Raw genomic sequence first — 56724 nt, 5'->3', positions numbered from 1 at the left:
GAGACCGAGATGCTCAAGGGCACGCTGGAGGGGATCGTCCTGGCGATCCTGTCCGGCCGGTCCGCTTACGGGTACGAGATCACCTCGTGGCTGCGCGACCAGGGCTTCTCCGACATCGCCGAAGGCACGGTGTACGCCCTGCTGGTCAGGGTCGAGCAGCGCGGCCTCGTCGACGTCGAGAAGGTCCCTTCGGAGAAGGGTCCGCCGCGAAAGGTGTACTCCCTCAACACGCAGGGCCGCGAGCAGCTCGCGGAGTTCTGGAGGACATGGAGCTTCCTCGCAGAACGCATCGAACAGCTCCACCACCAGAACGCAGACAACGAACCCCACAACCTGAAGGAAGAGAACTGATCATGGCCGCCAAGTGGTACGAGATCGTCACCGGCTCGCTCGAGCAGAAGAAGCAGTACCGGCAGTACAAGGCGCGCATCGAGGCTCTCCCCGAGCCCTACCGCGCAGCCGCCAAGGCGCTGGATCGGTACTTCATGTACTCCGGCGGCATGACCGACGGCGACACGATGATGCAGATGCTCAGCGACTCGGCCGACCTCTGGGAGCGCGCCGCAGCAGACGGCACGCCCGTGCGCGACATCGTCGGCGACGAGCCCTCCACGTTCGCCGAGGACTTCACCGCCGCGTACTCCGGCAAGCAGTGGATCGACAAGGAGCGCGCTCGCCTGAACAAGGCGATCGACGAGGCAGAGAAGGGAGAAGGGAAATGACCACCGACACCGCCATCAAGGTCCAGGGGCTCGAGAAGTCGTACAAGGACCTGCACGTGCTGCGCGGCGTCGACTTCGAGGTGGCGCGCGGAAGCATCTTCGCGCTCCTCGGATCGAACGGCGCCGGCAAGACCACGGTCGTGCGGATCCTGGCGACGCTTCTCAAGGCGGATGCCGGCACGGCAGCCGTCGCGGGGTTCGACGTCGTCGCCCAGGCGCAGAAGGTGCGTGAGACCATCAGCCTCACCGGCCAGTTCGCCGCTGTCGACGAGGTCCTGACCGGACGCGAGAACCTGGTGCTCATCGCCCAGCTGCGGCACCTCCCCGACCCCGGCGGGATCGCCGACGGGCTCCTCGCCCGCTTCTCGCTCACCGAGGCCGGCTCCCGCAGGGCGTCGACCTACTCCGGCGGCATGCGCCGCCGGCTCGACATCGCGATGAGCCTCATCGGCAACCCGCCGGTGATCTTCCTGGACGAGCCGACGACCGGCCTCGACCCGGCGGCGCGCATCGAAGTGTGGGACGCCGTCAAGGAGCTCACCCGCGGCGGCACGACCGTGCTGCTGACGACGCAGTATCTGGACGAGGCCGAGCAGCTCGCCGACCGCATCGCGATCCTCCACAAGGGGCGCATCATCGTCAACGGCACCCTGCAGGAGCTCAAGAAGCTGCTGCCGCCCGCGAAGGTCGAGTACGTCGAGAAGCAGCCGAGCCTCGAGGACGTGTACTTCGCGCTGACCGGCGAGGAAGAGCCCGCAGAACCCGGAGACGCCGAGGCCGGCGCTCCCACGACACGGAAGGAAGGACGATGACCGCTCACACCATCCGCGACACCGCGGTTCTGACCAGCCGGTCGCTGCGGCACATCCTGCGCAGCCCCGACACCATCATCACCACCGCGGTCACCCCGATCGCCCTGATGCTGCTGTTCGTCTACGTCTTCGGCGGGGCGATCGACACGGGCACCCTCACCACGGGGTCGTACATCGACTACATGCTGCCCGGCATCCTGCTCATCACGATCGCCTCCGGCATCGCGTACACGGCGTACCGGCTGTTCCTCGACATGCAGGGCGGGATCTTCGAGCGCTTCCAGTCGCTGCCCATCGCACGGTCGGGAGTGCTCTGGGCGCATGTGCTGACCTCGCTCGTGTCGATCATGGTCTCCCTGGCCGTCGTGATCGGCGTGGCGCTGCTCATGGGCTTCCGCACGGGCGCCGGCTTCGGCGCCTGGCTGGGGGTCATCGGCATGCTCGTCCTGTTCACGGTGGCGCTCACGTGGCTCGCGGTGATCGCGGGACTGTCGGCGAAGACGGTGGACGGCGCGAGTGCGTTCTCGTATCCGCTCATCTTCCTCCCGTTCATCAGCTCCGCCTTCGTCCCGACCGAGAGCATGCCGGGACCTGTGCAGTGGTTCGCCGAGAACCAGCCGGTGACCTCGATCGTCGACACGATGCGCGCACTGTTCGCGGGTGAGCCCGTCGGCAGCGACATCTGGGTCGCGATGGCGTGGCTGGTCGGCATCCTGGTCGTCGGCTACGTGATCTCGATGTCGATCTATCGCAAGAAGATCAGCTGAGCCTGTACCCGCCGCACACACAGCAGAGCGGATGCCTCGACCTGAGGCATCCGCTCTGCTGGCGTTGCGGGCTTACGCGCCGAAGTACTGGTGGCCGAGCGCCTTGCTCTTGAGGGCGTCGAACTCGCCCTGAGAGATCGTGCCGGCGTCGAGGAGGGCCTTCGCCTTCGCGATGTCCTCCGCCGGGCTCGACGATGCGGCCGGGTGGTAGTCGTCGGACTCGGGCACGACTCCCCCGCGGGCGGCCTGGGCACGGGCGGCCATCCCCTTGCCACGGGCGATGATGTAGACGATCGCCGTGAGGAACGGCACGAACACGAGGGCGATGATCCACAGCGCCTTGAGCCAGCCGTTGAGGTTCTCGTCGCGGAACAGGTCCGTGATGATCACGATCACCACGTACAGGTAGGCGATGAAGTAGAAGCTCCACAGCAGGAACCACCAGAAGTCACCGAAGAACATCGGCGCCACCTTTCTCGAAGAAATGCCGGGACGGCTGCGACCACAGTAGTGGTCGCAGCCGTCCGGTGGAGGGAGGTGTCAGTCCCGTGTCTTGTAGATCGGCGCCTTGCCGTGCACCGCATCGCCCACCTTGTGGATGCGGATGTCGTTCGTGGAGCCGATGATCCCGGGAGGCGATCCCGAGATCACGACGACCTTGTCGCCGACCTTCGCGAGGTCGTTCGACAGCAGGTAGTCGTCGACCTGGATGAACATCAGGTCGGTGTGCGCGACATGCTCGACGAGCGTCGACTGCACGCCCCAGGTGATCGCCATGCGACGACGGATCGCCGGCTCGGGTGCGAAGCCGATCATGGGGATGCGCGGGCGCAGCCGCGACATGCGACGGGCGGTGTCGCCCGACTCGGTGAAGATGCAGAGGAACTTCGCGTCGACGAACTCCGCGACCTCCATCGCGGCCAGCGTGATGGCGCCGCCCTGGGTGCGCGGCTTCGTCGTGAGCGGCAGGATGCGGTCCAGGCCGTGCTCCTCGGTGGAGTCGACGATGCGCGCCATGGTCTCGACGACGCCGACCGGGTACTTGCCGACGCTGGTCTCGCCCGAGAGCATGACCGCGTCCGCGCCGTCGAGCACGGCGTTGGCCACGTCACTCGTCTCGGCGCGGGTCGGGACGGGGTTCTCGATCATCGACTCGAGCATCTGCGTCGCGACGATGACGGGCTTCGCCATGCGGCGGCAGAGCTCCACCGCGCGCTTCTGCACGATCGGGACGGCCTCGAGCGGCAGCTCGACGCCCAGGTCGCCACGGGCGACCATGATGCCGTCGAACGCGTCGATGATCTCCTCGAGATTGTCGACCGCCTGGGGCTTCTCGATCTTGGCGATGACCGGGACGTGTCGTCCCTCCTCGGCCATGATGACGTGGACGCGCTGGACGTCCTTCGCGTCGCGGACGAACGACAGCGCGATGAGGTCGGCGCCGGCGCGCAGGCCCCAGCGGAGGTCGGCTTCGTCCTTCTCGGACAGCGCCGGCACGTTCACGGCGACGCCGGGGAGGTTGATGCCCTTGTTGTTGGAGACCGGGCCGGCGACGATCACCTTGGTGGTGACGACGGTGTCGTCGGTCTCGACGACCTCGACGCGCACCTTGCCGTCGTCGATCAGGAGGAAGTCGCCCGGCTTGACGTCGTTCGGGAGGCCCTTGAACGTGGTGCTGACGATCTCCTTGGTGCCCAGGATGTCGTCGGTGGTGATCTTGAAGATGTCGCCGACCGCGAGCTCGTGCGGTCCGTTCTCGAACTTGCCGAGGCGGATCTTCGGACCCTGCAGGTCGACGAGGATCGCGACCGCTCGCCCCGCGTCGTCGGCGGCCTTGCGCACGTTGGCGAAGTTGTTGTCGTGGACCGAGTAGTCCCCGTGGCTCAGATTGAAGCGGGCGACGTCGACGCCGGCATCGATGATCGCGCGGACCATCTCATATGTCGACGTGGCGGGCCCAAGGGTGGCGACGATCTTGGCGCGTCTCATCCGTGGTATCTCCGGGTGGGTTGAAGGTGGCGAGTGCCTCGGCAAGCCTACGCGGGCTGCAAGCCGATGGCGACATCGGTCGGGCGGACCGGAGCAGGCAGCTCCGTCTCCCCCATGAGGAAGCGGTCGACGCTGGCTGCGGCGGCACGTCCCTCGGCGATCGCCCACACGATGAGCGACTGCCCGCGGCCGGCGTCGCCGGCCACGAACACGCCCGGGGCGGTCGTCTGGTAGTCGTCCTCGCGGCGCACGTTGCCCCGCTCGGTGAAGCGGGCGCCGAGCTGCTCCTCGAGGAGCGCGCGCTCGGGACCGGTGAAGCCCATCGCGATGAGCACCAGGTCGGCGGGGATCTCGCGCTCGGTGCCGCTCTTCGGCACGCGGCGGCCGTCGACGAACTCGGTCTCGGCCACGCGCAGGGCGCGCACCTCGCCCGCGCCGTTCGCGAGGAACTCGACGGTCGAGGCGAGGTAGGTGCGCTCGCCGCCCTCTTCGTGAGCCGACTGCATCTCGAACACGAGGGGGTCCATCGGCCACGGCTGGTGCTCGGGACGCTCGCCGGGAGGGCGGCGGCCGATCGCGAGGTTCGTCACGCTCAGCGCGCCGTGACGGTGGGCCGTGCCGATGCAGTCGGCGCCCGTGTCACCGCCGCCGATCACGACGACGTGCTTGCCCTCGGCCGTGATCTGGTTCGGCACGGCATCGCCGGCGACGGCCTTGTTCGACTCGACGAGGTACTCCATGGCGAAGTGCACGCCGGCGAGGTCACGCCCGGGGATGGCCAGCTCGCGCGGCACCGTCGAGCCGGTCGCGATGACGACCGCGTCGTAGCGGGCACGGAGGTCGGCCCACGAGATGTCGCGGCCGATCTCGACACCGGCGCGGAACCGCGTGCCCTCGTCCTGCATCTGGCGAAGACGCGACTCGAGGTGCTTCTTCTCCATCTTGAAGTCCGGGATGCCGTAGCGCAGGAGTCCGCCGATGCGGTCGTCGCGCTCGAACACGGCCACGGTGTGACCGGCGCGGGTGAGCTGCTGCGCGGCGGCGAGTCCGGCGGGACCGGATCCGACGACCGCGACCGTCTTGCCGGTCAGGCGCCCCGGCGGCTCGGGCTCGATCCAGCCGTTCGCGAACGCCTCGTCGGCGATCGACACCTCGACCTGCTTGATCGTCACGGCCGGCTGGTTGATGCCCAGGACGCACGAGCTCTCGCAGGGCGCCGGGCACAGGCGTCCCGTGAACTCCGGGAAGTTGTTCGTCGCGTGCAGACGCTCGCTGGCGGCACGGCCCTCGCCGCGCCACGTGAGGTCGTTCCACTCCGGGATCAGGTTGCCGAGCGGGCAGCCCTTGTGGCAGAACGGCACGCCGCAGTCCATGCAGCGCCCGGCCTGGCGCCGGAGCACCGCACCGTCGCCCGGCTCATAGACCTCTTTCCAGTCCATGATGCGCACCGGCACCGGCCGCCGCGGGGGCAGCTCGCGCTCGGTGACCTTGAGAAAGCCTTTCGGGTCAGCCACCCGTCACCTCCAGAATGCGGTTCCAGACGACGTCGCCGTCGGGGTCGAGCCCCTCCGCGACGGCCGCCTGACGGGTCTCGAGCACCGCGGCGTAGTCGCGCGGCATGACCCTGACGAAGTTCGCCAGCTCGGCCTCGAAGTCGTCGAGGAGAGCCTGCGCGAGAGTCGATTCGGTCTCGGCGACGTGCTGCTCGAGCAGGTCGCGGAGGATCTCCGCGTCTCCCGAGCCGAGCTCGCCGAGCTCCAGCTCGCCCGAGGCGAGCGCCTCGCGGTTGACGAGCTTGCTGTCGAGCCGGTACACGTAGGCGGTACCGCCCGACATCCCCGCGCCCAGGTTGCGTCCTGTCGCGCCGAGGATGACGGCGAGGCCGCCCGTCATGTACTCGAGGGCGTGGTCTCCGACGCCCTCCACGACCGCGGTGGCACCGGAGTTGCGGACGAAGAAGCGCTCGCCCACCACACCGCGCAGGAACATCGTGCCCAGGGTCGCGCCGTAGCCGATCACGTTGCCCGCGATGACGTTCTTCGACGCGTCGAAGGTGGCGCCGCGCGGCGGCCGCACGACGATCTGACCGCCCGAGAGGCCCTTGCCGACGTAGTCGTTGGAGTCGCCCTCGAGACGCAGCGTGATGCCCGAGGGCATGAATGCGCCGAACGACTGGCCCGCCGACCCGGTGAGGTTCACGACGATGCTGCCCGACCGGAGGCCGTTCTCGCCGCGCTCCTTCGTCACGTGGTGACCGAGGAGCGTGCCGACGGCGCGTTCGGTGTTGCGGATCGGCAGGTCGATGGTCATCTCGCCGCCGTTCGCGATGACGTCCTGAGCGCGCTCGATGAGCGCGACGTCGAAGTGCTCGTCGAGCTCGTGCAGCTGCGCGGTGGTGTTGCGGCGCGGCTCGTCCTCGGCGAAGACGGGGCCCTCGAGCACCGGGGCGAGGTCGAGGCCGTTCGCCTTCCAGTGGTTGACCGCGCCGTTGACGTCGAGCAGGTCGCTGCGACCGATCGCCTCGTCGAGAGAGCGGAAGCCGAGCTCGGCGAGGTACTCCCGCACCTCTTCGGCGATGAACTCCATGAAGTTCACGACGAACTCGGGCTTGCCGTTGAAGCGCTGGCGCAGGACCGGGTTCTGCGTCGCGACGCCTACGGGACAGGTGTCGAGGTGGCAGACCCGCATCATGATGCAGCCCGATACCACGAGGGGTGCGGTGGCGAAGCCGAACTCCTCGGCGCCGAGCAGGGCGCCGATGATGACGTCGCGGCCGGTCTTGAGCTGGCCGTCGACCTGCACGACGACACGGTCGCGCATGCCGTTGAGCATGAGCGTCTGCTGCGTCTCGGCGAGCCCGAGCTCCCACGGGGTTCCGGCGTGCTTGAGCGAGTTGAGCGGGCTCGCGCCGGTGCCGCCGTCGTGGCCCGACACCAGGATGACGTCGGCCAGCGCCTTGGCGGTGCCGGCCGCGACCGCGCCGATGCCCGACTGGCTCACGAGCTTCACGTGCACCCGCGCGCCGGGGTTGGCGCGCTTCAGGTCGAAGATCAGCTGCTTGAGGTCTTCGATCGAGTAGATGTCGTGGTGCGGCGGCGGCGAGATGAGGCCGACGCCGGCGGTCGCGTGGCGGGTGCGCGCGACCCACGGGTACACCTTGGTCGGCGGCAGCTGCCCGCCCTCGCCGGGCTTGGCGCCCTGCGCGAGCTTGATCTGGATGTCGTCGGCCTGGGTGAGGTACAGGCTCGTGACGCCGAAGCGGCCCGAGGCGACCTGCTTGATGGAACTCCGGCGCTCCGGGTCGAGCAGGCGGTCGGTGTCTTCGCCACCCTCGCCGGTGTTGGACTTGCCGCCGATGCGGTTCATCGCGATCGCCAGGGTCTCGTGCGCCTCGCGCGAGATCGACCCGTAGCTCATGGCCCCGGTCGAGAAGCGCTTGACGATCGACGAGACCGACTCGACCTCGTCGATCGGCACCGGCGTACGGCCCTCGGTCTTGAGGGCGAACAGGCCGCGCAGCGTCTTGAGCTCGCTCGCCTGGTCGTCCACCAGCTTCGTGTACTCGCGGAAGATGTCGTACCGGCGGGTGCGTGTCGAGTGCTGCAGCCGGAACACCGTGTCGGGGTTGAACAGGTGCGGCGAGCCGTCGCGCCGCCACTGGTACTCGCCGCCGGTCCACAGGCGCTCGTGCGCGCGGACGGCCGCATCCTCGGGGTAGGCGTACGTGTGGCGCGCAGCGTTCTCCGCCGCGACGACGTCGAGCCCGACGCCGCCGAGCTTGGACTCGGTGCCGGTGAAGTACGTGTCGACGAAGTCCTGCGACAGGCCGACGGCCTCGAAGACCTGCGCGCCCGCGTACGACGACACGGTCGAGATGCCCATCTTCGACATGATCTTCAGGACGCCCTTGCCGAGCGCGTAGATGAGGTTCTTGACGGCCTTCTCAGGCGAGATCCCGGTGATGAAGCCCGCGCGCACCAGGTACTCGACGGTCTCCATGGCGAGGTACGGGTTGACGGCGGATGCGCCGTATCCGATCAGCGTCGCCACGTGGTGCACCTCGCGCACGTCGCCGGCCTCGACCACGAGGCCGCACTTCATGCGCGTCTCCTTGCGGATGAGGTGGTGGTGCACGGCGGCCAGCATGAGCAGCGACGGGATGGGCGCGAGGTCCTTGTTGGAGTCGCGGTCGGAGAGCACGATGAACTCCGCGCCGTCCTCGATCGCCTGGTCGACCTCCTGGCACATCTGCTCGAGGCGCTTCTTCATGCCCTTGTGACCGGCCTCGACGCGGTACAGGCCGCGGATCGTGACCGATGTCCGGCCGGGAAGGGCGGTGTCGATGTGCTGGATCTTGGCGAGCTCGTCGTTGTCGATCACCGGGAAGTCGAGCGTCACGACCCGCGTGTGCTCGGCGCCCCACTCGAGGAGGTTGCGCTCGGGACCGAGCCCGAGGCCCAGCGACGTGACGACCTCCTCGCGGATCGAGTCCAGCGGCGGGTTCGTGACCTGCGCGAACTGCTGCGTGAAGTAGTCGAACAGCAGGCGGGGGCGCTCGCTGAGCACGGCGACGGGGGTGTCGGAACCCATCGCGCCGAGCGGCTCGGCACCGTTCTGACCCATCGGGGTCAGGAGGATCTTGACCTCTTCCTCGGTGTAGCCGAAGGTGCGCTGACGGCGCGTGATCGAGGCGATCGGGTGCACGATGTGCTCGCGCTCCGGGAGCTCGGCGAGGCGCACCCGCCCGGCGTCGAGCCACTCCTGCCACGGCTCCTGCTCGGCGAGCTGCGCCTTGATCTCGTCGTCCTCGATGATGCGGCGCTGCGCCGTGTCGACGAGGAACATGCGGCCGGGGCGCAGACGCCCGCGACGCTTGATGCGCTCGGGCTCGAAGTCCAGCACGCCGGTCTCGCTGCCGATGACGATGAGGCCGTCGGTCGTCTCCGTCCAGCGCCCGGGACGCAGGCCGTTGCGGTCGAGCGTGGCGCCGACGAGCGTGCCGTCGGTGAAGATCAGCGCGGCGGGGCCGTCCCACGGCTCCATCTGCATGGAGTGGAACTCGTAGAACGCCCGCAGCTTCGGGTCGATGTCGGCCTGCTTCTCGTACGCCTCCGGCACCATCATCATGATGGCGTGCGGCAGGCTGCGGCCGGTCAGCGTGAGGAGCTCCAGCACCTCGTCGAACGACGCGGAGTCGCTGGCGCCGGTGGTGCAGATCGGCAGCAGCGGGCGGATGTCGCCGATCAGCTCGGACTGGAGCTGGGACTGCCGCGCGCGCATCCAGTTGCGGTTGCCGTTGACGGTGTTGATCTCGCCGTTGTGCGCGAGCATGCGCAGCGGCTGTGCGAGGGGCCACGACGGGAACGTGTTGGTCGAGTAACGGGAGTGCACGACGGCGAGCTCCGACGCGAAGCGCTCGTCCTGCAGGTCGGGGTAGAACGGCTCCAGCTGCAGCGTCGTGACCATGCCCTTGTACCCGAGCGTGCGCGCCGACAGCGACACGAAGTACGCGTCCAGTTCGGTGCGCGCACGGGTGCGCAGGCGATAGGCGCGCCGGTCCAGCGCGATGCCCGACAGGGCCGGCTGGTCGCCCGAGGCCGGGTGCGACACGAAGACCTGCTCGAAGACCGGGCGCGCCGCGAAGGCGAGCTTGCCCAGGTGATCGTCGGAGGTCGGCACCTCGCGCCAGCCCAGGACGGTCATGCCCTCGGACGCTGCGATCCGCTCGATGCCCGTCTTCTGGGCCGCGCGCGCGTCGGCGTCGCGGGGCAGGAACACCATGCCCGCGGCGTACTCGCCCACCGGCGGCAGCTCGAAGCCGGCCACCGCGCGCAGGAACGCGTCGGGCATCTGCGTGAGGATGCCCGCACCGTCGCCGGTGCCGGCGTCCGAGCCGATCGCGCCCCGGTGCTCGAGGTTGCGAAGGGCCGTCAGGGCCAGATCGATGATGTCGTGGCCGGCCTCGCCGCGCAGCGTCGCGACCATGGCCAGTCCGCAGGCGTCCTTCTCGAAGGCAGGGTTGTACATCCCCTGCTTCTGCGGGAAGCCGGCGCGGCCGGACGAAGCGGGGAAGTTCGTCTCCGAAGAGACGACGTGACGGGGGCTCGAAGCCATACCTACCGTCCTCACGTTGATAGTCAAGATGGGACGACGTCGGCCCTGGGCGCACGCTCCTCGGGAACTGAGCGGCGTTATTTGGTGGCAGGAGTGCTTGTGGCGCTGACCTCTTCGACCTCGGACGTCGGGGGTTCGCTGACGTCGACGAAGCCGTCGGTGTTCTGCGATTGTACAGCCTGTCCGGCGTTCCACTCGCGGCCGGACACATAGGGCGACGGCTCGAGACCCAGGTGACGGCGCTTCTGCACGAAGAAGATCACCAGACCGACGACGACGCCCAGGATGGCCGCCCAGACGTTGGTGCGCAGGCCCAGGAAGATGTCGCTCGGGTCGATGCGGATCGACTCCCACACGATGCGTCCGGCGCTGTACCACATGAGGTACACGGCGAACAGGCGACCCCACTGCAGGCGGAAGCGGCGGCCGACCCACACGATGACCAGGACGCCCAGGGCGTTCCAGAGCACCTCGTAGAGGAAGGTGGGGTGGAAGAGCGTCCCCTCCGGAAGGCCGATCGGCCACGCGGGGTTCGGGTAGTCGATCTCGAGGCCCCACGGCACATCGGTCGGCAGGCCGTACAGCTCCTGGTTGAACCAGTTGCCGAACCGGCCGATCGCCTGGGCCAGGAGAAGGCCGGGCGCGAGTGCGTCGGCGAAGGTCCAGAAGCGGATGCCGGTCCACCGGCAGCCGAGCCACGCGCCGACGGCGCCGCCGATGAGGGCGCCGTAGATCGCGATGCCGCCCTCCCAGATGTACAGCGCCGACAGCGGGTTCGCGCCTTCGCCGAAGTAGAAGCTCCAGTGCGTGAGCACGTGGTAGATCCGGGCGGTGATGATCGCGAGCGGCACGGCGAGGAGGGCGATGTCGATGACGACCCACGGCTCGGCGCCGCGCTTGGTGAGGCGGGCGTTCGTCCACAGCACGGCGATGATGATGCCCGTGATGATGCACAGCGCGTAGATGTGGATCCGCAGGGGGCCGATGTCGAAGTAGCTGATCGACGGGCTCGGGATGCTGGCGACGACGCTCGCGGCGGCGGTGATCATGGGAGAACCGTGTCCTTGCTGGATCCGTGCGGGAGGGGCCGGCGCACGCGCCGACCTGAGAAGTCTAGTTCGCGCTGCGCGCGGTGCCGGCGGCGAGGCTGCGCGCGGTCGCGGCGAGGCCGTCGATTCCGCCCTCGCGCAGCGCGCGGACGAGCGCGGTGCCGACGATCGCGCCGTCGGCGTACTCGAGCACACCCGCCACCTGATCGGCGTTCGAGATGCCGATGCCGACGCACGCGTGCTCGACCCCGTGCTCGCGCAGCCGGGCGACGAGCGTGCGGGCGGCGGCGTCCAGCTGCGCTCGTTCGCCGGTGATGCCCATGGTCGACACCGTGTAGACGAACCCGGTGGACTGCCGGACGATCAGCTCGAGGCGCTCGTCGGTCGATGTCGGCGCGGCGAGGAACACGCGGTCCAGCCCCGTGCGCTCGCTCGCGGCGATCCACTCGGGCGCGGCTTCGGGTGTGATGTCCGGGGTGATGAGTCCCGCTCCCCCGGCGGCGAGGAGATCGTCGGCGTACCGGTCGACCCCGTACTGCAGCACGGGGTTCCAGTACGTCATCACGAGCACCGGAACGTCCACGCGGCGCGTGATCTCGCGCACCGCCGTGAACGTGTCGCGCAGACGGAAGCCGCCGGCGAGGGCGGCCTGCGTGGCCTCCTGGATGACGGTGCCGTCCATCACCGGGTCGGAGTAGGGCGGACCGAGCTCGAGGACGTCGGCGCCGTTCTCGGCAAGGGCGACGGCTGCGTCGATGCTCGTGCGCAGGTCGGGGAAGCCGATCGGCAGGTAGCCGACGAAAGCGCCCCGGCCTGCGGCGTGGGCGGCGTCGATCGCCGCGGCGACGCGGGAGCTCATAGCTTGGTGCCCTCTCCCTTGGCGGCGTCGTCGGACGGTGCGGTCTCGACCGGCCCGGCGCCCTCCGCCGCAGCGGCGGCAGCGTCGTACAGGTGGAAGTAGCGCGCGGCGGTGTCCATGTCCTTGTCGCCGCGGCCCGAGAGGCAGACCGCGAGGATCGCGTCCGGGCCGAGTTCCCGCCCGATGCGGAGCGCTCCGGCGAGGGCGTGCGCCGACTCGATCGCCGGAATGATGCCTTCGGTCTCGGAGAGCAGCCGCAGCGCCTGCATCGCCTCGTCGTCGGTCGCGGGGATGTACTCGGCACGCCCGATCGAGGCGAGCCAGGCGTGCTCGGGTCCGACGCCCGGGTAGTCGAGTCCCGCCGAGATGGAGTGCGACTCGACCGTCTGGCCGTCCTCGTCCTGCAGCACGTAGGTCTTCGCGCCGTGCAGCACTCCCGGGCGTCCGCGCTCGATCGATGCGGCGTGGCGAGGAGTGTCCACGCCGTCGCCGGCGGCCTCCACCCCGTAGAGCTTCACGTCGTCGTCGAGGAAGGCGTCGAACATGCCGATGGCGTTCGAGCCGCCGCCGACGCAGGCGATGACGGCATCCGGAAGCCGCCCGGCCTCTTCGAGCAGCTGGGCGCGCGCCTCTTCGGAGATCACCTTCTGGAAGTCGCGCACCATCGCCGGGAACGGATGCGGTCCCGCGGCGGTGCCGAAGATGTAGTTCGTCGTCTCGACGCTGGCGACCCAGTCGCGGTAGGCGTCGTTGATGGCGTCCTTCAGCGTGCGCGAGCCGGTCTTCACCGGCACCACCTCGGCGCCCAAGAGGCGCATGCGGGCGACGTTGAGCGCCTGGCGCTCGGTGTCGACCTCGCCCATGTAGATCGTGCACTCGAAGCCGAACAGCGCCGCGGCGGTCGCGGTCGCGACGCCGTGCTGGCCGGCGCCCGTCTCGGCGATCACGCGGGTCTTGCCGAGGCGCTGGGTGAGCAGCGCCTGGCCGAGCACGTTGTTGATCTTGTGCGAGCCGGTGTGGTTCAGGTCCTCGCGCTTGAGGAACACGCGCGCTCCCCCGGCGTGCTCGGCGAACCGCGCCACCTCGGTGATCGGCGACGGGCGGCCCGCGTACGAGTGGAGCAGGCGGACGAACTCGGCCTGGAATGCGGGATCGACCTTGGCGGCCTCGTACTCGGCCGCCAGCTCATCGATGGCGGCGATGAGGGATTCGGGCATGTAGCGCCCGCCGAACTCGCCGAACAGCGGCCCGGGGGCCTCGCGAAGACTCACTGCGTCGCCCTTCCTTCGCTCAGTGCATCGCCCGCGCCTGCCTGCAGGAAGGCGCGCAGGGTGGATACGGGATCGTTGGTGACCAGGGCCTCGCCGACGAGGACGACGTCCGCCCCCGCCGCCCGGTAGTGGGCGACGTCCTCGGGGACGAGCACAGCCGACTCGGCGATCCTCACCGCGCCGGCGGGGATGCGCTCCGCCAGCCGCCCGAACAGGTCGCGGTCGAGCTGGAACGTCGACAGGTCGCGCGCATTGACGCCGATGAGCTGCGCGTCGAGCTCTGCCGCACGGTCGACCTCTGCGGCCGAGTGCGTCTCGACGAGCGCGGTCATGCCCAGCTCGCGGGTGAACGCGTGCAGGCGGGCGAGCACATCCTGCTCGAGCGCGGCGACGATGAGCAGCACGAGGTCCGCACCGGCGGCGCGGGCCTCGAGCACCTGGTACTCGGTGGCGATGAAGTCCTTGCGCAGCACCGGCAGGGTGACCGCGGCCTTCACCGCCTCGAGGTCGGCGAGGCTTCCCTTGAAGCGCCGCCCCTCGGTGAGGACGGAGATCGCGGACGCGCCGCCCTCCTCGTAGCGACGAGCCTGCAGAGCGGGATCGGGGATCGCCGCGAGGTCGCCGCGCGAGGGGCTCGCCCGCTTGACCTCCGCGATGATCTTGACGCGGTCGGACGGAGCGAGGGCGGCGACGGCGTCGATCGCGGGACGCTGCGCCAGCGCTGCGGCCTCGACCGCTGCCACTGGCCGCACCGAGGCGCGTGCCTCGGCATCCTCAACCGCGCCGGCCGTCAGGTCGGCGAGCACGATCAGTGCTCTTTCGCCACGTACTTCGAGCCGTTCACGCCGTAACCGGCGCGCGACATCGCCCAGCCGACGATCGCGCCGACGACGAGGAGACCGGCGGATGCCCACACGAGGGCGGGCATGTCGAGGAAGTAGAAGAGGGTTCCGAGTGCGACCGCCACGAGCATGATCACGACGGCCGTCCAGGCGGCGGGCGAGTGTCCGTGCCCGGGGTCGCCGATGTTGTTGCTCATGGATATCTCCTCGTGAAGCCTGGGAAGCGCGGGATGACGCCAGTCTAGCGGTCAGGCGGTGGGATCCTCGCCACGCGACAGGTCGTCCCAGTCGTCGATGGCCCGGGATCCGGCGGCGTCGTGGGGGCGCGAACCGTCGCCGCCGGGACGGCGGGAACCGGCCCGCAGAGCCGGCTGTGCGGCGTCGTCCGTGCGGTACCGCCGCCCGGTGCGCGACCAGCCGTGTGCGGTGGCGAGGACGAACCCCCCGGCTGCGATGAGCACCACCCAGACGGCGAGGGTCACCGCCGGCCAGAGCGTCGCGTCGATCGACGCGACGAGCGTCGCGACGGACGACTCGCCCGCGATGCCGGTGGACTCGGTGACGACGGAGGCGACGGCCGAGACGGGATGCTCCAGCACGATGCGGGCGGTCAGCCAGGCCAGCACGCCACCGATGAGGACGGCCAGTGCGCCGAAGATGTACCGCAGCGCGAGCCCGACGATCGAGAGGGCCGCGCCGAGAGCGAGTACGGCGAGGCTGAGCGGGGCAAGTACCGGCAGCGCCGAGGCGCCGGGCACCTCGAGCACGTGGCGGGCGGCGTCCTCGAGCACGACGGTGAGCCACGTCTGCGTCGACGAGATCACCCCGATCGCCCCGCACAGCACCGTGACGACGACGGCGAGCAGTCGCGCCCTGCGGATCACGCGACGGCCTCCGGGCCGCGGACGGCCTCGAGGTCGTCCGCGTCGAAGCAGGTGCGGGTGCCGGTGTGGCAGGCGGGCCCGATCTGCTCGACCTCGACCAGCACGGCGTCGCCGTCGCAGTCCAGGCGCGCCTCGCGCACCAGCTGGATGTTGCCGGACGTGTCGCCCTTGCGCCAGTACTCCTGGCGGGAGCGCGACCAGAAGGTCACGCGGCCCTCGGTGAGGGTGCGGCGGAGGGCCTCGGCATCCATCCAGCCGAGCATGAGGACCTCGCGCGTGTCCCATTGCTGGATGATCGCCGCGACCAGGCCGTCGGGGGTGAACGTCACGCGTGCGATGCGCTCGTCGACACTCTCGCTCATGCCGCCACCTCCCGCACCGCGATGCCGTCGGCGGCCATCGCGGCCTTGACGTCGCCGATGGTGAGCTGGCCGGAGTGGAAGACGGATGCCGCGAGCACGGCGTCGGCGCCCGCGGCGATGGCGGGACCGAAGTCGGCGGCCGAGCCCGCGCCTCCCGAGGCGATCACCGGCACGCTGGCGACCTCGCGCATGAGGGCCACGAGGTCGAGGTCGAACCCCTGCTTCGTGCCGTCGGCGTCGATCGAGTTGACCAGCAGCTCGCCTGCGCCGCGCTCGACGGCTTCGCGCGCCCATTCCAGCGCGTCGAGCTCCGTCTCGGTGCGCCCGCCGTGCGTCGTGACGACGAAGCCGGACGGCACCCGGTCGAGCAGGTCGGGCGAGGCGCGCTTCACGTCGAGCGAGAGCACGAGCACCTGGGCGCCGAACCGGTCGGCGATCTCGTCGAGGAGCGCGGGGCGGGCGATGGCGGCGGAGTTCACGCCGATCTTGTCGGCGCCCACGGCCAGCAGCCGGCCGACGTCGTCGGCCGAGCGGACTCCGCCGCCGACGGTGAGCGGGATGAAGACCTCTTCGGCGGTGCGCCGGACGACGTCGTAGGTCGTGGACCGCTCGTCGACCGTCGCCGTCACGTCGAGGAAGGTGATCTCGTCGGCGCCCTGGTGGAAGTACTCCCGCGCGAGCTCGACGGGATCGCCCATGTCGCGCAGGTTCTGGAAGTTGACGCCCTTCACGACGCGACCCGCGGCGACGTCGAGGCACGGGATGACGCGGCAGACCAGGCTCATGACACGGCTCCGTTCGTCGGTGCTGTCCCGTCCATCAGAGCCTCGCGTTGTGGATCGCTGTCACGAGGATTGCGCGGGCGCCGATCGCGTACAGCGCGTCCATGACCTGGTTGACGCCCTTGCGGGCGACCATCACCCGCACCGCCACCCACGCCGCATCCCGCAGCGGGGAGATGGTCGGCGACTCGATGCCGGGAGCGATCTGGACGGCGGTGTCGACGAGATCCGCCGGCAGGTCGTAGTCGACCATGACGTAGCGCTGAGCCACCATGACGCCCCGCAGGCGCCGGAGCAGCGTCTCGACGCCCTCCGCCTCGGTCGGCGCGCCGATGAGCACGGCCTCGGACTTGAGGATCACCGGCCCGAAGACGTCCAGGCCCGCCTGGCGCAGCGTGGTGCCGGTCTCCACGACGTCGGCGATCGCGTCCGCGACGCCCAGCTCGACGGCCGACTCGACGGCGCCGTCGAGCGGCACGAGGTCGGCGGCGACGCCGTGCTCGTCGAGGAAGCCGTCGACGAGCCCCGGGTACGAGGTCGCGATGCGCGCGCCCTCGAGGTCGGTCACCTCGGAGAAGCGCCCGGCGGGCGCCGCGAAGCGGAAGGTGGAGGCCGCGAACCCGAGCTGCTCGATCTCGCGGGCGCCGGGCATCCGCGCGTCGAGCAGCAGGTCACGGCCGGTGATGCCGACGTCGAGCGCGCCCGAGCCGACGTAGGTGGCGATGTCCTTGGGGCGGAGATAGAAGAACTCGACCTCGTTCTGAGGGTCGATGACGTGGAGGTCCTTCGGGTCGCGGCGCCCGATGTAACCCGCCTCGTGGAGCATCTCGGAGGCGGTCTCGGCGAGCGATCCCTTGTTCGGCACGGCGATTCGCAGCATGGCAGCGTGGCTTTCGGGTTCGAGGACGGATGAGGATCGCGGCTCAGAGATGTCGGTAGACATCCTCGAGGCTCAGCCCCTTCGCGAGCATCAGCACCTGCAGGTGGTACAGCAGCTGAGAGATCTCCTCGGCTGCGGCATCCGTCGACTCGTACTCGGCCGCCATCCACACCTCGGCGGCCTCTTCCACGATCTTCTTGCCGATCGCGTGCACGCCCGCGTCCAGCTGTGCGACGGTTCCCGAACCCTCGGGGCGCTCGGCCGCTTTCGCGGCGAGCTCGGCGTACAGCGTGTCGAACGTCTTCACCATGCCAGGGTATCGCCCTTCGATACACGCGCAGCGCGCGTTACCCGGACCCACCGGACGGATGCCGCGGCGCCGCGTGACGCGAGCCGGGCGGCCCGGCCCGGCGTGGGCTTCAGTGCGCGAGGATGCTCAGCCCGATCACCAGCATGCCGAGCAGTGTCGTCGCCAGGAGGCCGGCGATCCGCCAGGGCCAGGAGCTCCCGTTGCGGGCGGCGTTCGCATAGCCGATCACCGCGAGCAGCACGATGCCGCTGCCGAGCGCCAGGAAGTACGCGGTGTACTCCTCGACCAGGCCGAGCGCGCCCAGCAGCAGCAGCGCAGCCGGAACGAGCATCGCGATCAGCATCCCCGAGGAGTGACGGGCGCCGTCGCCGATCGCCGTCATCAGCGGTTTCGCGGGGCGGACGGCGCGGCTGGCGACCACCGCGGCGTAGATGTGCGCGAGCCAGAAGATGACAACGGTGCCGAAGACGAACAGCAGCACCTCGAAGTCGGTGTCCTCCTCCCAGCCGACGGCGACGAGAGCCGTCACGAGGACGAGGCCGTAGACCGCGTGCTCGCCGCTGTACGCGTCGAGGAGGCGATGGAGGTGACGGCGATGCGCGGGCTGCGGAGGGGACGCCTCGTCGTCGGTGGCCATGCGCTCCCTCTCGAATCGATGACGCGCGGTCCGCGGCGTCAGTGGGCGTGGGCGCGGGCGGATGCCCGGAGCCCGGTGATGGCGTTCGCGGGATCGTCGGCGCCGAAGACGGCGGATCCGGCGACGAACGTGTCGGCGCCCGCCTCCGCCGCCTCCGCGATGGTCGACTCGCCGATGCCGCCGTCGACCTGCAGCCAGACCGACGACCCGCGGCGGCGAGCCTCGTCCGCCAGGCGTCGCAGCTTCGGCATCGTCTCGGGCATGAACGACTGACCGCCGAAGCCGGGCTCCACGGTCATCACGAGGATCTGGTCGAAGTCGTCGAGGAGGTCGAAGAGACCCTCCACGGGCGTCGCAGGCTTCACCGCGACACCGGCGCGCGCGCCGATCGCGCGGAGGCGGCGCGCGAGAGCGACCGGCTCCTTCGCCGCCTCGAGATGGAACGTGACCGAGGCGGCGCCGAGCTCCGCATAGCCGGGTGCCCAGCGGTCGGGGTTCGTGATCATGAGGTGGACGTCCAGCGGCACGGGGCTCGTCGCCTGGATGCGCTCGACCATCTGCGGCCCGAACGTCAGGTTCGGCACGAAGTGGTTGTCCATGACGTCGACGTGGACGAAGTCCGCCGTGGCGATGCGCGCGAGCTCCGTCTGCATGTTGACGAAGTCGGCGGCCAGGACGCTGGGATTGATGCGGATGCCGACCTGGCGGCCGCTGTCGTCGATCGGAAGCACGCGTCCATTATGGTCGACCCGTGGATCCCATCACGGCGCTGCTGCACGAGGTTCTCGAAGACATCCGGCCCCACGACGACGGCGCCCCCGCGGGATACATCCCCGAACTCGCCGCCGCCGACCCGGAGCGGCTGGCGCTCGCGGTGGTGGGTCCGCGCGGGCGCGTGCGGGCGGTCGGTGACGTCACTCACGAGTTCACGATCCAGTCGATCTCGAAGCCGTTCGTGCTGGCCCTCGCCCTGGCCGACCGGGGGCGCGACGCGGTCCTGCGCAAGGTCGGGGCCGAGCCGAGCGGCGAACCCTTCAACGCGATCAGTCTCGAACCCCTCACCGGGCGACCGGCCAATCCGATGGTCAACGCGGGGGCGATCGCGACCTCGTCGCTGATCCCCGGCGATGTCGTCGACGACCGCACGTCCCGCATCGTCGAGGGTCTCTCCGCCTTCGCGGGACGCTCGCTGTGGGTCGACGAGCAGGTCTACGCCTCGGAGTCGGCGACCGGCGACCGCAACCGCGCGCTGGCACACCTCCTGCACTCGTACGGCATCATCGACGGCTCGGTCGAGATCGCCGTCGAGACCTACTTCCGCCAGTGCTCGCTGCTCGTGACCGTTCGCGACCTCGCCGTGATGTCGGCGACCCTCGCCTTCGGCGGCCTCAATCCGGTCACGGGCGAACGGGTCGTCGCCGAGGCGGTGGCCCGTGACGTGCTGTCGATCATGACGAGCTGCGGCATGTACGACTATTCGGGCGAATGGCTGCTGCGCGTCGGCCTGCCGGCGAAGAGCGGGGTCAGCGGCGGTCTTCTCGCCGTCGCGCCGTCGCAGTTCGGCGTCGCCGCATTCAGTCCCCGCCTCGACGAGCACGGCAACTCCGTACGCGGCATCGCTCTCCTCGAGACGCTCGGCGAGCGGTTCGGCATGCACATGCTCGAGCCGCACGAGAGCGTCGCGGTTCCGGCCTTCACGGTCGAGGACACGGACACGGGACGCGTGCTCCGCCTGGCGGGCGAGCTCGGACTGGCGGGCACAGAGCGTGTCGTCGCCGTGCTGCGCGAGCTCGCCGAGGCGCTGCCGGAGGGCGCCGAAGTCACGGTCGACGCCCGCGACCTGGGCCGCACGCACAGCGCGGCGCTCGTCGCGCTGCGCACGGAGTTCGAGCAGATGCCCCACGGCATTCATCTGCGCGAGTGAGCGCGGCGCCTGAGGCAGCTCAGACGCGGCGCAGGAGCGTCACAGACATCGCATCGGTGTTGTGGCGGTGCGGCCACAGCTGGGCGCGCCCGCTGCCGTCGGCCTGCGGCGGAAGGCCGGGGTCGGCATCCGACAGCGACGTGATGACGTCGCGCGCGGAGAGCTCTTCGATCGCCCCGTCCCATTCGCGGCGGATGTCGGCCACGACGCCCGCCGTCTCGGCGAGATGGGGCGAGCAGGTCACGTACGCCACCACGCCGCCGGGCTTGAGCGCGCTCACCGCCTCGGTGAGCAGCTCGCGCTGCAGCTGCGTGAGCGCCGGGACGTCGCTCGGCGCCTTGCGCCAGCGCGCTTCGGGCCGGCGGCGCAGCGCGCCGAGTCCGGTGCAGGGCGCGTCGACGAGGATGCGGTCGTAGGTCTCGGGGGCGTCCTGCGCACGCAGCCGGCCGTCCTCCTCCGACACCGGCACTTCGAGGGGCACGCCGGCGAGCGCCTGGCGCACGAGCCCCGCGCGCGCGGGCGAGATCTCGTTGGCCTCGAGGGACGCGCCGTGTGCGAGCGCCTCCGCCGCGAGCACCGCGGTCTTGCCTCCGGGGCCCGCGCACAGGTCGAGCCACAGCTCCCCCGGCGTCACAGGAAGGGCGCGCGTCAGTGCCAGAGCCGCGAGCTGTGAACCCTCGTCCTGCACCCGGATGCGGCCGCCCGAACCGCGCACGGTCGAATCCGGGTCGCCGCCGCCGAGACGGAAGCCGATCGGCGAGAACGGGGTGCGGCGCGCGTCCTCGGGCACGTCGGCGAGGTCGGGAAGGGCCGCCATCGTGACGCGCGGCGACGCGTTGTCGGCGGTGAGCAGCGCCTCGAGCTCCTCGGCCCGGCCCTCGGCCGCCAGCGCACGGCGGAAGGCCCGCACCACCCACACCGGATGCGAGAACAGCAGCCCGAGCTGCTCGTCGTCGGAGCGCGCGCTCTCGGCGACGTGCGTCATCCAGTCCCCCGGGGTGTCACGAGAGACCCGGCGCAGCACGGCGTTGGTGAATCCGGCCGCTCCCCGGCCGCCGGCCGCGCGGGCGAGCTCCACGGACTCGTTGACGGCCGCGTGCGAGGCCACCCGTGTCGACAGCAGCTGGTGGACGCCCAGCCGGAGCGCGTCGAGCACGGCGGGATCGATGTCGGCGACGGGCCGGTCGGCGGCGATCTCGATGACCGCGTCGTACGTGCCCTGGCGACGCAGGGTTCCGTAAGTGAGCTCGGTGGCCAGTGCCGCGTCCTGCGTCGCGAGACCGGCGCGTGCGATGGCGGTCGGCAGGAGCAGGTTCGCGTAGGCGTCCGACTCGTGCACCGCCCGCAGGGTCTCGTAGGCGACGCGTCGCGCCGCGATCGTGCGACTCACGATCCCGCCACCGGGGTCGCATCGCGCAGGCCCCGCCACCAGTCGGCGGCGCGCATGGCGCCCTTGCCCGCCGGCTGGACCGTGTCGAGCACGATCGGCGCGGACGTGGTGCCGGCGACGACCTTGCCGCCGTGCAGCGCGAGGGCGCCTGGCTGCAGGTGCGGAGCGTCCGCCGGCGCAGACGCGACGGCGAGCACCTTGAGCCGCACGCCCGAGATCGTCGTGTGGGCGCCCGGTTCGGGTGTGACGCCGCGGATGCGCCCGAGCACGGCGTCCGCGGGCTCGTCCCAGCGCACGCGGCCGTCGTCGTCGCCGAGCTTCGAGGCGTAGGTCGGCTCGCCCACCTGCGGGCGGGAGACCGCGGAGCCTTCGGCGATCGCATCGACGACGTCGGTGAGCAGCCCGGCGCCGTCTTCGGCGAGCGCCGAGAGCAGCGACCCCGCGGTGGCGTCCGCGGGCACGTCGATGGCGAGCTCGCCGAAGACGTCGCCGGCGTCGAGCGCGGGGACCAGCTGGAACACGCTCGCGCCGGTGCGCGCATCGCCCGCGATGAGGGCGTGCTGCACGGGCGCCGCGCCGCGCCAGCGCGGGAGCAGGGAGAAGTGCAGGTTGATCCACCCGTGGGCGGGCGTCGACAGCAGCGGCTCGCGTACCAGGCCGCCGTAGGCGACGATCACCCCGAGATCGGGCTGGAGGGCCGCGATCTCGGCCGTGACGGTCGCATCGAGCCGGTCGGCGCGGATCACGGGGATCCCGAGCTCCTCGGCGGCGGTGGCGACGGGAGAGGGCGTGAGCACGCGCTTGCGCCCGAGCGGAGCATCCTGGCGGGTGACGACCGCGACGACGTCGTGAGCGGTGGCCGCGAGCCGCCGCAATGACGGCACAGCCGGCTCGGGCGTGCCGGCGAAGACGAGGCGCATGACGGTCCTGAACGATCGAGGGTCAGAGGTCGAGATCGGGCACGTCGACCCGAACCTTCAGTGTATTGGCGGCGCCCGGTGTGCGTCCCTTCGCGGGACGGCGGCCCTTCACGGCCTGGCTCACGACCGAGGCGCGCAGGCTCTCGGTCGCGCGGGCGCCCAGACCGTACTCGAACCTCACCAGCGCGCGGACCGACTCGCCGTGGGCGAGCGGCCCGAGGACCGCCTCGGCGTCGAGCTCGGGCACTGCCTGCCGGAGCTCCGCCAGAGCGGTGTCGACGGCCCGCCGCGGCCCCTCGACCGCCGCCACCCGCACGGTGGGCGGCATCCGCAGCGGCGCCCGGTCGGCGAGCTCCGCACGGGCGTAGGCGGCCTGCGTCCACGTCGCGAGCGCCCGGGCGACCTCTCCCGCCACGCCGACCAGGTGCACCGGGGCGCCCGGAGCGGCCAGTGCGGCGGCGTTCGACCACCACCGCAGGCACGACTCGCCGATGCGCAGATCCTCGGCCATCAGCATCCGATCGCCGTCCAGCAGGATCACCGCCCGGTAGCCGCCGATCGCCAGCGGCTCGGCTCCCCGCGTCGCGACCACCAGCGCCGGACGCCCGTCGACCTCGGTGACCGGATGATCGCCGTCGGCGATGATCACGCGGGTGCCGGGAAAGGCCCGCCCGAGCTCGTCGGCGGTCCGCTCGCTGCCCGACGACGCCATGCGCAGCAGGGTCGACGAGCACTCGGGGCATGCCCAGGCGTGGGCGGCGCGACCGCACCACGTGCACGTCGGCACCGCGCCCTGCCGAGCGGCGTGCAGAGGCCCACTGCAGTGCGGGCATCGGGCGGGGTGGCGGCACTTCGCGCAGACGAGGACGGGGGCATACCCCGGGCGTGCGACCTGGACGAGGACGGGCCCGTCGGCGAGAGCCTCGCGCGCGGCGGCGAACGCCGACGACGGCACCCGCGCCGCCCGTGACTCGCCCTCGCGGTTCGCGCTGAGCACCACGCGCGGGCTCAGCCGGCGCGCGGCCGGAAGATCGCGCACCCAGCCCACGGCGACCAGCCGCTCCACATCGGTGGTGCGCGTGTGCCCCGCGAAGACGAGCGCGCCGCCGTGGAGCTCCTGGCGCAGCAGTGCCGCGTCGCGGGCGTGGACGCCCGGACTGAGCGGTTCGGCGAGGAGCGGATCGCCGTCGTCCCACAGCGCGACGAGCCCGAGGTCGCCGACCGGCGCGTACACGGTGGAGCGGTTGCCGATGACCACGCACGGTGCGTCCGCGAGGGTGCGCAGGAACGCCGCATACCGGGCGGGACCGCTCTGCTTGGCGTCGTCGCGGACGAACGCGTCGGCAGGGATGCGGCTCAGCAGGGCCGCCTCGAGCTGCGCGCGGTCGCGATGGTCGGGGACGGCGATGACGGCGCTGCGCCCAGCGGCGAGCACGCGGGTCGCCGCCGCGGCGAGGAGGATCGCCCATGAACCGACGACGGTGCCGTCCTCGAGCTGCGCGGGCACGGGCGGGGCGTCGAGCGCGAGGCGCTCGCCGCCGTCCAGCGCCTCGGCGAGGCCGGGATACACGGCGAGCACGTCGGCGGCCCACGCGGCGTCCGCCTCCTCCACGCGGGGAGGCGAGGGCGGCTCGGCCGCCAGCCACGCCTTCTCGGCGCGGACCATGCGCTTCGGAATGGCAAGCCGCAGGATGTCGCCGGCTGAGCCGGCGGCCCGATCGGCGGCACGGCGCGCGAGCGCGTAGAGCGCCGGCGTCAGCACCGCCACGGGCGAGACGACGGCCTCGAGCTGAGACAGCGGCCGGTCGGAGGCATCCGGCTCCCCCAGCTCGACGAGGAGGCCGTCAACGACGCGTCCGGCGCTGCGCAGCGGCACGCGCACCCGCACGCCGGGCTGCGCGTCGGCCGCGAGCTCGGCGGGGATCTCGTAGTCGAACAGCCGGTCCAGCTGCGGCAGCGGGGAGTCGATGAGCACGCGCGCGACGCGGCGCGCAGGTCGCGTACCCTCGCCGGGGCCGTTCTCGTCGTCGTGCACCGCGGTCACGCGGCCGGCGTCAGAGCCCGGCGGCCGCGCGCAGCGCGTCGGCGCGGTCGGTGCGCTCCCACGTGAAATCGGGCAGCTCGCGACCGAAGTGGCCGTATGCCGCGGTCTGCGCGTAGATCGGGCGCAGCAGATCCAGCTGGTCGATGATCGCCTTGGGGCGCAGGTCGAAGACGTCGAGGATCGCGGCCGTGATGACATCGTCGGCGACGCGGCCGGTGCCGAACGTCTCGACATAGAGTCCGACGGGCTTGGCCTTGCCGATCGCGTAGGCGACCTGCACCTCGAGGCGGTCGGCGAGCCCGGCCGCGACCGCGTTCTTGGCGACCCAGCGCATCGCGTACGCCGCCGAGCGGTCGACCTTCGAGGGGTCCTTCCCGCTGAATGCGCCGCCGCCGTGGCGCGAGGCCCCGCCGTAGGTGTCGATGATGATCTTGCGGCCGGTCAGACCGGCGTCGCCCTTCGGGCCGCCCGTGACGAACGGGCCGGCGGGGTTGATGTAGAACTTCACGTCGGGAAGGTCGAGGCCCGTCGCCTCGAGCACCGGGTCGATGACCTCGGCGCGGACCGCGGCGCGCAGCGCCTTCTGCGAGATGTCGGGCTGGTGCTGCGTCGACAGCACGACAGACTCGACGGTCCGCGGGGTGTCGCCCTCGTAGCCGAGCGTGACCTGGGTCTTGCCGTCGGGTCGCAGGAACGGCAGCTCCCCAGACCGGCGCACCTCGGCGAGACGCTCCGCCATGCGGTGCGCCGTCCAGGCGGCCATCGGCATGAGCTGCGGCGTCTCGGTGGTCGCGTAGCCGAACATGATCCCCTGGTCGCCCGCGCCCTGCAGGTCGTGCGGGTCCTCGGAACCGTCCTCGCGCCGCTCGAACGCCTTGTCGACGCCGGCCGCGATGTCGGAGGACTGCGCCCCGATCGACACGCTGACGCCGCACGAGTCGCCGTCGAAGCCGGTCTCGCTCGAGGTGTACCCGATGCGGTTGACGACGCTGCGCACGATCGCGGGGATCTCGACGTAGGCAGAGGTCGACACCTCGCCCGCGACGTGGACCAGGCCGGTGGTGACGAGCGTCTCCACGGCCACCCGGCCGTTCGGGTCCGCCTCGAGGATCGCGTCGAGGATCGAGTCCGAGATCTGGTCGCAGATCTTGTCGGGATGGCCCTCGGTGACGGATTCGGACGTGAACAGACGCAGGTCGGTCATCGATACTCCAGTTGTCGTGGCGCCGGTCGCCCTGGTGTCCGACGCCGGGGGGCGGACACCAGTATGCCCCCGGAGACGGACATCACCGTCTTCGGGGGCACAGGGTTCGTAACGGGATTACTCCGCGCGGCGCAGGCGCAGCTTGTCCTCGTGGATCTCGTGCATCGCGATCGTGAGGGGCTTGTCCTCGACCGTCGAGTCGACGAGCGGGCCCACGTTGTCGAACAGGTTGCCCTCGTGGAGGTCGGAGTAGTAGTCGTTGATCTGACGCGCGCGCTTGGACGCGAAGATCACGAGCTGGTACTTCGAGTCGACCTTCTCGAGCAGGCTGTCGATGGGGGGCTCGATGATGCCCTGGTTCGTTCCGGCCATGGCGAAACCTCCTGGATCGGATGTCGGAATGGGAGTCTGCGGGCCTCGGGGTGCCGAGGCATCCCACCATTCTACGGGACGGCGGCCGCCGAGCGGACGTGCGGCGGCGCCGCGGCGGGGCGGATCGATCGAACGGGATGCCGTCAGTGCGCGAGGCGGGCGACCTCGTCGGCCGCGCGGGCGACGTCGTCGTTCACGACGCGGTAGTCGAACTCGCCCTGGGAGGCGAGCTCGGTCTTGGCCGTGCGCAGGCGCCGCGCGCGCTCGGCGGCGCCCTCGGTGCCGCGGCCGACGAGCCGCTGCACCAGCTCGTCCCAGCTCGGCGGCAGCAGGAACACGAGCGTCGCCGACGTATCGGCCTCCCGCACCTGGCGGGCGCCCTGGAGGTCGATCTCGAGCAGGACGGTGCGCCCCTCGGCGAGGGCCTTCTCGATCGGCTTGCGCGGGGTGCCGTAGCGGTACGCGTTGTGGACGGTCGCGTGCTCCAGCAGCTCTCCGTCGTCGATCATCCGGTCGAACTCGGCGTCGTCGACGAAGAAGTAGTGCTCGCCGTCGACCTCGCCGGGGCGCGGCGCGCGCGTGGTCGCCGACACGGAGAGCAGGATCTCGGGGTGGTGCGCCTTGATGTGGGCGGCGACCGTGCCCTTGCCGACGGCCGTGGGGCCTGCGAGAACGACGAGGCGGCTGCGGCCGCCGCGGGGCTCGATCTCGGGCCAGCGGGTGTCGAGGAAGCGGCGGAGGTCCTCGCGCTGGCGCGAGCCGAGTCCGCCGAGCCGCTTGACGGGCGAGATCTCGAGGTCGTGGAGGATGCGGTCGCGCTTGCCTTCGCCGATCGCGGGGATCGCGGTCAGGAACTCCGGCACGCGCATCGCGCCCGCGGGCGAGGTCGGGTCTGCGAGGGCACGCCGCAGCAGCTCCTGCGGCGTGATCACCCGCATCGCCACGTCCTTCTTGAGCGCTGCGCGCTCCCGTCGGGCGGCGACGGCGCGGCGCGAGGCCGCTACGCGGTCGACCTCGGGTGGCCGCGAATGCGCGCCAGAGGGGTGGGGCGGAGCCCCGTCGGGAAGGGTGCGCGAATCGGGCATGTCAATCACCACGGTAGAGAAGGGCGCGCTCGGATATGCGCGCGGCGAGCCGGTCGGGTCCGGCAGCCAGGATGCTGCGGCTCTCCGACGCTATCACCGCTTCCGCCAGCGCGCCGAAGCGCGCGCGGAGCTGATCCGGTTCCGCCCCCTGGTGACCGAAGCCCGGAGCGAGGATCGGGGCGACCGGTGAGAACGCCGCGAGGCCGGCATCCTCCCAGTCCACGGTCCCGCCGATGACCACGCCGAGGCTCCCCCACTGGCCGTCCGGAGTCGAACGGGCGTTGTGCTCCGAGATCTCGCGCATGATCGCGGCCGATACCGTCTCGCCGGTCGGGAGGACCGCCCGCTGCGCGGTGAAGCCATCGGGATTGCTCGTCGCGGCGAGCACGAGCACACCCTTGCCGTTGCGCTCCGCGACGTCGAACGTGCCCTCGAGAGTGCCTACGCCGAGGAAGGGGTTCGCCGTCATCGCGTCGGCCTCCAGCGGAGAGCCCGGCGTGAGCCAGGCCTCTCCGTAGGCATCCATGGTCGATCCGATGTCGCCGCGCTTGGCGTCGGCGATCACCAGCAGACCGGCGGCGCGCGCGGCGGCGAGGACGTCCTCCAGGGCGGCGAAGCCCGCCGAGCCGTAGACCTCGAAGAACGAGACCTGGGGCTTGACGACGCCGACGCGGCCCGCAGCGGCCTCCACGACGCGCAGGCCGAACTCGCGCGCACCGGCGGCGGAGGCATCCAGTCCCCACTCGGCGAGGAGATGGACGTGCGGGTCGATGCCGACGCACAGCTGGCCGTGCGCGGCGAAGGCGGCGCGGACCCGCTCGCCGAACGAGATCATGCGCGCGCCCGCCGATCCTCTGCGTACTCCTGGAGACTCCTGACGTCGAAGCCCTCGCGCAGCACCGGCAGCGCGCTGACCGCGGCGCCGAGCACGGCCATCGTCGTGAACAGCGCCTTGTCGCCGGCCACCGCCGCGGCGCGGATCTCGTAGCCGTCGGCGCGGGCCGCGCCGCCGGACGGGGTGTTCACCACGATGTCGATCTCGCCGGCGTTGATCAGGTCCACGATGTTGGTGGCGCCCGACTCCTGGGTCTCGGAGTACTTGCTGACCACGCGCACCTTGATGCCGTTGCGGGCGAGGATCTCGGCGGTGCCCTCGGTCGCGACCAGCTCGAAGCCGAGCTCCTGCAGGCGGTGGGCGGGCAGGATCACGGCCCGCTTGTCACTGTCGGCGACCGAGATGAAGACCGTCCCGGACTGCGGCATGCCGCCGTACGCGGCCTCCTGCGACTTGGCGAAGGCCGTCGGGAAGTCCCGGTCGATCCCCATGACCTCGCCGGTGGAGCGCATCTCGGGGCCGAGGACCGAGTCGACGGTCTGACCGTCGGCCGTGCGGAACCGCTTGAAGGGCAGCACGGCCTCCTTCACCGCGACCGGCGCGTCCAGCGGCACGCGCGAGCCGTCCTGCTCGGGCAGCAGCCCTTCCGCCTTGAGGTCGGCGATCGACGTGCCCGCCATGATGCGCGAGGCGGCCTTGGCGAGCGGGATGCCGAGCGCCTTCGAGACGAAGGGCACGGTGCGGCTCGCGCGCGGGTTCGCCTCGATCACGTAGAGCACGCCGGCCGAGATGGCGAACTGCACGTTGAGGAGTCCGCGCACACCGACGCCCTCGGCGATGGCGTGCGTCGCGATGCGGACGCGATCGATGTCGGTGCGGCCGAGGCTGACCGGCGGCAGGGTGCACGACGAGTCGCCGGAGTGGATGCCGGCCTCCTCGAGGTGCTCCATCACGCCGCCGATGTACAGCTCGGTGCCGTCGAACAGCGCGTCGACGTCGATCTCGATCGCGTCGTCGAGGAAGCGGTCCACCAGCAGCGGCAGACCGGGGCCGATGATCGCCGCGTCGGCGATGCGCACGAAGTAGTCGCGCAGCGCCTCGGTCGAGTACACGATCTCCATGCCGCGGCCGCCGAGCACGAAGCTCGGGCGCACGAGCACCGGGTAGCCGATCTCCTCGGCCACCGCGACGGCGCCGTCCACGTCGATCGCGGTGCCGTTGCGCGGCGCGACGAGTCCGGCTTCGTCGAGCAGGCGCGAGAACAGCTCACGCTCCTCGGCGAGGTCGATCGCGGCCGGCTTGGTGCCGAGGATCGTGTAGCCGGCGTCCTCGATGCCCTTGGCGAGGCCCAGGGGCGTCTGGCCGCCGAGCTGGCAGATGACGCCGAGGATCTCACCCGACTGCGCCTCGGCGTGCAGCACCTCGAGGACGTCCTCGAGGGTCAGCGGCTCGAAGTAGAGGCGGTCGGAGGTGTCGTAGTCGGTCGACACGGTCTCGGGGTTGCAGTTGACCATGACCGTCTCGTAGCCGGCGTCGGCCAGCGCGAACGACGCGTGCACGCACGAGTAGTCGAACTCGACCCCCTGGCCGATGCGGTTCGGCCCCGACCCGATGATGACGACCTTCGTGCGCTCCGACGGCGTGACCTCGGTCTCGGCGTCGTAGCTCGAGTAGTGGTACGGCGTGAGCGCGGGGAACTCCCCCGCGCAGGTGTCGACGGTCTTGTAGACCGGACGGATGCCGAGTCCGTGGCGGACGCCGCGCACCTGGGCCTCGGTGTCGGAGCGGAGTTCGGCGATCTGGGCGTCGCTGAAGCCGTGCTCCTTCGCGATGCGCAGGGTGGCGGCATCCAGCTCCCCCGCCTGGCGCACGAACTCGGCGACCTCGTTGATGAGGACGATCTGGTCGATGAACCACGGGTCGATCTTGGTGGCCTCGAACGCCTGCTCGACCGTGGCGCCCTTGCGCAGCGCCTGCTGCAGCACGACGATCCTGCCGTCGGTCGGCCGCTTCGCGATCTCGAGCAGCTCGTCGACCGAGCGCGCCTCGTCGCCCCAGTGGAAGCTCGACCCGCGCTTCTCGAGCGAGCGCAGCGCCTTCTGCAGAGCGGTCGCGTAGTTGCGGCCGATCGCCATCGCCTCGCCGACCGACTTCATGGTCGTGGTCAGCGTGGTGTCGGCTGCCGGGAACTTCTCGAAATTGAAGCGGGGCACCTTCACGACCACGTAGTCGAGCGTCGGCTCGAAGCTCGCCGGCGTCACCTTGGTGATGTCGTTGGGGATCTCGTCCAGGCGGTAGCCGATCGCGAGCTTGGCCGCGATCTTGGCGATCGGGAAGCCGGTCGCCTTGGAGGCGAGCGCCGAGGACCGCGAGACGCGGGGGTTCATCTCGATCACGATGATGCGCCCGGTCGCAGGGTCCACGGCGAACTGGATGTTGCAGCCGCCGGTGTCGACGCCCACCGCGCGGATGATGTCGATGCCGATGTCGCGCAGCTTCTGGTACTCGCGGTCGGTGAGGGTCAGCGCCGGGGCGACGGTGATCGAGTCGCCCGTGTGCACGCCGACGGGGTCGACGTTCTCGATCGAGCAGACGACGACCGTGTTGTCGGCGGTGTCGCGCATGAGCTCGAGCTCGTACTCCTTCCAGCCGAGGATGGACTCCTCGAGGAGCACCTCGTTGGTCGGCGAGTCGTGCAGGCCCGCACCGGCGATGCGCCGGAGGTCGGCCTCGTCGTACGCGAAGCCCGAGCCGAGGCCCCCCATCGTGAAGGACGGGCGGACGACGAGCGGGTAGCCCAGCTCGTCGGCGGCGGCGAGCACCTCGTCCATGGTGTGGGCGATCCGGGATGCCGCGACGTCGGCGCCCGCGTCGAGCACGAGCTGCTTGAAGATCTGCCGGTCCTCGCCCTTGTTGATCGCCTCGAAGTCGGCGCCGATGAGCTCGACGTCGTACTTCTCGAGGATCCCGTGCTTGTGGAGGTCGATCGCGGCGTTGAGCGCCGTCTGGCCGCCCAGCGTCGGCAGGATCGCGTCGGGCTTCTCCTTCGCGATGATCGTCTCGATCACACGCCAGTTGATCGGCTCGATGTAGGTCGCATCGGCGAAGTCGGGGTCGGTCATGATCGTGGCCGGGTTCGAGTTCACCAGGATGACGCGCACGCCCTCCTCGCGGAGGACGCGGCAGGCCTGTGTGCCCGAGTAGTCGAACTCGCACGCCTGCCCGATGACGATCGGGCCGGAGCCGATGACCAGGACGGAGTTGATGTCGTCGCGCTTGGGCATTACTTCGCGGCCTTCTTCTGGAGGTTCGCGACGACGAGGTCGCGGAAGCGGTCGAACAGGTAGTTGGCGTCGTGCGGGCCGGCGGCCGCCTCGGGGTGGTATTGCACGGAGAACGCGGGGATGTCGAGGGCCCGCAGGCCCTCGACCACCTGATCGTTCAGCCCGACGTGGCTGACCTCGATGCGCCCGTAGCCGTGGGGGCTGTCGAACTCGCCGTCCACCGGCGCGTCCACGGCGAACCCGTGGTTGTGGGCGGTGATCTCGACGCGACCGGTCGACTTGTCGAGCACCGGCTGGTTGATGCCGCGGTGGCCGAACGGCAGCTTGTAGGTGCCCAGGCCGAGCGCGCGGCCGAGCAGCTGGTTGCCGAAGCAGATGCCGAAGAACGGCAGGCCGTCGTCGAGCACGTCGCGCAGGAGGTCGACGTGGTCGCCCGACGCGGCCGGATCGCCGGGGCCGTTGGAGTAGAAGACCGCGACCGGGTCGATCGCGCGGATCTGGTCGATCGTGACGTCCTGCGGCAGCACGTGCACCTCGAACCCGCGGGCGGCGAGGTTGTCGACGGTCGCCTGCTTCACGCCGAGGTCGAGCACCGCGAGGTTGCCGATGCGCTCCCCCGTCGCCTCCGTGACCTCGGCGGCGGTCACCGACACCTGCGCCGAGAGGTTCTGGCCGGCCATCTCGGGCGCCTCGCGCACCAGTCGCAGCTGCTCCTCGGCGTCGATCGCCGCGGCCTCGCCGGAGAAGATAGCGCCGCGCATGCTGCCGGCCGAGCGGATGTGGCGGGTCACGGCGCGCGTGTCGATGCCGCTGATGCCGACGACGCCGTCCTCGACCAGCGCGTCGTCGAGCGACTCGTCGGCGCGCCAGTTGGAGACGACGCGCGAGGGGTCGCGCACGATGTAGCCCGACACCCAGATGCGGCGGGACTCCGGGTCCTCGTCGTTCATGCCGGTGTTGCCGATGTGGGGCGCCGTCTGCAGCACGATCTGGCCGGCGTACGAGGGATCGGTGAGCGTCTCCTGGTAGCCGGTCATGCCGGTGGCGAAGACGACCTCGCCGATCGTGGTGCCGAGGGCGCCGTACGCGCGTCCGACGTGGCGGGTCCCGTCCTCGAGCACGAGGACGGCAGGGTCTGTCTGGAAGAGGGAGGTCATGAATCGGTTCCCGTCTGGGTCGGGGGAAGGATGCCGGCCACAGCGTCCGCGAGGGCGCGGGCCGAGGCATCCTGGGGTCGGAAGTAGGTGTCGACGGTCGAGCCGGCGTCGGTGCGCCAGGTCAGCCGGGTGAGGCCGCCGGCTTCGACGACGCGGTCGATCGCGACCGTGGACTGGCCGACGTCGACGATGCGGTCGGGAGTCAGCACGAACGGGTCCTGCCCGGTGAGACCCACGGCGACGCCCTCGTCGGCGACCGTCACGGTCGCCTTCGAGCGGAACGCCATGCCGGGGGCCGCGATGCGCTCCAGCGGAGCGTCGCGAGCGGTCGTCGCGACGTACAGTGCGGCGAACGTCGCGCGCACGTGGGCGTCGGCGGGAAGTTCTCCCGGGTGGACCAGGGGCGTCGCATCGCGCCGCGTCCGTCGCCACCACGCCCACACCAGCAGGCCGAGCAGCGCGATCGTGACGAGCACGATGACGCCGAGCGCACCCTCGCGAGTCATGCGCGCACCCCCGGTGCGTCGAGCAGGGCGCCGTCGGCGACCGTGACCGTGCCCCGGTGGAGGGTCCAGCGCACGTCGCCCGGCAGCTCGCGCCCGAGGTACGGCGAGTTCACGCTCCGCCCGCGCAGATCGTCGGTCGTGAAGGTGCGGCGCGGGGCCGGGTCGTAGAACGCGAGGGATGCCGGCTGCCCCTCGGTGAGGGGGGTGCCGTGACCGGTGAGGCGGCCGATCCGCGCGGGCTCGCGCGACATCACCCGGGCGACGTCGCCCCAGGTGAGCAGCCCCGTGTCGACCATCGCCTGCTGGACCACCCGCAGCGCGCTCTCGAGCCCCACCATGCCGTTGGCTGCAGCGTGCCACTCGCACGCCTTCGCCTCGGTCGGATGCGGGGCGTGATCGGTCGCGACGATGTCGATGGTGCCGTCGGCGAGGCCCTCGCGCACCGCGAGCACGTCCTCCTCGCGCCGCAGCGGCGGGTTCACCTTGAAGCGGGCGTCGTAGTCGCGCACCAGCTCGTCGGTGAGCAGCAGGTGGTGCGGCGTCACCTCAGCGGTGACGTCGACGCCGCGGCGCTTGGCCCAGCGGATGATGTCGACCGAGCCTGCCGTCGAGAGGTGGCACACGTGCAGGCGTGAGCCGACGTGCTCCGCGAGCAGCACGTCGCGGGCGATGATCGACTCCTCTGCCACCGCCGGCCAGCCTGCGAGGCCCAGCTCGGCCGAGACCGCGCCCTCGTTCATCTGGGCGCCCTCGGTGAGCCGCGGATCCTGCGCGTGCTGGGCGATCACGCCGTCGAACGCCTTCACGTACTCGAGCGCTCGCCGCATGATGAGCGGGTCCCAGACGCAGAAGCCGTCGTCGCTGAAGACGCGCACGCGCGCCCGGGAATCGGCCATCGCGCCGAGCTCCGCCAGACGCTCGCCCTTCTGGCCGACGGTGACGGCGCCGATCGGCTGCACCGTGACGAAGCCGGCCGCCTCGCCGAGGGCGAGCTCCTGCTCGACGACGCCGGCGGTGTCGGCGACGGGCGAGGTGTTGGGCATTGCGAAGACGGCCGTGTAGCCGCCCGCAGCTGCTGCCCGCGAACCGGTGAGGATCGTCTCGGACGCCTCGTACCCGGGCTCGCGCAGGTGCGTGTGCAGGTCCACCAGGCCGGGCAGCATCACCAGACCGTCGACGTCGACGACGGTCGCCCCGGCGCGGCTGAGACCGGGGCCGATCTCGGCGATGACGCCGTCGTCGACGATCACGTCGGCAGCGGTGGATCCTTCGACGTGTGCCCCGCGGAAGAGAAGGGTCTCGCTCATCGGGTGTTCTCCTTCTCTTCGCCGCCGGTGACCGGGGCGTCCGTCGCGGGTGCGGTCTCGGCCGCTCCGTGCTCCGCTCCTGCCAGCAGCAGGTAGAGCGCGGCCATGCGCACCGAGACGCCGTTCGCGACCTGCTCGAGCACCGTCGAGCGCGGCGAGTCCGCGGCTTCTGCGGAGATCTCCAGACCCCGGTTCATGGGTCCGGGGTGCATGACAATGCTATCCGCTCCGAGTGCCTGAAGACGGCGTGCGTCGAGGCCCCAGCGGCGTGAATACTCCCGTTCAGTCGGGAAATACGCCGCATTCATGCGCTCGAGCTGGATGCGCAGCATCATGAGCGCGTCGGGGCCGGCGGAGATCGCCTCGTCCAGGTCGTACCGCACCTGCACGGGCCACCGCGACATGTCCTGCGGCACGAGGGTCGGCGGAGCGACCAGGGTCACCCGGGCGCCGAGGGTGGTGAGCAGCCACACGTTCGAGCGGGCGACCCGCGAGTGCAGGACGTCCCCGACGATGGTCACCTTCACCCCGGCGAGGTCGCGGCCGCGGCTGTCGTCGCCGAAGCGGCGCTTGCGGATCGTGAACGCGTCGAGGAGCGCCTGCGTGGGGTGCTCGTGGGTGCCGTCGCCGGCGTTGACCACCCCGGCGCTGATCCAGCCGCTGGTGGCGAGGGTGCGCGGCGCGCCGGACGCGCCGTGGCGGATGACGACGGCATCCGCTCCCATCGCCTGGAGGGTCTGCGCGGTGTCCTGCAGCGACTCGCCCTTCGAGACGCTGGAGCCCTTCGCGGAGAAGTTGATCACGTCGGCCGACAGGCGCTTCGCTGCCGCCTCGAACGAGATGCGCGTGCGCGTCGAATCCTCGAAGAAGAGGTTGACGACGGTCTTGCCGCGCAGTGTCGGCAGCTTCTTGACCTCGCGCCGCTGCGTGTCTGCCATGTCTTCGGCCACATCGAGGATGCGCAGAGCATCCGTGCGGGCGAGGGTCTGGGTGTCGAGGAGGTGCCTCATGAGCCGACCGTCACCGCCCCTCGATCGTGACGGACTCCGCGCCGTCGGTCTCTTCGAGGCGCACGTTGACCCGCTCGTCACGGGAGCTCGGCAGGTTCTTACCGACGAAGTCGGGCCGGATGGGCAGTTCGCGGTGCCCGCGGTCGACGAGGGTCGCCAGTCGCACCGCGGCGGGGCGGCCGATGTCCTGCAGAGCGTCGAGGGCCGCGCGGATGCTGCGCCCGGAGAAGAGCACGTCGTCCACCAGGACGACGACCTTGCCGTCGACGCCGCCCGGCGGGATCTGGGTGCGCTGCGGGGCGCGGGTCGGATTGCGGTGCAGGTCGTCACGGTACATCGTGACGTCGAGAGCGCCGATCGGGACCGGTACGCCGCCGAACTGCTCCACCAGCGCACCGATCCGCTGCGCGAGAGTGACGCCGCGAGTGGGGATGCCGAGAAGAACCAGATCGTCGGGGCCCTTGTTGGACTCGAGGATCTCGTGGGAGATCCGAGTCAGGGCCCGGGCGATGTCGGCGCCGGTCATGACGGTGCGAGGCTGCACGGTGGGCGTGCTCATCCGCCGCTCCCTTCTCCGCCTCACGGGACGGGGTTAAAGGTTGCTGTGATCGCCGCCCAGTCTATGTCACCGCGAAGGCCGGCCTCGAATCGGGACCGGCCTTCGCGGCGGAGATGCCCGTGGTCAGCGTCGCGTCGACGAACCGCGGAGAACCTGGGAGGCGACGACCAGTGCGGCCGCGATCAGCACCACGTTCTTGAAGATGTACTGCCCCGTGAGTGTCGGGCCGACGGGGCTGAAGACCTCGCCGGGCAGCAGCACGATCGGCGACAGGATGCCGACGAATGCGAGTGCGAGCACCACCAGACCGATGCGGGCGAATGCGCCGCCGGCGATGAGGAGGGCTCCTGCGGCGACCTCGATCACGGCGGTCGCGACGAGCGCGGCCTGTCCGCTCACGAGCCCGAAGGTGAGCTTCTCCCAGGTCTGGCTCACGAGAGCCTCGACCGGGCTGACGCCCGGGAACAGCTTGAGTGCGCCGAAGACGGCGAAGACGGCGCCGAGGGCGACGCGCAGAGCCGCGATGCTCCAGCGCTGCAGCGAGACCTTGACGGCGGCCTCAGCGCGCGACTCCCACGAGAGGAGGGAGCGGATCGGGTGGGGGCGACCGGTGGACGCGGGGGCGACGACGCGGCCGGCGCCGTGTGCGGGAACGGTGGTCATGGCGTGACTCCTTCGGGTTCTGATCGCCCGCGATCGCGGGCACGGTGATCAGGACTCGAGCGGGGGGCGCGATGATACGCGGCTGCACAGATTGACGTCCCGCCTACATGGCATCGGGGACGGAACGGCCGTCTCGTTGTAGATCATCCACAACGAGACGGCGCTTCGAAGTGGATCAGGCCGCGGAGGTCGCCGCTGCGCGGTACAGATCGTCCTCCACCTGGGACGCGCGGATGGGGTGTCCCTGGCTCGTCAGGCACTTGCCGCTGGCGAGATCCCACTTCCAGTCGTGGAGGGAGCAGGTCAGGACGCCGTCCTCGATCTTGCCCGTCTTGGTCAGGTCCGCGCGGAGGTGCGGGCAGCGACGCTGCACGAGCCAGTCGCCGAGCTGGGCGTCCTCGGTCTGATCCGTCTGCTCCGCGTACCAGTTCTCGACGTACTCGATGCGGTCGCGTGACAGGCACTTGAGGAACGTGGTCAGGAACTCATTGAACTTGCCGCTGCGCCCCACCTCGAACTGCATCGAGAGGAAGATCGAGTTCGACCAGTCGATCTCGTGGTCGGCGATGTTGGTCGACACCAGGTCAGCGGGGATGGTGTACCAGTAGATGCACTCGTCGTCGGCGTACTCGCGGACCTTCGCCTTCGGGAAGTCCACCACCATGTCGAGGTCGCCGATGCGGAAGCGCACGACGCCGCCGACTCCGTTGCGGATCGTGCGGGCGCGCCGCAGCAGCGGCTCCCACCATTCCTTGATCGCGGAGAGCATCTCGTCGGGCGGCAGCACGGCGGCGCGCGACGCCTCTTCCGCGCGGATCTCTTCCTGGCGGGAGTCGCGCTGCTCGGCCAGATACGACCACTTGTCGTCGAAGATGCGGTCGATCTCGGCATCCGTGTACAGGGTCTGCGTGATCGAGATCTCGCCGTCGTTCAGCTCGACGACGGTTCCCGGCAGGAACTCGTAGCTCTTCTGGTCGGGACGCAGCTCCTTCATGTGCTGCAGGAACTGCCGCTGGTCGGTGAAGATCGCATCGCCGTCGAGACCGTAGCCGTTGTACTTGAACAGCTCCTCGCGCAGGAACATCGGCGGACCGGCCATCGGGAAGACGTGCTCGGCATCGACCTTCTCGATGTAGTACATCGCGCGCTTGTTCTGCGCGTCGCGCTTGAGCTTCGCGAAGTTCTGCTTGGCGTCCTGGGGCAGGTCGTAGACCATCGGCCACCAGATGGCGCCCGAGACCTGCGTGAAGTACGCCTCGGGCTTGGAGAAGCCCAGCAGCTTCTCGAGGTCGAGCGGGTGCGAGTCGTTCTGGTTCAGGATGCTGGCTGTGCCGTCGTCGACGCTCAGGGACGAGTCGCCGATCGGCCCGTCGCTCGGGGCGCGCAGCGGGGTGACCATCACCTTGAGGTCGCCGAAGTCGAGCGGGACGCCCGCCTGGGTGAAGACGATGTTGTCGTAGCCGAGCGCGCGGAGATCCTGCTCGAGGTCGTCGGTGGGGTACTCCGGGAGCAGCACCCTGATGCTCTTCGGAACGAAGCGCTCCATGAGCGCCGGGTCGAAGTGGTCACGGTGGCGGTGCGAGATGTACAGGAAGTCCGCGTTGCCGTACTTCTGCCAGTCGAGTCCCCGGTTGTCGGGGAACGGGAACCACGACCCGAAGAAGGTCGGGCCGATCACCGGGTCGCAGAGGATGCTTCCTCCCGCCGTCTCGATGAACATTCCGGCGTGGCCGAGGCCCGTGATGCGCATGGGACTCCTCCCCTATCCAGCAATCGATCCGCGAACCAGACGAGTCTAGGCGAGGCTCGTCGAGCGCACCGGATCGCGCGGCCGTGCAAAAAGCGATCCGCTCGGTAGCCGGTGCGGCAGCGAGGCTCACTCGTCGAACAGCCCGCGGATGTCGTCGGCGGTGAGCGCCTGGCCGAAGAGGGCATCGTCGTCCATCACCGACCGGAACAGTCGCGCCTTGCGCCGCTGCAGCGCCATCACCTTCTCCTCGATGGTGCCGTTGGCGATGAGGCGGTACACCATGACGCTGCGGTGCTGGCCGATGCGGTGCGCGCGGTCGACCGCCTGCGCCTCGGCGGCCGGATTCCACCAGGGGTCGAGCAGGAACACGTAGTCCGCCTCGGTCAGCGTCAGGCCGAAGCCGCCCGCCTTGAGGCTGATGAGGAACACCGGCGCCTCTCCCCCGCGGAAGGCCTCGACGGCGCCATCGCGATCGCGCGTCGACCCGTCGAGGTACGCGTAGGGGATGCCGCGCTCCTCGAGTCGCGCCGACACCAGGCCGAGGAACGACGTGAACTGACTGAACACGAGGGCGCGGTGCCCCTCGGCGAGGGCTTCGTCGAGCTGCTCGAACAGGGCGCCCAGTTTGCTCGGCGCGATATGGGCGTGGGCCGGATCGACGAGCTCGGGGGCGAGGCTGAGCATGCGCAGCAGGGTCAGGGAGCGGAACACGATGAAGCGGTTGCGGTCGAGGTCTTCGAGCAGTCCCAGCACCTTCTGGCGCTCACGCTGCAGGACGGTGTCGTAGAGGGCGCGGTGGGCGGCGCCCAGCTCGATGCGCACCTCCTGCTCCTGCTTCGCAGGCAGGTCGGCTGCGACCAGCTCCTTCGTGCGTCGCAGCACCAGCGGACGGATGCGGCGCCGCAGGCGCGAGAGACGGCCGGCGCGATACGCGCCGCCCTCCTGGTTCTCGGGCACCTTGCCCTTCTCGATCGGACCGATGTACTCCTCGCGGAACCGGCGTGCCGACGGGAACAGACCGGGCGCCGTGAGCGAGAGCAGCGCCCACAGCTCGGTGAGGCTGTTCTCGAGCGGCGTGCCGGTGACGGCGAAGACGACATCTGCCGGCAGGTCGCGTGCCGCCCGGTAGGCCTTGGTCTGGCTGTTCTTCACGAACTGCGCCTCGTCCAGGATCAGGCCCGCCCACGTGACACGGCCGAACTCGGCCTCATCCAGGCGCAGCAGCGTGTACGAGGTCACGACGATGTCGGCGGCGGCTGCGGCATCCGACACCGTCGTCCCCCGCTTGGCGCGCGTCGCGTCGACGACGGCCACACGCAGATCGGGCACGAACCGCGCCGCCTCGCTGCGCCATGTCGAGAGCACGGATGTGGGCGCCACCACCAGGAAGGGGCGCTCCTCGCCGTGCTCACGCGCGTGGGCGATGAGGGCCAGCAGCTGCAGTGTCTTGCCGAGACCCATGTCGTCGGCCAGGATGCCGCCGAGCCGGTGCTGCCACAGGAAGGCCAGCCAGTCGTAGCCGACCCGCTGATACGGGCGCAGGTCCGCCTGCAGCGTGGACGGGAGCGGCGTGGCGGGCACCCCGTCGGCGTCACGCAGCGCCTCGACCGTGGCGCGCCAGGAGACCGCGGGTTGCGCCTCATCGGCGAGATCCTCGAAATCCGCCCACAGCGCCGTCTGGTACCGGCTGATGCGCGGCCCGGTCTCCCATTCATCGAGCTCTCCGGCTTCGTCGATGAGGTCGCGCAGCCGGTGCAGTGAGGGATGGGACAGTGAGAAGTAGGCGCCGTCGCTGAGCAGGATCTTCTTGCGGCCGCGAGAGAGAGCGGTGAACAGGGTTCCGAACGGAATGCGGCGGCCGTCGATCGTCACGACGACGCCCAGGTCGAACCAGTCGGCGTCGGTCGTCTCGACCGAGGTGATGTCGATCCGGGGATCGCCGGAGAGCTCGCGGTACGGCGGACGCTCGCCCGAGATCTCGACGCGGACGTCCTCGTCGGCTTCCAGGAGCGGCAGCAGCTGCGAGGCGAACTCCGCTGCTTCCAGCCCCACGAGCGACCCGGCGGCGGCGAAGTCCACGGGGGAGTGATCCCGCCACAGCGCCTCGACGCGGCCGCGGATCGCCGCTTCTGCCGCCGCGTCGCGGTCGTCGTCGGTCGCGTCGAGCCCCCGCAGCTCGGCGTCGCCATAGCGCCACGACAGCGTGTAGACGAGCCGGTGGCTCGGCTCGAACTTCACCAGCAGCACCAGCTGCGGCCGGGGTGGCGGCGCGACCTCGAGACCCGGGGCGTCGATCTCCACGCGCCGTGCGATGCGGGGCAGGTGGTCGCGGACGAACTCGTCGGCCTCTTCGGCCGGGACCGTCACCGCCTCGCGCGCGGTGAGGAGCGCGGGTACCGGGTCGGGCAGCGCGACGGCGGCCAGCACCAGATCGATGCGCTCACGCTGCACCGTGAAGCGGTAGACCCCTGTGTGTCCGACCGGGCGCAGGGTGGCGGCATCATCCTGCTCGCCGTCGATCGTGACGACGGGCAGGACCTCGAGGCCGTGTGCGGTTCGCTGCGCCTGCACAGCGACGGTCGCCGTGGACGCCAGTGCGACCGTGCTGCTGCGCTTCGTCGGGACGAACGGGATGCCGTGGCCTGCGGCGGCGGCCAGGTGCGGCCAGAGGAGGCTCGACTCGATGTCGTCGAGCGTCAGCCACTCCGATACGTCGGAGAAGGCGCCGAACGAGCGGACGTCGCGGCCGATGCTGTGCAGCTCGGCGAACCAGCGGGCCTGCGCGGGGTCGTACACCGTCGTCGGTCGGCGCAGCGCGTCCCACGACACGCCGCCCTTGATCCAGGCGTCGGAACGGCCGGAGCGCTCGAGTGGACGGAGACCGACGAGCACATCGGCGCCGTGCTGGTGCAGACCGCGGGGCGTCGCCGACTCGACGCGGGCCGGCGTCCAGGCCGATGCGCCGCGACGGACGCGCTGGCGCAGCTCGACGCCGAGGGCGAGCGGCGTGTAGGTCCGCGCCGCCGGGGCCGGCGAGGCGAACACCGCACGCCACGACGATCCGCCGGGTTCGGCCGGTGCGGACGCCGCGAGCCGGTTGGCGGCGAGCAGCGTCGCCACCGTGTGCTTGCAGTCGAACTGCACCGGGCACGTGCACGATGTCGCGGCGATGGGGTGGTCCACCCGCTGCGGGTCGAGCCGCACCCGGCAGCGGTACGTCCTGCCGGCGCTGCCGGCGACGACGGCCTCGATCACGAGAGCGACCGGATCCCACTCGAGCCGCTGCACCGCCCCGTCGGCGAAGTAGGCGGCGCCGCGCTCGTACGAGCCGCTGTCGGTGTGGCGGCGGATGTGCCCGGGGTCGACGAACGGCGGGGGTCCGGCGGACGGCGGGGTCACGGCATCCATCCTGCCAAGGCGCGCCGACAGCGCGGCGAGCGTGCGGTGATCAGCCGGCGCGCGCGATCCGGGCGAGGACGCCGTGGACGAACGGGCCGGACTCGTCGGTCGAGAACTCCTTGACGAGCTCGACCGCCTCGTCGATGGCGACGGCGGTGGGCACCTCGTCGTTGTAGAGGATCTCCCATGCGCCGATGCGCAGCACGGCGCGGTCGACCGCGGGCATGCGCGCGAGCGTCCAGTCCTTGGCGAACGTGGTGATCTGCTCGTCGATGGCGTCCTGGTTGTCGATCACGCCGTCGACGATCTCACGGGCGTACAGCCACGAGGCCTGGCGGGCGGGCTCGTTCGCGGCCCGCTTCGCCTCGGCGGCGAGGACGGTCGCCGGCGCATCGCCGCGGACGTCGGCCTGGAAGAGGATGTCGAGCGCGCGTTTGCGCGCCTTCGTACGGGCACTCATCGGTCAGCGGCCGCCGACCTCAGTTGACGCGGCCGAGGTAGTCGCCGGTGCGCGTGTCGACCTTGACCTTGGTGCCCGTCTCCACGAACAGCGGGACCTGGATCTCGTAGCCCGTCTCGACCGTCGCCGCTTTGGTGCCCGCCGACGAGCGGTCGCCCTGCAGGCCCGGCTCGGTGTAGGTGATCTCGAGGATGACCGACGCGGGCAGCTCGACGTAGAGCGGGTTGCCGTTGTTGAGCGCGATCTGCACCTGCTGGTTCTCGAGCAGGAAGTTGGCGGCATCGCCGACGGTGGCGGCGCCCACGTTGATCTGGTCGTAGTCGACGACGTCCATGAAGACGAAGTTGTCGCCGTCGTTGTACAGGTACGTGAAGTCGCGGCGGTCGACGTTCTCGATGTCGATCTTCGCGCCCGCGTTGTACGTGCGGTCGACGACCTTGCCCGAGACGACGTTCTTGAGCTTCGTGCGGACGAATGCGCCACCCTTGCCCGGCTTGACATGCTGGAACTCGATGACGTTCCAGAGCTGACCGTCGATGCTGAGGACGACGCCGTTCTTGATGTCTGCGGTGGATGCCATGAGGGTGCGAATCCGTTTCGTTGTGGTGTGCGCGGCGTGAAGTGAGAGGCGGTCGCTGCCCTTCGACAAGCACAGGGACCGGCAGCGCCGACGTTCGATTCTACGGGATGCCTGGTCCCGGCCGATTCGTCAGCCCTCGGCCTGCCCGGTGAGGATGTCGATGAGACGCCCGACGGCCGTCGCGTAGCCGGCCACGCCCTCGCCGATCACGTGCACCAGGGCGACGTCGGCGACGTACGAATGATGACGGAATTCTTCCCGTGTCTTCACGTCGGAGATGTGGACCTCGGCGACGGGAAGGCCGACGCCCGAGAGAGCGTCGCGCAGCACGACGGACGTGTGGGTGAGCCCGCCGGGATTGATCACGATGCCGGCGCAGTCGTCGCGTGCCGCGTGGATCGCGTCCAGGAGCACGCCCTCGTGGTTGCTCTGCACCGCCCTCACCTCGAAGCCGCGGCGGGCGGCGGCATCCGTCGTCACCTGCTCCACGTCCGCGAGCGTCGCCGTGCCGTAGATGTCGGGTTCCCGCGCGCCCAGGAGGTTGAGATTGGGTCCGTTGACGAGCAGCAGGCGGCGGGGCGTGGTCATGGTCGCACCACGATATCAGCGGGTGCGGGGATGCCTCGTGTCAGGGCAGCGGTCGCGCCATGACGATCTCCGGGCCGATCGAACTCGTGTACGTCTCACCGGTGGGGGCGAAGCCGGATCGACGGTACGCGGCCTGGGCGCGGGGGTTGTCGCGGTGCACGTCGAGGCTGATCCTGCTCAGCCCGAGACGCGCCGCCCATCCGGCCGCCGCAGCGAGCAGGGCATCGACCGCACCGGAGCCACGGTGGTCGGGGTTCACATACACGCCCACGACGTCGGCTCTGCGGTCGTCGACGAACCGCCCGAGGTGATCCTTCTGCCCGGTGGCGCGGATCAGCACCGACAGGCTGCCGACCCAGACGCCGTCGACCACCGCGACGAACTGCGCCGCGGTCTCGCTGGTCGCCGCGGTCTGCGTCCGCTCGCGCCAGAAGTCGTCACTGCGCGCGGCGACCTGCTCGGGAGTCTCGAGGAACGCGATCGCCGCGTCGGGGTCGCTGGTGGACTCGAGCCGCAGCGCGCGTACCGCAGGCCATTCGTCGGAGCGGATGCGGCGCACCGCGAGGCGAGGGTCGGGCGATGCCGTCATCCGAGCACCCTATCGGGGCGATCGGCGCGTCGTCAGCCCGCGACCTCCTGGTACGCGGCGAAGAGCAGGGATTCGTCGGGCGCCTGGAGCACGGTGGGCTTGGCGATGTCGTCGAGCACGATGAAGCGCAGCATGCCGCCGCGGCTCTTCTTGTCGCGCTGCATGGTTGCCAGCAGCGTCGGCCAGCGCCCTGCACCGTACGTCGTCGGCAGGCCGAGAGACTCCAGGATGTCGCGGTGGCGCTGCGCGGCGGCATCCGGGAGCCGGCCCGCCAGCCGTGACAGCTCGGCGGCGAAGACCATGCCGACCGAGATCGCGGCGCCGTGGCGCCAGCGGTAGCGCTCGGCGTGCTCTATGGCGTGGCCGAGGGTGTGGCCGTAGTTGAGGATCTCGCGGAGGCCGGCTTCACGCAGGTCCTCCCCCACGACGCGCGCCTTCATCTCGATGGCGAGCTCGATGGTGCGACGGAAGGCGGCGCTCTGCGGGTCGACGGCGGTCTCGGGGTCGGCCTCGACGAGGTCGAGGATCTCGGGAGCCCAGATGAAGCCGGCCTTGACGACCTCGGCGTAGCCCGCGACGCGCTCGTTGCGCGACAGCGAGTCGAGCAGGTCGAGGTCGCAGATGACGGCGCGCGGCGCCCAGAAGGCGCCCACGAGGTTCTTGCCCTCGGCGGTGTTGACGCCCGTCTTGCCGCCGACGGCCGCGTCCACCATGCCGAGCACGGTGGTCGGCACCTGCACCACCTCGACGCCGCGCAGCCAGGTGGCCGCGACGAAGCCGGCGAGATCGGTGACCGCTCCCCCGCCGAAGCCCACGACGACGTCGGTGCGGGTGAAGTCGGCCTTGCCCATGACCTGCCAGCAGAACGCGGCGACCTCGATGCGCTTTCCGGCCTCGGCGTCGGGGATCTCGGCCAGCAGCACCTCATGGTCGCCCACCAGTTGCGCGCGCAGGCCCTCCGCCTGGGCGGCGAGGGTCGGCGGGTGGATCACGAGCACCTTGCGGGCGGCCGCGGGCAGCGCTTCGCCGAGGGAGGCCAGGATGCCGTGGCCGACGGTGATGTCGTAGCTCGCGTCCCCGCTCACGGTGATGGTCGTCGCATCGGTCACGCGGTCTGCTCCTTCTCGCGGGGGCTGATGTCGCCCGGCCGTGCGGAGTCGGTGGGCTCGGCGGTCTGGCCGCGCACCCAGGCGACCAGGGCGTCCACGACGTCCTGCAGCGGGCCGGTCGACGTGTCGAACGTCACGTCGGCGAGCTCTTCGTAGACAGGGCGGCGCTCTTCGAAGATCGCCGTCCAGCGCTCGATCGCGTCGTCGCCACCCTGCAGCAGCGGCCGGTTCGAGTCGCGTACGCGGCCCGCCACCACGCGCGGCGACACGGTGAGGAGGACGACGCGGTGACCGGCGAGCTCGGCGCGCGTGTCGGGATCCATGACGGCCCCGCCGCCCAGCGAGACGATGCCGCCGGTGGCGAGGCCCTCGCTGACCGCGGCGCGCTCGGCCGCGCGGAAGCGCGCCTCGCCGTGCTCGACGAAGAGCTGCTCGATGGGTCCGTGGTCGCGGACGACCGCCGCGTCGGTGTCGAAGAAGGGCACACCGAGTGCGCGTGCGGCCTTCTTGCCGATGCTGGTCTTGCCGGCCCCCATCGGACCGATCACCACGACGGCGTCAGAGTGCGAGGTCATGCTCGGCGAGGCCGGCGTCGCTCTCGGCCGCGCTGCGCAGCGCGTCGGGGATGGCGGCGAGGTAGCCCTCGAGGTTGCGGCGCGTCTCGGCGACGCTGTCGCCGCCGAACTTCTCCAGCACGACGTCGGCCAGGACCACCGCGACCATCGCCTCGGCGACGACGCCCGCCGCCGGGACGGCGCACACGTCGGAGCGCTGGTGGTGCGCCGACGCGGCGTCGCCGGTCGCGACATCCACAGTGCGGAGGGCCCGCGGCACGGTCGCGATCGGCTTCATGCCGGCGCGCACGCGCAGCACGGTGCCGGTCGACATGCCGCCCTCCGTGCCGCCCGCCTTGTCGCTCGAGCGCGTGATGCCCTCGCCTGCCACGAACAGCTCGTCGTGGGCGGCGGAGCCGCGGCGGCGGGTCGTCTCGAAGCCGTCGCCGACCTCCACGCCCTTGATGGCCTGGATGCTCATGAGCGCCTGCGCGAGCTTGGCGTCGAGGCGGCGGTCCCAGTGGACGTGCGAGCCGAGCCCCGGCGGCAGGCCGTAGGCCAGCACCTCGACGATGCCGCCGAGCGTGTCGCCGTCCTTGCGCGCCTCGTCGACCTCGGCCACCATGGCCGCGCTCGTGGCGGCGTCGAAGCAGCGCAGCGGATCCGCGTCGAGCGTCTCGACGTCGTCCGGCGTGGGCAGGGCCGAGCCCGCGGGAACCTGCACCGGGCCGATCGAGAGCGTGTGGCTGACGAGACGGATGCCGAGCTCGGCCAGGAACGCGCGGGCGATGGCGCCGAGCGCGACGCGGGCGGCCGTCTCGCGGGCGCTCGCGCGCTCGAGGATCGGCCGGGCCTCGTCGAAGCCGTACTTCTGCATGCCGACGAGGTCGGCGTGGCCCGGTCGCGGGCGCGTGAGCGCGGCGCCGCGGCCGCGCGACTTCTCGGTGAGCTCGACCGGCTCGGGGCTCATGACCTCGACCCACTTCGGCCATTCGGTGTTGCCGATGCGCAGCGCGATGGGGCTGCCGAGGCTCGTGCCGTGCACGACACCCGACGAGATGGTCAGCTCGTCCTCTTCGAACTTCATGCGCGAGCCGCGGCCGTAGCCGAGCTTGCGGCGCGCGAGATCCGCCTGGATCGCGGCGCGAGAGATGGGGACGCCCGCAGGCAGGCCCTCCATGACGGCGACGAGTTCGGGGCCGTGCGATTCGCCGGCCGTGAGCACGCGGAGCATTGGTCCAGTCTCCCACGCCCGGGGCCGCCGTTACGCCGTCGTCGGCTCCTCGAGCACGCTGCGCATCGCCTCGAGCGACTCCGCCTCGTTCGCGAGCGGCGCGTCCGGGTCGCCGTTCCGGAAGATCCGGACCTGCAGCAGGGCCTGGTGCAGCAGCATCCCGAGCCCCGACCGCGCGACGCGGTCCGCTCGATACCACGCGGCCGACAGGGCGGTGGGCCAGTGCCCATAGACGACATCGAGCAGCAGGCCGCCGGAGCGTGCGAGCGCGTCGGCGGCGGCATCCGTCACCGGCGCGTCCCCCGGCAGCGTCGCGATGGTGAGTTCCACGGCGCGGTGATCGGATGCCGTGAATGCGACCGTCTGCACCGCGATGCCGAGCCGACGACCGAGCTCGGCCAGGGGCGCCACCGCTTCGGGCCGGCGCGCGACCACGTCGACCTCTTCGACCCCGAGCTCCGACAGGGCGACGAGGGCGGAGGTCGCCGTGGCACCGGCGCCGACGATGCGGGCATGCGCGACCGTCGTGATCCCGTCGTCGGCGAGGGCGCGCACGATGCCCCCGACATCGGTGTTGAAACCGCGCGGACCGGCGGGATCGAGCAGCAGCGTGTTGACGGCGCCGGTCAGCTCGGCCCGGCGGTCGCGGGTGGATGCCGCCGCGAAGGCCACGCCCTTCAGCGGCATCGTGAGCGAGAGACCGCGCCAGCTGTCGTCGAGCTCGGTCAACTCGCGTGCGAACGACGCTTCGTCGACGCGGCGCAGCCCATACGACCAGTCCAGACCGAGCACCGCGTACGCCGCGGCGTGCAGCTGCGGCGAGCGACTGTGCGCGATCGGATCGCCCCAGACCTCGAGACGCGTCGCCGCGGGGCTCAGCACCCCCGGTCCGGGTTTTCGCTGCACCACTGCTGCCACTGGTCCACGTACTCCAGGTGCTCGCTGTACGTGCTCGTGAAGATCGTCTCGCCCGTGTCGAGGTTGACCGTCACGAAGTACAGCCACGGCCCGTCCGCGGGATGCATGGCCGCGTCGATCGCCACGTCACCCGGGTTAGAGATCGGACCGATCGGCATCCCCGCGTGGTAGTACGTGTTCCACGGGTTCGGGTCGTTCAGCGCCTCTTCGGACGAGCTCACCGTGCCGTCGTGCATCTCGCCGTAGCCGTACTGCGCCGTCGAGTCCATCTGCAGCTTGCCGAAGGTCTCCTGGTTGCTGGGATCGAGGCGGTTCTGGATCACGCGCGAGACCTTCTGCATGTCGACCTCGTAGCGCGCCTCGCGTTGGATGATCGAGGCGACCGTGAGGATGCGCTGGCGGTCCTCGGCGGGAACGCCCGCCGCATCGAGCGACTGCACCGTTCGGTCGACGAGGGTCTGGATCGCGGACTGCGCCGTCACGCTGGGGTCGAACGTGTAGGTCGCGGGGAACAACCAGCCCTCGAGCGGCTGCCCCCCTGCCGCGACGATGGCCGGATCGACGGGAACACCGTACTGAGACGGGTCGGCGGCGGCAGCCTGCAGATCGGCGAGCGGGATGCCGGTGCCTTCGGAGATCCGCTCGAGCGTGCCGGCGAGCGTGAAGCCCTCGGGGATCTGCGCGGTGAACTCCTGCTTGTTCGCCGGCTCGAGGAGGGCCGCGAGTGCCGCCTCGCTCGTCATCTGCTTCTGGAGCTTGTACACGCCGGGCTGGAACATCGGGTTCTGCCCGGTCGTGATCAGGTAGTCGTAGAAGGCGTCGGGGGTCTTGGTCACTCCCGCGTCGTACAGCGACTGCGAGATCGGCGATCCGGTGTCGCCCGATGCGATCGTGACGAAAACCTCGCCGTTGGCGAGGCCGGCCTCGTAGTCCTTGGGCTCTTCCCAGCCCATGACCTCGCGGATCTGGTCCTCGTACGTCGTCCACACGTAGTACGCGCCGCCGGCGATGCCGCCGAGGATCACGAGCACGATGCCGAGGGCGATCCAGCCGCCGATGCGCCGGCGCTTCTTGTCGGGAGGTGGGGGCACGCGTCCGATGTCCTCCGTCGAGCCGGAACCGCTGAACAGGTCGTCGAGCGTCGCCGTCGTCCGCATCGGCGGCTCGCCGTCCGTGGCCGGGCGGGAGGCTGCTGCCGCGCGGCCGCCGGCGGGTGCCGCGGAGGCGGACGGAGCGGTGGCACCGCGGCTGTACGGCATGGCCGGCCCGGAGCCGGCGGCCGCGAAGAGCCAGGCATCGTCGTCGGTCGGGGACTCCTCGACCGGGATCGGCTGCGTCGGGCGGGGCGTGCGCAGCGGCACCGGCTGGAAGCCGCTGCCCGGTGCGGGCTCCTCGGTGGCGGCGGGCGCCGCCGGAGCTGCGGACGCGGGCGTGGCCGGCGCGGGCGCGGCGGGCGCGGACGCCGGCGCGGGCGGAGTGGAACCGCTCCCGACGACGGGAGTGGCGCCGGTGATGAGCGATTCCCAGGTGGCTGCGGGCTCCGCGGGTGCCGGAGTCGCCGAGGCGGGCGCTGGTGCGATCCCGGGCGTCATCTCCGGTGTCGTCGGCGTCGCACCCGTCGCGGCTCGCTTCGCCGCCTCACGGGCAGCGCGGCGCGACGGGGGAACTGCTTCGCCGTCGGGCGATGAGTCGGGCATCAGGCGGGCTCCTGGGGGACGGGGGTTCCGGGAGGTCGTCCGGTGCTCTTCTCGACGTCGAGCGCTTGCTGGAGCAGGACGACCGCGGCGACCTGGTCAACGATGCTACGCGAAGATCGCTGTGATCTGCCCGAACTGCGCAGTGCCGCGTGCGCCGAGACGGTCGAGAGACGTTCGTCGACGAGCCGCACCGGGAAAGCGGATGCCGCTGCCAGGGCGGCGGCGAAGTCGCGCGCGTCCTGGGTGGAAGCGGTGTCCTCGCCCCGCAGATTCATGGGCAGGCCCACCAGCAGCTCGACCACCGAGTACTCATCGGCCAGCGCCACGATCCGCGCCACCGAGGCGTCGTCGCGTGGGACCGTCTCGACCGGTGTCGCGAGCAGGCCGTCGGGATCGCTCGTGGCGACACCCACGCGGGCCTTGCCGACGTCGATGCCGAGCCGCCTGCCCCGCCTGAACCCGCTCACCGGCACTGCCCGTTCACGCGCCGAGTGCGTCCTTCACGGCGGTCAGTGCCGCGGCAAGGGCCACGGCATCCGTTCCACCGCCCTGCGCCACATCGTCGCGTCCGCCGCCGCCGCCGCCGAGGACGCCGGCAGCGCCCTTGGCGAGCACGCCGGCCTTGGCGCCGGCGGTGCGCGCGGCCTCGTTGGTGGCCACGATCACGACCGGCCGTTCGTTGACCACGGCGCCGAGCGCGACGACGGCGGCGTCGGAGCCCAGGCGCTCGCGCACCTGCAGCGCCAGCGAGCGGACGTCGTCGGCGGAGGCAGCCGTGCCGAGAGACTCGGCGACGACGAGCGTGTCGCCCACACGGGTCGCGGCCGCCGCGAGGGCGGGCAGCCGGTCGCCGAGCGCCTTGGACTCGAATGCCGCGATCTTCTTCTCCGCGGCCTTGAGGCTGGCCTGCAGCTCGGCGATGCGCGCCGGCAGCTGCTCGCGCGGCGCCTTCAGCGACGACGTGAGCTGCGACACGATGGCGCGCTCGGCCGCCAGCGAGCGGAACGCATCGAGGCCGACGAGCGCCTCGACCCGTCGGTTCGACGCTCCGACCGACGACTCGCCGAGCAGGCTGATCAGCCCGATCTCGGCACTCGCCGACACGTGCGTGCCCGCGCACAGCTCGCGCGACCAGGGGCCGCCGATGTCGACCATGCGCACCGTGTCGCCGTACTTCTCGCCGAACAGCGCCATCGCACCGAGAGACTTCGCCTCGTCGAGCGGCAGCACCCGCGTGGTCACCTCGAGGTTGTCGCGCACCGCGTTGTTGGCGATCTCCTCGATCTCGGTCTTGGTCGCGTCGGACAGCGCCTGACCCCACGAGAAGTCGAAGCGCATATAGCCGGCGCGGTTCAGCGAGCCGGCCTGCGTCGCGGTCTTGCCGAGGGTGTCGCGGAGCGCCGCGTGCACCAGGTGCGTCGCCGAGTGCGCCTGTCGGGCGGCGCGGCGGTTCGCGGCATCCACCACCGTCGTCGCGGGCTGACCTACGCCGACCTCGCCGGTCGACACCTCGACGGTGTGGCTGATGAGCCCGGGAACGGGCTTCTGCACGTCGAGCACCTCGAGCTCGTAGCCGGGGCCGACGATGACGCCCTTGTCGGCGACCTGGCCGCCGGACTCGGCGTACAGCGCGGTCTCGGCCAGGATCACCTCGGCGATCTGACCCACGCTCGCGCGGTCGACCGAGACCCCGTCGACGAGGATGCCGAGCACCTGCGACTCCGCCTCGAGATCGGTGTAGCCGGTGAAGACGGTCTCGCCCTGCGCGCGCAGATCGCGATACACGCTGGTGTCGGCGAGCTGGCGCTTGCGCGCCCGGGCGTCGGCCTTGGCGCGGGCGCGCTGCTCCTGCATGAGGCCGTCGAACGCGGCTCGGTCGACGCTGAGGCCGGCCTCCTCGGCGATCTCGAGCGTCAGGTCGATCGGGAAGCCATAGGTGTCGTGCAGCAGGAACGCCTCCGACCCGGTGAGCGTGGTGCCGCCGGTCGCCTTCGTCTCGGCGAGCGACTCGTCGAGGAGGGACTCCCCCGCCGCGAGCGTGCGGAGGAAGGTCGCCTCCTCCGCGAGGGCGTACTGCGAGATGCGCGGCCAGTCGGCATCGACGACCGGGTAGGCGTCCTTCATCGCGTCGCGGGACGCCTCGAACAGCACGCTGAACGTCGGCCCGTCGACGCCCAGCAGACGCATCGAGCGGATCACGCGGCGCATGAGGCGGCGCAGGATGTAGCCGCGGCCGTCGTTGGCGGGAGTGACGCCGTCCGACATCAGCATGAGCGACGAGCGGACGTGATCGGCGACGACGCGGAACCGCACGTCGTCCTCGTGGTCCGCGCCGTACGTGCGGCCCGACAGCTCGACCGCCTTGTCGAGAACCGGACGCACCTGGTCCGTCTCGTACATGTTGTCGACGCCCTGCTTGATGAACGCGATGCGCTCCAGGCCCATGCCGGTGTCGATGTTCTTGTTCGGCAGCTCGCCGACGATGTCGAAGTCGTACTTCGAGCGCACGTTGGTGATCTCGTACTGCATGAACACGAGGTTCCAGATCTCGACGTAGCGGTCGTCGTCGGTGGCGGGTCCGCCGTCGATGCCGTACTCCGGACCGCGGTCGAAGAAGATCTCCGAGCAGGGTCCTGCGGGGCCCGGCAGGCCGGTGCTCCAGTAGTTCGTGTCCTTGCCGAGGCGCTGGATGCGCTCCTCGGGCAGGTCGGTGAGCTTCAGCCAGAGGTCGTGCGCCTCATCGTCCTCTTCGTAGACGGTGACCCACAGGTCCTTCTGGTCGAAGCCGAGCCCGCCGTCGGCCTCGGGGCTCGTCAGCAGATCCCAGGCGTAGCGGATCGCGCCTTCCTTGAAGTAGTCGCCGAACGACCAGTTGCCCAGCATCTGGAAGAAGGTTCCGTGACGCGGGGTCTTGCCGACTTCCTCGATGTCATTGGTGCGGATGCACTTCTGGTTGTCCGCGGCACGCGCGTACGGCGCGGGGACGTCGCCTGAGAGGTACGGGATGAACGGCACCATGCCGGCCACCGTGAACAGCAGGGCCGGGTCATCGGTCACCAGCGATGCCGACGGGACGATGGTGTGGCCGTTCTTCTCGAAGTAATCGAGGAAGCGCTGTGCGATCTCGGCGGTCTTCATGCGGGTCCTTGCGTGTGCGTGCGGGCGTGCGTGTGCGGGCGTGTTCGGGCGTCTGACGACGGGCCCGGGGGCGTGCGGGCGGGAGAAGACCCCGAGGTCAGTCGGCGAGCTTGTCGGCGGCGTCTTCGACGGCGTCCGCGACGTTCTCGGCGACACCGGACGCTGCGGCCCGGGCAGAGTTCGCCGCATCGGCGGCGGCATCCCGCACGTCGCCGACCAGACCCGCGAACCGGGCTTCCTGCTCGCGGTACGCGTCGCCCATGCGATCGGTGAACTCCGTGATGCGGGCGTCGACGTCGGCGAGGATCTCGTGGCCGCGCGGGTCCTTGTTCATCATGTGTGCGAGCACGAACCCGCCGGCGATGCCGAACAGGAACCACAGGAGGTTCTTCATGTCACCACTTCCTCGCGGGGCCGCCGGGGCGCGGCATCCCACCATCGTATGCCGAAACGCTCATGGCACGCCCACTGTCCATGACGGTGAGGCGGGGACGACGAAGGGCGCCGGGAAGATCCCGGCGCCCTTCGTTCGTACGACTGCTGTCGCTGGATCTCTCGAAGCGTCAGCGAGCCGCGTAGTACTCGACGACGAGCTGGACGTCGCAGACCACGGGGACCTCGGCGCGCTTGGGGCGACGCACGAGACGGGCCTGCAGCTTGTCGAGCTCGACCTCGAGGTAGCCCGGAACGGGCGGCAGGACCTCGGCGTGACCGCCGAGCGCTGCGACCTGGAAGGGCTCGATGCCCTCGCTCTTGGCCTTGACGTGGATGAGCTGACCCGGCTTCACGCGGAACGACGGGCGGTCGACGAGCTGGCCGTCCACGAGGATGTGGCGGTGCACGACCATCTGACGCGCCTGCGCGGTGGTGCGGGCGAAGCCGGCACGCAGCACGAGGGCGTCCAGACGCATCTCGAGCTGCTCGACGAGGTTCTCACCGGTCAGACCCTGGGTGCGACGGGCCTCGTTGAACTGGATGCGCAGCTGCTTCTCGCGGATGCCGTACTGCTCGCGCAGACGCTGCTTCTCGCGGAGGCGGACGGCGTAGTCGCTGTCCTGCTTGCGCTTGGTGCGGCCGTGCTCACCCGGCGCGTAGGGGCGCTTCTCGAGGTACTTGGCTGCCTTGGGGGTCAGCGCGACGCCGAGGGCGCGGGAGAGACGGACCTTGCGGCGGTCCTGGGACTTCGTTGCCACGAAGTGTTCCTTTCGATGACGCGGCCGTGTCTTTCACGGCCCGCGGACGTATCGCCCTGTCTTCGCCCTGTCCGGACTGCACGCCGGGGCATGCCGGAAGGTAGGTCAGGAAGAGAGGGGATGCCCGAAAACTGCGTTTCGAGCCCCTCAACCTTACCAGACCCGGCGCCTTGCTCTTATGAGTGCCCCGCGGCGACGGCAGCGGCCGCGCGGGGAGCCGCTGCCGGGCGATCCGCCCCGATGCGGAACGCGATCATCGCTCGCCGTCGAGGATGCGGCGGATCTTCTCCAGACGCGCCTGGAGATCGCGTTCGGCACCGAGCGCCTTCGGCTCGTAGTACCGGCGTCCGCGCAGCTCGTCGGGCAGGTACTGCTGCGCGGCGATGCCGATCTCGGCGTCGTGCGGATACACGTACCCCTTGCCGTGCCCGAGTCGCTTCGCACCGGCGTAATGCGCGTCGCGCAGGTGCACCGGCACGCGTCCGAAGCCGCCGGCGCGCACGTCGGCGATCGCCGCGTTGATGGCCAGGTACGCGGCGTTGGACTTGGCGGTCGTCGCCAGATAGGCGGTCGCCTCCGCGAGCGGGATGCGGCCCTCGGGCATGCCGATGAGCTGCACGGCATCGGCTGCCGCCACCGCGATCGGCAGAGCCTGGGGGTCGGCCAGGCCGATGTCTTCCGCGGCCGAGATGATGAGGCGCCGGGCGATGAAGCGCGGGTCCTCCCCCGCCTCGATCATCCGCGCCAGGTAGTGCATCGCGGCATCCACATCAGAGCCGCGGATGGACTTGATGAAGGCGCTGATCACGTCGTAGTGCTCGTCGCCCTGCCGGTCGTAGCGCAGCAGCGCACGGTCGACGGCCTGTGCCACGTGTTCCGGGCTGATCACGGGGACAGCCGCTGCTGCGTCCTCGCCGTCGCCACCCGCCTCGCCACCCGCCTCGTCGTCCTCGTCGTCGTCCTCGTCTTGGGGCGGGACGGCGAGCGAAGCCGCGGCCTCGAGCGCCGTCAGCGCCCGGCGGGCATCGCCCGAGGCGAGGCGCACGAGCGCGTCGCGGGCCTCGTCGCCGAGCGCGACGGCGCCCGACAGGCCCCGGGGATCGGCGACCGCCCGGTCGACGAGCATGCGGAGGTCGTCGTCGGTCAAGGGCTTGAGCGTGAGCAGGAGCGAGCGCGACAGCAGCGGCGAGATGATCGAGAACGACGGATTCTCGGTGGTCGCTGCGATGAGCACGACCCAGCCGTTCTCGACGCCCGGGAGCAGGGCGTCCTGCTGCGCCTTGGTGAACCGATGGATCTCGTCGAGGAACAGGATCGTGGACTGCCCGTAGAGATCGCGCTGGGTGAGCGCCTCCTGCATGACCTCGCGCACGTCGCGCACGCCGGCGGTGACCGCGGACAGCTCGACGAAGCGCCGGCCCGATGAGCGTGCGATGGCCTGCGCGAGCGTGGTCTTGCCGGTTCCCGGCGGCCCCCAGAGGATCACCGACGTCGCGGCGCGGGCCGCGGCCTCGGGATTGGCGAGCGTCACGAGGGGTGAGCCGGGCCGCAGCAGGTGCGACTGCCCTGCCACCTCGTCGAGCGAGGTCGGACGCATGCGCACGGCCAGGGGCGTCAGCCCCTGGAAGAGCGCGGTGGGACTGGTCACGTCACCAGGCTATCCCGCGCCCGCGACACCGGATCGGCGGCGGTTTGGCCGCCGTCGTGCCGCCCCGTAGGATCAAGCCGCCCGGGCGCCGTCCCGAGGGCACACGCCGCACGGCCGGCACGCCGAGAACTTCCTCGGTGGCACCGGGCGAGCGGGCAGGGCGAAGCGCCCGAGACAAGGTGAACGAGGAGGTCACGTGGCGACCGGTGGCAAGAACCGTGATGCGCGGGCTGCGCGGGAGCGCGCGCGTCTGTATGAGGCGCGACGCCAGTTCCACGAGGGGCAGGCGCGCCGCCGCACCCGCGACAATCTGATCGCCGGCATCCTCGGCGGGGTCATCGTCCTCGGCCTCATCGGCGCGCAGACGGCGTACTTCGTCGCCGGTCCGGGTGCCCCGGCTCCGTCACCCTCGTCTACTCCGACTCCCACGGCGACGACGCCGGAGCCGACCCCCTCGCCGACCGCGACGCCGGAGCCGAGCGCGACGCCGGCGCCGACCCCCTGACATCTCCCCTGTCGAGCCGCAACGGCATCGGAGGCGAGGCCTTCCCCGTACTAGGCTGTGAGCCGTCCTACTCCCTACAGACGGCGCGAGCCGCGATGAGGTGCATCCCGTGACTGCCGCAGCAGACTCCCAGCCCGAGACCGACGCCACCGAGCTCCCCGAAGGCGCCGGCAACGAGAACCCGACCCCCGTGGACGACGCCGAGACGGCGGAGAACGCGGATGCCGCAGCTCCCGCCGACGCGGATGTCGCGGCGGCACCGACAGACGTCGAGGATCCAGCCTCCGCCGGCGAGCCCGCCGCGGCCGAGGAACCCGCTGACGCGGTGGAACCGGCTGAGGTGGAAGAGCCCGCCGCGGCCGAGGAATCGGCTGACGCGGTGGAACCCACTGAGGTGGCGGAGCCTGCCGCAGCTGAGGAATCGGCCCCGAACGAGATGCCCGCAGCCGGCGACGACGCAGCCGAGGGCGAGCCCGAGGTCGTCGATATCGAGGTCGTCGAGGTGGACGTCGTCGAGGTCGTGGACGAGTCCGGTGCGACCGAGGTCGAGGTCGTCGAGGTCATCGTCGAGACGATCCCGTCCGCCGCTGCCGCGTCTGCGGGTGAGCCGTGGGGCCGTGTCGACGACGATGGCACCGTCTCGGTCCGCGAGGCCGACGGGTGGCGGGTCGTGGGACAGTACCCCGACGGCTCGGCCGAAGAGGCGCTCGCCTACTTCCAGCGCAAGTACAACGACCTGGCGAGCGAGGTGACGCTGCTCGAAGTGCGCCACCGTCGCGGCGGGGCATCCGCCTCCGACCTGCGCTCGACCGCCCGCACCAT

General features: G+C 70.9%; 53 protein-coding genes (2 of these 53 running past the window's edge). 7 read left to right on the top strand and 46 right to left on the bottom strand.

Going from position 1 to position 56724, the window contains the following annotated elements; translation table 11 throughout:
* The 4 genes in view from MRBLMI12_RS16630 to MRBLMI12_RS16615 are tightly spaced (at most 2 nt apart) and all read left to right on the top strand, a layout consistent with a single transcriptional unit that may run on beyond the window.
* Positions 1-351, top strand: the 3' portion of a protein-coding gene (locus tag MRBLMI12_RS16630) for a PadR family transcriptional regulator (protein ID WP_349427583.1). 12 nt of this gene lie to the left of the window's left edge; 351 of the gene's 363 nt are visible here — the last part of the coding sequence; its start codon lies beyond the left edge, outside the window; its stop codon occupies positions 349-351.
* A 2-nt stretch (positions 352-353) separates the two neighbouring features.
* Positions 354-722, top strand: coding sequence for a DUF1048 domain-containing protein (locus tag MRBLMI12_RS16625; RefSeq protein ID WP_349427582.1), 369 nt, complete (start codon positions 354-356; stop codon positions 720-722).
* The gene (locus tag MRBLMI12_RS16620) at positions 719-1534 is read left to right on the top strand and encodes an ABC transporter ATP-binding protein (protein WP_363357410.1); all 816 of its coding nucleotides are present in this window, start codon (positions 719-721) and stop codon (positions 1532-1534) included. The genes MRBLMI12_RS16625 and MRBLMI12_RS16620 overlap by 4 nt, the downstream gene beginning before the upstream one ends.
* Entirely contained in the window at positions 1531-2301 is a 771-nt protein-coding gene (locus MRBLMI12_RS16615; RefSeq protein WP_349427580.1) for an ABC transporter permease, read from the top strand. The genes MRBLMI12_RS16620 and MRBLMI12_RS16615 overlap by 4 nt, the downstream gene beginning before the upstream one ends.
* A 72-nt stretch (positions 2302-2373) precedes the next feature.
* Here the strand turns inward: MRBLMI12_RS16615 and MRBLMI12_RS16610 are convergent, their stop codons facing one another.
* From MRBLMI12_RS16610 to rpe, 16 genes are all read right to left on the bottom strand, one after another.
* Positions 2374-2763 carry an SHOCT domain-containing protein gene (locus tag MRBLMI12_RS16610; RefSeq protein WP_349427579.1) on the bottom strand — a complete coding sequence of 130 codons (390 nt, stop codon included), beginning with the start codon at positions 2761-2763 and terminating at the stop codon, positions 2374-2376.
* 78 nt (positions 2764-2841) lie between these two features.
* Positions 2842-4290, bottom strand: coding sequence for a pyruvate kinase (pyk, locus tag MRBLMI12_RS16605; protein WP_308867311.1), 1449 nt, complete (start codon positions 4288-4290; stop codon positions 2842-2844).
* Between the two features lie 47 nt (positions 4291-4337).
* Positions 4338-5804 (bottom strand): glutamate synthase subunit beta, encoded by a 1467-nt coding sequence (locus tag MRBLMI12_RS16600; protein ID WP_363357409.1) that lies wholly within the window; start codon positions 5802-5804, stop codon positions 4338-4340.
* Positions 5797-10404, bottom strand: a complete 4608-nt coding sequence (gltB, locus tag MRBLMI12_RS16595) for a glutamate synthase large subunit (RefSeq protein WP_404908488.1) — start codon at positions 10402-10404, stop codon at positions 5797-5799. Before gltB ends, MRBLMI12_RS16600 begins: the two co-directional genes overlap by 8 nt.
* 77 nt (positions 10405-10481) lie before the next feature.
* Positions 10482-11453, bottom strand: coding sequence for a prolipoprotein diacylglyceryl transferase (gene lgt, locus MRBLMI12_RS16590; RefSeq protein ID WP_363357408.1), 972 nt, complete (start codon positions 11451-11453; stop codon positions 10482-10484).
* Between the two features lie 64 nt (positions 11454-11517).
* Positions 11518-12312: a tryptophan synthase subunit alpha gene (gene trpA / locus MRBLMI12_RS16585; RefSeq protein ID WP_363357407.1), complete on the bottom strand. Its 795-nt coding sequence runs from the start codon at positions 12310-12312 to the stop codon at positions 11518-11520.
* Positions 12309-13583, bottom strand: a complete 1275-nt coding sequence (gene trpB, locus MRBLMI12_RS16580) for a tryptophan synthase subunit beta (protein WP_363357406.1) — start codon at positions 13581-13583, stop codon at positions 12309-12311. The genes trpA and trpB overlap by 4 nt, the downstream gene beginning before the upstream one ends.
* Complete coding sequence (trpC, locus tag MRBLMI12_RS16575) at positions 13580-14389, bottom strand: indole-3-glycerol phosphate synthase TrpC (RefSeq protein WP_363357405.1); 810 nt, start codon at positions 14387-14389, stop codon at positions 13580-13582. The genes trpB and trpC overlap by 4 nt, the downstream gene beginning before the upstream one ends.
* Before the next feature lie 2 nt (positions 14390-14391).
* Entirely contained in the window at positions 14392-14622 is a 231-nt protein-coding gene (locus MRBLMI12_RS16570; protein ID WP_349427573.1) for a DUF6704 family protein, read from the bottom strand.
* Between the two features lie 51 nt (positions 14623-14673).
* Positions 14674-15306, bottom strand: coding sequence for a Trp biosynthesis-associated membrane protein (locus tag MRBLMI12_RS16565; protein ID WP_404908508.1), 633 nt, complete (start codon positions 15304-15306; stop codon positions 14674-14676).
* Positions 15306-15671: a phosphoribosyl-AMP cyclohydrolase gene (gene hisI, locus MRBLMI12_RS16560; protein ID WP_349427571.1), complete on the bottom strand. Its 366-nt coding sequence runs from the start codon at positions 15669-15671 to the stop codon at positions 15306-15308. The genes MRBLMI12_RS16565 and hisI overlap by 1 nt, the downstream gene beginning before the upstream one ends.
* Positions 15668-16456: an imidazole glycerol phosphate synthase subunit HisF gene (gene hisF / locus MRBLMI12_RS16555; protein ID WP_363357403.1), complete on the bottom strand. Its 789-nt coding sequence runs from the start codon at positions 16454-16456 to the stop codon at positions 15668-15670. The genes hisI and hisF overlap by 4 nt, the downstream gene beginning before the upstream one ends.
* A 34-nt stretch (positions 16457-16490) precedes the next feature.
* On the bottom strand, positions 16491-17333 hold the full coding sequence (gene hisG, locus MRBLMI12_RS16550; RefSeq protein WP_349427569.1) for an ATP phosphoribosyltransferase: 843 nt from the start codon (positions 17331-17333) through the stop codon (positions 16491-16493).
* A 43-nt stretch (positions 17334-17376) separates the two neighbouring features.
* Positions 17377-17640 carry a phosphoribosyl-ATP diphosphatase gene (locus tag MRBLMI12_RS16545; RefSeq protein WP_045302883.1) on the bottom strand — a complete coding sequence of 88 codons (264 nt, stop codon included), beginning with the start codon at positions 17638-17640 and terminating at the stop codon, positions 17377-17379.
* A gap of 112 nt (positions 17641-17752) precedes the next feature.
* Positions 17753-18280 (bottom strand): hypothetical protein, encoded by a 528-nt coding sequence (locus tag MRBLMI12_RS16540; protein WP_349427568.1) that lies wholly within the window; start codon positions 18278-18280, stop codon positions 17753-17755.
* Between the two features lie 38 nt (positions 18281-18318).
* Positions 18319-19011, bottom strand: a complete 693-nt coding sequence (rpe, locus tag MRBLMI12_RS16535; protein WP_363357402.1) for a ribulose-phosphate 3-epimerase — start codon at positions 19009-19011, stop codon at positions 18319-18321.
* 20 nt (positions 19012-19031) lie between these two features.
* Between rpe and glsA the strand changes: the two genes are divergently transcribed.
* On the top strand, positions 19032-20204 hold the full coding sequence (gene glsA / locus MRBLMI12_RS16530) for a glutaminase A (protein ID WP_349427567.1): 1173 nt from the start codon (positions 19032-19034) through the stop codon (positions 20202-20204).
* A 19-nt stretch (positions 20205-20223) separates the two neighbouring features.
* On the opposite strand, the gene MRBLMI12_RS16525 is transcribed toward glsA, so the two are convergent.
* The 30 genes from MRBLMI12_RS16525 to MRBLMI12_RS16380 all read right to left on the bottom strand — a co-directional run bounded on the left by MRBLMI12_RS16525 (position 20224) and on the right by MRBLMI12_RS16380 (position 55397).
* Positions 20224-21594 carry an RsmB/NOP family class I SAM-dependent RNA methyltransferase gene (locus tag MRBLMI12_RS16525; RefSeq protein ID WP_363357401.1) on the bottom strand — a complete coding sequence of 457 codons (1371 nt, stop codon included), beginning with the start codon at positions 21592-21594 and terminating at the stop codon, positions 20224-20226.
* Entirely contained in the window at positions 21591-22514 is a 924-nt protein-coding gene (gene fmt, locus MRBLMI12_RS16520) for a methionyl-tRNA formyltransferase (RefSeq protein WP_363357400.1), read from the bottom strand. The genes MRBLMI12_RS16525 and fmt overlap by 4 nt, the downstream gene beginning before the upstream one ends.
* A gap of 22 nt (positions 22515-22536) precedes the next feature.
* Positions 22537-24558, bottom strand: a complete 2022-nt coding sequence (locus MRBLMI12_RS16515; RefSeq protein ID WP_363357399.1) for a primosomal protein N' — start codon at positions 24556-24558, stop codon at positions 22537-22539.
* Between the two features lie 10 nt (positions 24559-24568).
* Positions 24569-25762 carry a methionine adenosyltransferase gene (gene metK / locus MRBLMI12_RS16510; protein WP_363357398.1) on the bottom strand — a complete coding sequence of 398 codons (1194 nt, stop codon included), beginning with the start codon at positions 25760-25762 and terminating at the stop codon, positions 24569-24571.
* A gap of 117 nt (positions 25763-25879) precedes the next feature.
* Positions 25880-26134, bottom strand: a complete 255-nt coding sequence (gene rpoZ, locus MRBLMI12_RS16505; RefSeq protein WP_018170775.1) for a DNA-directed RNA polymerase subunit omega — start codon at positions 26132-26134, stop codon at positions 25880-25882.
* A 143-nt stretch (positions 26135-26277) separates the two neighbouring features.
* A complete protein-coding gene (gene gmk / locus MRBLMI12_RS16500; protein WP_363357397.1) occupies positions 26278-27219 on the bottom strand; it encodes a guanylate kinase in 942 nt (313 codons plus the stop codon).
* A 1-nt stretch (position 27220) separates the two neighbouring features.
* Positions 27221-28054, bottom strand: a complete 834-nt coding sequence (gene pyrF, locus MRBLMI12_RS16495) for an orotidine-5'-phosphate decarboxylase (protein ID WP_363357396.1) — start codon at positions 28052-28054, stop codon at positions 27221-27223.
* Entirely contained in the window at positions 28051-31338 is a 3288-nt protein-coding gene (carB, locus tag MRBLMI12_RS16490; protein WP_363357395.1) for a carbamoyl-phosphate synthase large subunit, read from the bottom strand. The genes pyrF and carB overlap by 4 nt, the downstream gene beginning before the upstream one ends.
* Positions 31338-32495 carry a glutamine-hydrolyzing carbamoyl-phosphate synthase small subunit gene (gene carA, locus MRBLMI12_RS16485; RefSeq protein ID WP_363357394.1) on the bottom strand — a complete coding sequence of 386 codons (1158 nt, stop codon included), beginning with the start codon at positions 32493-32495 and terminating at the stop codon, positions 31338-31340. The genes carB and carA overlap by 1 nt, the downstream gene beginning before the upstream one ends.
* The gene (locus tag MRBLMI12_RS16480; protein WP_363357393.1) at positions 32492-33001 is read right to left on the bottom strand and encodes a hypothetical protein; all 510 of its coding nucleotides are present in this window, start codon (positions 32999-33001) and stop codon (positions 32492-32494) included. Before MRBLMI12_RS16480 ends, carA begins: the two co-directional genes overlap by 4 nt.
* Positions 32998-34308 (bottom strand): dihydroorotase, encoded by a 1311-nt coding sequence (locus MRBLMI12_RS16475; RefSeq protein ID WP_363357392.1) that lies wholly within the window; start codon positions 34306-34308, stop codon positions 32998-33000. The genes MRBLMI12_RS16480 and MRBLMI12_RS16475 overlap by 4 nt, the downstream gene beginning before the upstream one ends.
* On the bottom strand, positions 34305-35318 hold the full coding sequence (locus MRBLMI12_RS16470; protein WP_349427556.1) for an aspartate carbamoyltransferase catalytic subunit: 1014 nt from the start codon (positions 35316-35318) through the stop codon (positions 34305-34307). Before MRBLMI12_RS16470 ends, MRBLMI12_RS16475 begins: the two co-directional genes overlap by 4 nt.
* A gap of 10 nt (positions 35319-35328) precedes the next feature.
* Positions 35329-35877 (bottom strand): bifunctional pyr operon transcriptional regulator/uracil phosphoribosyltransferase PyrR, encoded by a 549-nt coding sequence (pyrR, locus tag MRBLMI12_RS16465; protein ID WP_349427555.1) that lies wholly within the window; start codon positions 35875-35877, stop codon positions 35329-35331.
* A gap of 123 nt (positions 35878-36000) precedes the next feature.
* Positions 36001-36540 (bottom strand): DoxX family protein, encoded by a 540-nt coding sequence (locus tag MRBLMI12_RS16460; protein WP_363357391.1) that lies wholly within the window; start codon positions 36538-36540, stop codon positions 36001-36003.
* A 175-nt stretch (positions 36541-36715) separates the two neighbouring features.
* On the bottom strand, positions 36716-38290 hold the full coding sequence (locus MRBLMI12_RS16455; protein ID WP_363357390.1) for a Rieske 2Fe-2S domain-containing protein: 1575 nt from the start codon (positions 38288-38290) through the stop codon (positions 36716-36718).
* Between the two features lie 126 nt (positions 38291-38416).
* Positions 38417-41689, bottom strand: a complete 3273-nt coding sequence (locus MRBLMI12_RS16450; RefSeq protein WP_363357389.1) for a DEAD/DEAH box helicase — start codon at positions 41687-41689, stop codon at positions 38417-38419.
* Between the two features lie 49 nt (positions 41690-41738).
* Positions 41739-42149: a transcription antitermination factor NusB gene (nusB, locus tag MRBLMI12_RS16445; RefSeq protein ID WP_308867280.1), complete on the bottom strand. Its 411-nt coding sequence runs from the start codon at positions 42147-42149 to the stop codon at positions 41739-41741.
* Between the two features lie 19 nt (positions 42150-42168).
* Complete coding sequence (gene efp, locus MRBLMI12_RS16440; protein WP_349427548.1) at positions 42169-42729, bottom strand: elongation factor P; 561 nt, start codon at positions 42727-42729, stop codon at positions 42169-42171.
* 129 nt (positions 42730-42858) lie between these two features.
* Positions 42859-43317 (bottom strand): type II 3-dehydroquinate dehydratase, encoded by a 459-nt coding sequence (aroQ, locus tag MRBLMI12_RS16435; RefSeq protein ID WP_349427547.1) that lies wholly within the window; start codon positions 43315-43317, stop codon positions 42859-42861.
* 40 nt (positions 43318-43357) lie between these two features.
* Positions 43358-43906 (bottom strand): GNAT family N-acetyltransferase, encoded by a 549-nt coding sequence (locus tag MRBLMI12_RS16430; RefSeq protein ID WP_363357388.1) that lies wholly within the window; start codon positions 43904-43906, stop codon positions 43358-43360.
* A 32-nt stretch (positions 43907-43938) separates the two neighbouring features.
* A complete protein-coding gene (gene aroB, locus MRBLMI12_RS16425) occupies positions 43939-45015 on the bottom strand; it encodes a 3-dehydroquinate synthase (protein WP_363357387.1) in 1077 nt (358 codons plus the stop codon).
* The gene (locus MRBLMI12_RS16420) at positions 45012-45590 is read right to left on the bottom strand and encodes a shikimate kinase (RefSeq protein ID WP_363357386.1); all 579 of its coding nucleotides are present in this window, start codon (positions 45588-45590) and stop codon (positions 45012-45014) included. The genes aroB and MRBLMI12_RS16420 overlap by 4 nt, the downstream gene beginning before the upstream one ends.
* Positions 45574-46803, bottom strand: coding sequence for a chorismate synthase (aroC, locus tag MRBLMI12_RS16415; protein WP_363357385.1), 1230 nt, complete (start codon positions 46801-46803; stop codon positions 45574-45576). The genes MRBLMI12_RS16420 and aroC overlap by 17 nt, the downstream gene beginning before the upstream one ends.
* Positions 46804-46833: 30 nt before the next feature.
* Positions 46834-47709 (bottom strand): shikimate dehydrogenase, encoded by an 876-nt coding sequence (locus MRBLMI12_RS16410; protein ID WP_363357384.1) that lies wholly within the window; start codon positions 47707-47709, stop codon positions 46834-46836.
* A complete protein-coding gene (gene mltG / locus MRBLMI12_RS16405) occupies positions 47679-49418 on the bottom strand; it encodes an endolytic transglycosylase MltG (RefSeq protein WP_363357383.1) in 1740 nt (579 codons plus the stop codon). Before mltG ends, MRBLMI12_RS16410 begins: the two co-directional genes overlap by 31 nt.
* Entirely contained in the window at positions 49418-49885 is a 468-nt protein-coding gene (ruvX, locus tag MRBLMI12_RS16400; RefSeq protein WP_363357382.1) for a Holliday junction resolvase RuvX, read from the bottom strand. The genes mltG and ruvX overlap by 1 nt, the downstream gene beginning before the upstream one ends.
* Positions 49886-49898: 13 nt before the next feature.
* Positions 49899-52556, bottom strand: a complete 2658-nt coding sequence (alaS, locus tag MRBLMI12_RS16395) for an alanine--tRNA ligase (RefSeq protein WP_363357381.1) — start codon at positions 52554-52556, stop codon at positions 49899-49901.
* A gap of 97 nt (positions 52557-52653) precedes the next feature.
* Positions 52654-52950: an ATPase gene (locus MRBLMI12_RS16390; protein WP_349427538.1), complete on the bottom strand. Its 297-nt coding sequence runs from the start codon at positions 52948-52950 to the stop codon at positions 52654-52656.
* Between the two features lie 169 nt (positions 52951-53119).
* Positions 53120-53749 carry a 30S ribosomal protein S4 gene (gene rpsD, locus MRBLMI12_RS16385; RefSeq protein WP_141894533.1) on the bottom strand — a complete coding sequence of 210 codons (630 nt, stop codon included), beginning with the start codon at positions 53747-53749 and terminating at the stop codon, positions 53120-53122.
* A gap of 253 nt (positions 53750-54002) precedes the next feature.
* A complete protein-coding gene (locus MRBLMI12_RS16380; protein ID WP_363357380.1) occupies positions 54003-55397 on the bottom strand; it encodes a replication-associated recombination protein A in 1395 nt (464 codons plus the stop codon).
* Positions 55398-55593: 196 nt separating this feature from the next.
* On the opposite strand from MRBLMI12_RS16380, the gene MRBLMI12_RS16375 reads away from it, so the two are divergent.
* Positions 55594-55902, top strand: a complete 309-nt coding sequence (locus MRBLMI12_RS16375; protein ID WP_349427536.1) for a dioxygenase — start codon at positions 55594-55596, stop codon at positions 55900-55902.
* 109 nt (positions 55903-56011) lie between these two features.
* Positions 56012-56724, top strand: partial view of a DUF349 domain-containing protein gene (locus MRBLMI12_RS16370; RefSeq protein WP_414686223.1) — the 5' portion only. 1003 nt of this gene lie beyond the right edge of the window; only the first 713 of its 1716 coding nucleotides appear in the window; its start codon is at positions 56012-56014; its stop codon lies off the right edge, out of view.

It is taken from the genome of Microbacterium sp. LMI12-1-1.1, from assembly GCF_040676455.1.
Lineage (GTDB): Bacteria > Actinomycetota > Actinomycetes > Actinomycetales > Microbacteriaceae > Microbacterium.
Note: the sequence above shows the minus strand (reverse complement) of the source record. Positions and strands in the feature narration are given on the sequence as shown.

Coding starts and splice junctions, on each gene's coding strand:
- MRBLMI12_RS16625 (WP_349427582.1), top strand. CDS start 354: ATGGCCGCCAAGTGGTACGAGATCGTCACCGGCTCGCTCGAGCAGAAG.
- MRBLMI12_RS16620 (WP_363357410.1), top strand. CDS start 719: ATGACCACCGACACCGCCATCAAGGTCCAGGGGCTCGAGAAGTCGTAC.
- MRBLMI12_RS16615 (WP_349427580.1), top strand. CDS start 1,531: ATGACCGCTCACACCATCCGCGACACCGCGGTTCTGACCAGCCGGTCG.
- MRBLMI12_RS16610 (WP_349427579.1), bottom strand. CDS start 2,763: ATGTTCTTCGGTGACTTCTGGTGGTTCCTGCTGTGGAGCTTCTACTTC.
- pyk (WP_308867311.1), bottom strand. CDS start 4,290: ATGAGACGCGCCAAGATCGTCGCCACCCTTGGGCCCGCCACGTCGACA.
- gltB (WP_404908488.1), bottom strand. CDS start 10,404: ATGGCTTCGAGCCCCCGTCACGTCGTCTCTTCGGAGACGAACTTCCCC.
- lgt (WP_363357408.1), bottom strand. CDS start 11,453: ATGATCACCGCCGCCGCGAGCGTCGTCGCCAGCATCCCGAGCCCGTCG.
- trpA (WP_363357407.1), bottom strand. CDS start 12,312: ATGAGCTCCCGCGTCGCCGCGGCGATCGACGCCGCCCACGCCGCAGGC.
- MRBLMI12_RS16570 (WP_349427573.1), bottom strand. CDS start 14,622: ATGAGCAACAACATCGGCGACCCCGGGCACGGACACTCGCCCGCCGCC.
- hisI (WP_349427571.1), bottom strand. CDS start 15,671: ATGAGCGAGAGTGTCGACGAGCGCATCGCACGCGTGACGTTCACCCCC.
- hisF (WP_363357403.1), bottom strand. CDS start 16,456: ATGAGCCTGGTCTGCCGCGTCATCCCGTGCCTCGACGTCGCCGCGGGT.
- hisG (WP_349427569.1), bottom strand. CDS start 17,333: ATGCTGCGAATCGCCGTGCCGAACAAGGGATCGCTCGCCGAGACCGCC.
- MRBLMI12_RS16540 (WP_349427568.1), bottom strand. CDS start 18,280: ATGGCCACCGACGACGAGGCGTCCCCTCCGCAGCCCGCGCATCGCCGT.
- fmt (WP_363357400.1), bottom strand. CDS start 22,514: ATGCGCCTCGTCTTCGCCGGCACGCCCGAGCCGGCTGTGCCGTCATTG.
- metK (WP_363357398.1), bottom strand. CDS start 25,762: ATGACCGACCTGCGTCTGTTCACGTCCGAATCCGTCACCGAGGGCCAT.
- rpoZ (WP_018170775.1), bottom strand. CDS start 26,134: ATGGCCGGAACGAACCAGGGCATCATCGAGCCCCCCATCGACAGCCTG.
- gmk (WP_363357397.1), bottom strand. CDS start 27,219: ATGCCCGATTCGCGCACCCTTCCCGACGGGGCTCCGCCCCACCCCTCT.
- pyrF (WP_363357396.1), bottom strand. CDS start 28,054: ATGATCTCGTTCGGCGAGCGGGTCCGCGCCGCCTTCGCCGCGCACGGC.
- carB (WP_363357395.1), bottom strand. CDS start 31,338: ATGCCCAAGCGCGACGACATCAACTCCGTCCTGGTCATCGGCTCCGGC.
- carA (WP_363357394.1), bottom strand. CDS start 32,495: ATGACCTCCCTCTTCCAGACAGACCCTGCCGTCCTCGTGCTCGAGGAC.
- MRBLMI12_RS16480 (WP_363357393.1), bottom strand. CDS start 33,001: ATGACTCGCGAGGGTGCGCTCGGCGTCATCGTGCTCGTCACGATCGCG.
- MRBLMI12_RS16475 (WP_363357392.1), bottom strand. CDS start 34,308: ATGAGCGAGACCCTTCTCTTCCGCGGGGCACACGTCGAAGGATCCACC.
- MRBLMI12_RS16470 (WP_349427556.1), bottom strand. CDS start 35,318: ATGAGGCACCTCCTCGACACCCAGACCCTCGCCCGCACGGATGCTCTG.
- pyrR (WP_349427555.1), bottom strand. CDS start 35,877: ATGAGCACGCCCACCGTGCAGCCTCGCACCGTCATGACCGGCGCCGAC.
- MRBLMI12_RS16460 (WP_363357391.1), bottom strand. CDS start 36,540: ATGACCACCGTTCCCGCACACGGCGCCGGCCGCGTCGTCGCCCCCGCG.
- MRBLMI12_RS16455 (WP_363357390.1), bottom strand. CDS start 38,290: ATGCGCATCACGGGCCTCGGCCACGCCGGAATGTTCATCGAGACGGCG.
- nusB (WP_308867280.1), bottom strand. CDS start 42,149: ATGAGTGCCCGTACGAAGGCGCGCAAACGCGCGCTCGACATCCTCTTC.
- efp (WP_349427548.1), bottom strand. CDS start 42,729: ATGGCATCCACCGCAGACATCAAGAACGGCGTCGTCCTCAGCATCGAC.
- aroQ (WP_349427547.1), bottom strand. CDS start 43,317: ATGACCACGCCCCGCCGCCTGCTGCTCGTCAACGGACCCAATCTCAAC.
- MRBLMI12_RS16430 (WP_363357388.1), bottom strand. CDS start 43,906: ATGACGGCATCGCCCGACCCTCGCCTCGCGGTGCGCCGCATCCGCTCC.
- MRBLMI12_RS16420 (WP_363357386.1), bottom strand. CDS start 45,590: ATGACCTCGCACTCTGACGCCGTCGTGGTGATCGGTCCGATGGGGGCC.
- aroC (WP_363357385.1), bottom strand. CDS start 46,803: ATGCTCCGCGTGCTCACGGCCGGCGAATCGCACGGCCCCGAACTCGTC.
- mltG (WP_363357383.1), bottom strand. CDS start 49,418: ATGCCCGACTCATCGCCCGACGGCGAAGCAGTTCCCCCGTCGCGCCGC.
- alaS (WP_363357381.1), bottom strand. CDS start 52,556: ATGAAGACCGCCGAGATCGCACAGCGCTTCCTCGATTACTTCGAGAAG.
- MRBLMI12_RS16390 (WP_349427538.1), bottom strand. CDS start 52,950: ATGAAGAACCTCCTGTGGTTCCTGTTCGGCATCGCCGGCGGGTTCGTG.